This is a genomic window from Chromobacterium sp. CV08 (assembly GCF_051129845.1).
Lineage (GTDB): Bacteria > Pseudomonadota > Gammaproteobacteria > Burkholderiales > Chromobacteriaceae > Chromobacterium.
On record NZ_CP150453.1, the window covers coordinates 2,189,624 to 2,245,197 of the forward strand.

Consider the following 55,574-nt stretch of genomic DNA (forward strand, 5'->3'; position numbering starts at 1 on the left):
CGGCTTCGACGTGACGCTGCTGGACCGCGGCGAGCCGGCGATGGAGACCAGCTACGGCAATGCCGGCGCCTTCGCCGTCAGCGACGTGATCCCGCTGGCCGAGCCGGGTGTGCTGCGCAAGGTGCCCGGTTGGATGCTGGACCCGCTGGGGCCGCTGGCCCTGCGCTGGCGCTATCTGCCGACGTTGGCGCCGTGGCTGCTGCGTTTTTTCGCCGCCAGCCGGCCGCGCCGCGTGGCCGAGCTGACGCAGGCGCTGGCCGCGCTGCTGGGCCGGGTCAACGATGACTACGCCGAGCTGATAGAGCGGGCCGGCCTGGGCCATCTGTGGCGACGGCACGGCAATCTGACGCTGTACCGCAGCCGGGAGGAGTTCGACGCCGCCGCGGCGGACTGGGACGCCAAGCGCCGCCATGGCGTGCGATGGCAGGCGTTGGATCGCGGCGCGCTGTGCGACGAGGAACCGGCGCTGCGCGACGAATGGCGCTACGCGGTCAAGGTGCCGGCGTGGTCCCATGTCGACGATCCCCATGTTTTCAGCCGCGGCCTGTTCGACGCCTTCATCGGCGAGGGCGGCCGCTTTGTGCGGGACGAGGCGCTGGCCACGGCGACCGAGGACGGCCGCGTCGCCGGCGTGGAAACGGCTGGCAACGGCCGCCTGCGCGCCGACGCGGTGGTGATCGCCTGCGGCGTGTGGAGCGACCGCTTCGTCAAACAGCACCGATACCGCGTGCCGCTGGAAAGCGAGCGCGGCTACCACGTCAACCTGCCCAAGGCCGGCGTGGCGCTGCGCCACTTCATCCAGTGCGCCAGCGAGAGCTTCGTCATCCTGCCGATGGCCGACGGCGGCCTGCGTCTGGCCGGCACCGTGGAGCTGGCGCACCGCGACGCCCCGCCGGACTGGCGCCGCGCCCACATCCTGCTGGACAAGGCCAGGCGCATCGTCGGCGATTTCTCCACCGAAGACATGACGGTGTGGATGGGCAACCGCCCGTCGCTGCCGGACACCGTGCCCATCATCGGTCCGGCGCCGCTGCCCGGCTTGTGGTTCGCCACCGGCCACGGCCACCTGGGCCTGACGCTGGCGGCCACCACCGGCGCGCTGCTGCGCGACATGCTGCAGGGCAGGGCGCCGGCGCTGGACATGCGGCCGTATCGGCTATCTCGTTTTTGACTCCGTTCCAGGCCGGCGCAGACCGGCCGCGGCGGAGGGCGGTAGCAGGGCGGGCCGGGTGGCTTGCCCTGGTCAATGCAGCAATAAAGGAGACATCTGATGGCTTGGAACAAACTGTTTGCGCAGTGGAACTGGGTGGCGGCGCTGGGCGGCATGATGGCGCCGTTCGCCATGGCGGCGGCCGATGCCGACACCGTGGTCAAGATAGGCTTCGCCTCGCCGCTGTCCGGCCCGCAGGCCCACTATGGCAAGGACAATGAAAACGCCGCCAAAATGGCCGTCGACGATGTCAACGCCAAGGGCCTGGTGGTCGGCGGGCAGAAGATCAAGTTCGAACTGGTGTCCGAGGACGACCAGGCCGACCCGCGCATCGGCACCCAGGCGGCGCAGCGGCTGGTGGACGCCGGCGTGAAGGCCGTCATCGGCCACTTCAACTCCGGCGTGTCCATCCCGGCCTCGCGCCTATACTCCGACGCCGGCATCCCGCAGCTGTCGGTCGCCACCAACCCGGCCTATACCCAGCAAGGCTACAAAACCACCTTCCGCCTGGTGGGCAGCGACAGCCAGGTCGGCGGCGCGCTGGGGCAGTTCGCCGTCAAGACGCTGAAGGCCAAGAGCATCGTCGCCATCGACGACCGCACCGCCTACGGCCAGGGCATCGCCGACGAGTTCGTCAAGGCGGTGGCCGCCAACGGCGGCAAGGTGTCGCGCCGCGAATTCACCACCGACAAGGCCACCGACTTCACCGCCATCCTGACCTCGCTGAAGGCCGTCAATCCGGACGTGGTGTTCTACGGCGGCGCCGACGCCCAGGCCGCGCCGATGGTCAAGCAGATGAAGCGGCTGGGGCTGAAGGCCAGGCTGATGGGCGGCGACATGCTGAACACGCCCACCTTCATCCAGCTGGCCGGCGCCGACGCGGCCGGCCATTACTCGGCGGTGGCCGGCGGCGTGCTCGCCGCCCGTCCGGCCGGCAAGGCGTTCGAACGTCGCTACAAGGAACGCTTCCATCAGGACGTGGTGCTGCTGGGGCCGCAGTTCTACGACGGCGTGATGCTGGTGGCCGCGGCGATGAAGCAGGCGGGCTCGGTGGAGCCGGCCAAATACCTGCCCAAGCTGGCCGCCATCCGCTACAGCGGCGTGACGGCGGACTTCGCCTTCGCGCCCAACGGCAATCTGTTGAAAGCGCCGGTGACGCTGTCGGTGGTGAAGAACAACGGCTGGGCGGTGGAGACGGTGGTCCGCTGAGCGCGGCCAGGCAAGACGATATTTCCCCCGGCGTACTCCTCCGCCTCTGGGCCGGCTCTCTTCGTGCAGAGGCCGGCTTCTTTTTTATGCTTGCCGGCGTGGCGTTAGGAGTGGCGCGGATGGTGTGGTTGCGTGGATGGCTGTAGTGCTCTGAGGTGTCTGCTTGTGGGTTGCTTGCGCAGGATTTTGTGCATCATGGTCTCTAAACGGGCAGTTTGTCGGCCTTCGCCGACTTTCAGCCTTTGGTCGGAGTCGAGCTGCTATGTAATGGTTAGCTGCCGTACAGCCAGGAATGGCCTTGACATGGACGTTTTCTCATCTTGTTCGGCAGATACGTGTCCCACTCGTGACTCTGTTTAAATATTCAAATGGAATGACTGGGCGTTATACTGAAGGGTATGGACGCAAACAAGATACTTGAAAGAGCTGAGGAACGCACACTGGATCAATGGCAACTTGAGCTGCCTGGGATGCTGAGTAATAACGGTTTTGCCGAGGAGCTGGGCGACAACGGAAAGTGCACGGACGTACCCGACCGCGGGGAACTTCATGTGCATCTGAACGGTGCAATTCCGGCACCAACCATTCGAGAAATCCTGACTGACGAAGCTATAGCACTGCCAACTGGATTCGAGTTCGAGAGAGATTTGCTTCGGACAGCACCCTGTCAGTCGCTGGCGGAATACCTGACGCCTTGGCAAGTGCTGCGACTTTTCCCAAAGAAACGCGAAAATCTTGATCGCCTTGCATTCTCGATCTTTGAGGGCTTGGCTGACAACAATGTACGCTTCGTTGAGCTCCGGAGCAGCGTTCTCTACCTCACGACGCTTCAGAAATGCTCGCCAACAGAGGCACTCGAACGCTTGATCGAATCGACTGGGAAGGCCGCACAGCGTCACGGTATTCGTCGCGGCCTTATTCTTACGGTAACGCGTGGCGACTGCGGTGCGATTAGCCTATCTACACTCTTGCAAGCTTATCAATACCTTGGTAAGCCCAAAGATGTGATTGGTCTCGACCTGGCAGGAGATGAGGAAATTGGGTACCCAGCTGAGTTGCCTCTGCTTTTTCGGGAAGCCAAAGACAGGTTCGGACTCGGAGTGACGATTCATGCGGGTGAAACTGGCCGCACAGAGAACGTCTGGTCTGCTGTTGAGCTGTTCGGTGCTGATCGTATCGGCCATGGGACTGCGGCAGGCAAGGATCCAAAGCTACTAGAGATGCTTTCCTCCAAGGGTATCTGCATCGAGGTGTGCCCAATCAGCAATTGGCTCACTGGGGCAGTTCCTCCGAACGAGGCTCATCCGCTTCAGCAGTTCCGTCAATATGGAGTTCCGTTTGTTGTTTGTTCGGATAATCCAGCAATCCACCAGCGCGGTCTTGCAGACGACCAAGCCACTGCGATGGCAGAAGGCCTATCGATCGCCGATATGCGACAACAGTATGAGGTTGCCAAACGCTATTCATTTATAGAGGAAATAGATTGAGAATCCGATTCATGTCGGGCAATAAGCACAAGATTGCAGAAGTGCAGCGGATACTTGCCCCCGTAGGCGTAGACATCGTGCCAGTGTCGAGGAAGATAGAGGAACTTCAAACCGAGGACGTCGAGAAGTTAGTGCGTGACAAACTAACCAAAGCTTTCGAGGCCATTGGCCGCCCGCTGTTTGTCGAGCACACCGGTTTGTACTTGAGCGGTCTCAATGGACTTCCCGCAGGCTTAACACAGATCTTCTGGGATAGGCTTGAGGCGGACCGTTTCGTCAATCTAGTAGCTGGACTTGGCGACGCCAGGGTCACCGCCAAAACGGTACTTGGGTACTGCGATGGTCACAAAATACATATGTTCGAAGGGGCGATCAACGGAACAGTACCTAGCACAGCTGCCGGCCCCACTGACTTCCAGTGGGACTGTGTCTTCGTTCCGGAAGGTAGTACTCGGACGTTCGCTGAGATGGGGGCAGCCAAAGACGAGATATCCATGCGCCGCAAAGCACTGGACTTGTTTGCTGCCCATCTCGAATCCGCGAAAGGCAAGAAATGAATGACGAATTGCTTGATATGCATCGTACTGGCAAGCTGATGCTCTTTGTGGGCGCCGGTGTTTCTGCCAACCTTGGTCTGCCGAATTGGAGCGCATTGATTGATCACATCGCGGAGGAACTTGGTTATGACTCGAAAATATTCTCTACCTACGGCACCCCTCTGGCCCTTGCTGAGTTCTACAAAAAGAAGAAAGGGGGATTAGGGCCACTACGCAGCTGGATGGACCGTGAGTGGCATAAGCCGACCATCAACATTGCCAAGTCAGAAATTCATGAGCTGATTGCCAAAGGAAATTTCTCTCGGATATATACCACCAATTATGATAGATGGCTGGAGCTTGCCCACGATACGTTCTGTGTGGAGTACGACAAAATCGCCAGTGTCGCTGATCTTGTTTCCGTCACGAATGGTCTTCGACAGATCATCAAACTCCATGGCGACTTCGACTCAGATGACTCGCTAGTCCTTGACGAAACCAGCTATTTTCAGCGACTGGACTTCGATACACCGTTAGATATCAAACTCCGCCATGACGTGTTGGGTAGTTCGGTTCTCTTTATCGGCTACAGCCTGAACGATGTCAATATCCGCCTCCTATTCTATCGTCTCACCGAGATGTGGAGGCGCTCAACCCTTGTATCTGCTAGGCCAAAATCCTACATATTCATGAATCGTCCGAACCCGGTGGCGCAGGAAGTTTTGAGCCATTGGGGAATCGAAATGATTGTTTCAGAGGAGGATGACCCCAAGAAGGCACTAACGGAGTTTTTGCGAGGACTGGTGACCTGACTTGGAAGGATGCAGGGCAAACCAGATGTTGGGTGGTTGGAAGTAGCTTACAGGAGGGTATAAGTGCCATACGAACTTGATAATCGGCTAGTCATTGGTGTCGCATCTAGCGCAGTCTTTGATCTAAGTGAATCTGATGCAGTGTTTCGTAGTGAAGGAGAGGAGCAGTATCGTAAGTATCAAGAGAAGAATCTCGAATTTCCGTTGCCTAAGGGAATCGCTTATCCATTCATTAAGCGCCTATTGGCACTCAACGACCTCAGTCCAAGCTCATCGGATCCGTTGGTTGAAGTTGTGCTGCTCTCCCGGAACGACCCAGATACCGGGTTACGTGTAATGAAAACAATTGAACATTATGGCTTGAGCATGACGAGGGCGATATTTATGCAAGGACGTTCGCCATGCGAGTATATTCCCGCACTGAATATTGCCCTTTTTCTTTCTGGCCATAAGCCAGACGTTGATGCGGCCATCTGTCTAGGTTACCCCGCAGGACAGGTTCTTAATTCTAAATTCGATGACGATGAGAACGACAAGACTCTCCGTATCGCCTTTGACTTTGATGGGGTTCTGGCCGGCGATGAGTCAGAGTCGGTCATGCAGTCATCGGGCTTAATAGCATTTCACGACCACGAAGTAAAGAACGTTATGCTGCCTCACAACCCTGGACCACTCAAAGAGTTTCTAGTTAGAATTTCAAAAATTCAGTCGGCAGAGGAAGCGTACAAGAAACAGAATCCAGGGTACGAAAATCGGATTCGCGTATCGATTGTGACCGCAAGAAACGCACCGTCCCACGAACGTGCTCTAAAAACTTTGAAGAGCTGGGGGGTAATGGCCAATGACGCGTTTTTTCTTGGAGGGATTGAAAAGGGCAAAGTGTTGGGAGTGCTGAAACCTCATATTTTCTTTGATGACCAGCCCGGTCATGTCAAGTCCGCGAGTGCCGTGGCTCCGTCAGTTCACATACCGTTTGGTGTCACTAATCAGCCTACGACGATACCGCATGATTAATTCAATACAAGTCTGATCAGAAGTCCGGCAATAGATACAGGTTTCTATTCGTTGTAACCTTCTGCTAAAGAAACAAAACAAGAGGATGATGGCCAAGCTAACTCAACGGTCCAGCCTTTCGAAGCAACTTGGTACAACGAGAGAAACGCGTGTCCAAAATATTGCGTAAAGTAGTCATTCAGAGTCGACTCGAGGAATGACTACTTTGGCCAAACTGCCCTCAGTCCAGCCAATGTATCGCCAGCGAGTAGGCCAGCGGTGCCTGTCGTCAAGACCACGAGCAAGGGCCAGTTGACACAGAATTTCTGGCAATGCCTTTCGATCGCGCCTCGACTCTCGACTGGCACGGCAGTGAGCCGCCTGCATCGAAATCTATGGCAAGAATGACATCCCCAGGCCGTTCGCTACCTGCATTTTTTCTGCAAGCATCTATGCTGGAAAGGCTAGGACATGTTCGGCTCCCCGGTCGCGGCGGGAGCCGGGACCACATGGGGAGGCGTAGATGAAACTGGACGATTTCAACGTGGTGGCCGACCTGATCGGCATGAAGAAGCGCTCGCGCGAGGCGGTGTGGCTGATGGAGGTGGAGGGCATGACCGGCTATTCGGCCGCCCAGCAGATGGATATCAGCGAATCCACCGTTTCCCGCGCCCACGCGCGCTTCCGGCGCGCCATCAGACAGGTGAACGAGCTGGCGGGGCATTTGCCCCTGCACTGAATTGACGTTCATTGCAGCGATTGGCCCGGAGCGGCTTTGGCCCCTCCGGGCTTTTTGTCGCGCCGGATTGTTTGGCATACTGGCCGCATCCCATCGGCAAGCGAGGCGGACATGGCACTGCGGCACGGCATAGCGCTCGACAAGGCGCGCGATCGGCATCAGCGGGACAGGCGCGATTTCCTGGAACGGCACCCGCGCTCGCTGGCGCTGTCGGAGCGGGCCCGGCAACACCTGCTGTTCGGCGTGCCCCTGCACTGGATGGACGACTGGCCGACGCCGTGCTCGCTGTTCATCGCCGACGCGCGCGACGCGCGGTTGACCGACGTCGACGGCATCGGCTACACCGACTTTTGTCTTGGCGATACCGGCGCGATGTTCGGCCATTCGCCGGCGCCGGTGGCGGCGGCGATCGCGCGCGAGGCGGCGCGCGGCCTGACGGCGATGCTGCCCGGCGACGACGCCTTGTGGGTGGCGGAGGAGCTGTCGCGCCGCTTCGGCATGGCGGCGTGGCAGTTCGCGCTGTCGGCCAGCGACGCCAACCGCTTCGCGATACGCTGGGCGCGCGCGGTGACCGGCCGCGACTGCATCCTGGTGTTCAACGGCTGCTACCACGGCACCGTCGACGATGTCTTCGTCGATCTGGAGGACGGCGAGGCGAAGCCGCGCGCCAGCCTGCTGGGCCAGGTCTACCGGCTGACCGAGCACACGCGGGTGGTGGAATTCAACGATCTGGCCGCGCTGGACGCGGCGCTGGCCGACGGACGCGTCGCCTGCGTGCTGGCCGAGCCGGCGATGACCAATATCGGCATGGTGCTGCCCGATCCGGACTACTGGGAACAGGCGCAGGCCATCATCGCCCGCCACGGCAGCCTGTTGCTGCTGGACGAGACCCACACCATCAGCTGCGGCCCCGGCGGTTACACCGCCGCGCACGGCCTGCGGCCGGATTTGCTGGTGCTGGGCAAGCCGCTGGCCGGCGGTCTGCCGGCCGCCGCCTACGGTTTCAGCGCCGAGTTGGCCCAGAGGGCGCAGCGCGCCAAGCGCGACGCGCCGCCGGGGCATTCCGGCATAGGCACGACGCTGAGCGCCAACCGCTTGGCCTGCGCGGCGATGCGCGCCAATCTGGCCGAGGTGATGACCGAGGACAATTACCGGATCATGTTCGAGCGCGCCGGCCGGCTGGCCCAGGGCCTGCGCGAGCTGTTCGCCCGCTTCGCCTTGCCGTGGTGCGTGACGCAGCTGGGCGCGCGCTGCGAGTTCCAGTTTTCCCCGAGGCCGCCGCGCAACGGCAGCGAGGCCGGCGCCTGGCAGGACGCCGAGCTGGAGCGCTGCATCCATCTCCACCTGCTGAACCGCGGCCTGCTGATCACGCCGTTCCACAATATGCTGCTGCTCAGCCCGTATACCTCGGCGGCCGACGTGGACCGGCTGCTGGCGGCCTTCGCCGACTGGCTGGAGGCGGTGCGCGGCTGATTTTCGGCCGGGGGCCGGCTTCTGTTAATTTGCTTGTCAGCGGCGCGGCGGCTGCGCGGGGCGATGGTATAACCAAGGCAATGCGGGGCCGGCCGGCCCCGGCCTGCCGAGAGTGGATGCCATGCGTTTCGCGATTACCCTGTCCGATCGTTTCAAGCCGGTGCTCGATGTCTTCCTGCAGGCCGGCTGGCAGCCGGTTAAGGTATTCTGCACGCCGGTCGATCACAGGATGCACCACCACAAGGCCTCGGTGAGCTTCGCCGAGCAGCGCAGGCTGCCGTTGCAGCTGTCGCCGATGCGGCAGCGGGACCTGGAGGAACTGGCCGACCTGGGCTGCGAGGCGCTGCTGGTGGGCAGCTACAACTGGCGCATCCCGGACTGGACGCCGTATCTGAAGTACGCGGTCAATTTCCATCCGTCGCCGCTGCCCGTGGGACGCGGGCCGTATCCGCAGGTGCGCGCCTTGCTGGACGGGCACCGCGAGTGGGGCTGCAGCTGCCACAAGGTGGGGCCGGAGTTCGACACCGGCGACATCCTGGCGCAGCAGCGTTTCCCGCTCGGCGAAACCGACAGCCACCAGGTGCTGGACATCAAGCTGCAACTGGCGCTGCACCGCCTCAGCCACCAGGTGGCCGATCAGTTCGAGCCGCTGTGGCGCGAGGCGCGGCCGCAGGGCGACGGCGGCAGCTACTGGCCGTTGTGGACGGACCGGGACCGGATGCTGGACTTCACGCGCGGCACCGCCGACCTGCTGCGCCAGCTGCGCGCCTTCGGCGATTTCGAATGCGCGGCGACGGTCAACGACGTCACTTTCTTCATCCATCGCGCCGAGGGCTGGACCGAGACCCACAATTTCGCGCCCGGCACGCTGATCTATTCGCAGGCCGAGCAACTGCTGGTGGCCACCGCCGACGGCATGCTGCTGATCAGCGAATGGAGCCTGTACGGGCCGGACGTGGTCACCGGGCGGTATCGTTAGCGATCGCCGTATGGCCAAACGGCGCCATCCCGGAGGATGGCGCCGTTTTGTCGGAGGGGAGGGCGGCTACAGCACTTCGCCGGCGTAGTCGGCCAGCCGCGAGCGCTCGCCGCGCTGCAGCGTGATGTGGGCCGAGTGGCCCCAGCCCTTGAATCGGTCCACCACATAGGTCAGGCCGGAACTGCCCTCGGTCAGATAGGGGGTATCGATCTGGCTGACGTTGCCCAGGCAGACCACCTTGGTGCCGGGGCCGGCGCGGGTGATCAGCGTCTTCATCTGCTTGGGCGTCAGGTTCTGCGCCTCGTCTATGATCAGGTATTTGTTCAAGAAGGTGCGGCCGCGCATGAAGTTCAGGCTCTTGACCTTGATCCGGCTGCGTATCAGGTCGCGGGTGGCGGCGCGGCCCCAGTCGCCGCCATCGTCGTCGCTCTTGTTCAGCACGTCGAGGTTGTCCTCCAGCGCGCCCATCCACGGCGCCATCTTTTCCTCCTCGGTGCCGGGCAGGAAGCCGATGTCCTCGCCGACCGGCACGGTGACGCGGGTCATGATGATTTCGGAGTACAGCTTCTGCTCCAGCGTCATCGCCAGCCCGGCCGCCAGCGTCAGCAGCGTCTTGCCGGTGCCGGCCTGGCCCAGCAGCGTGATGAAGTCGACGTTCGGGTCCATCAGCATGTTCAGCGCGAAGTTCTGCTCGCGGTTGCGCGCGGTGATGCCCCAGACATTGTTCTTGTTGTGGCTGTAGTCCTTCAGCGTCTCCAGCACCGCGCTCTTGCCTTCCTGGCGGATTACCCGGGCCTGGAACGGCTTTTCGCCCTCGTGCCACAGCAGTTGGTTGACGTAGAGCGCGCCGCAGTCGGGGCCGGCCAGCTGGTAGTAGCTGCGGCCGTGTTCCTGCCACGACTTCATGTCCTTGCTGTTGCGTTCCCAGAAGGTCTGGTCGATCTCGCGCGTGCCGGTGTACAGCACGTCGGTGTCTTCCAGCACCTTGTCGTTGAAGTAGTCCTCGGCCTCCAGGCCCAGCGCGCGGGCCTTGATGCGCATATTGATGTCTTTGGACACCAGGATGACGGAACGGCCCTGGTGATGGCCCTTCAGCGCCATCACGATGCCGAGTATCTGGTTGTCGGCCTTGCCCATGGGCAGCGAAGACGGCAGCGTGCCGTTGATGGCCTGGGTCTGCAGGATCAGCCTGCCGCTGGCGGCGTCGCGGCTGGCGTGCTTCAGCGGGATGCCGTCGGCGATGTTCAGCTCGTTGCCGCTGATGATGTCGTCGAGGAAACGGCTGGCCTGGCGGGCGTTGCGCGCCACTTCGGACATGCCCTTCTTGTGGGTGTCCAACTCTTCCAGCGTGATGATGGGGATGAACACATCGTGTTCTTCAAAGCGGTACAGACAGGTGGGGTCGTGCAACAGTACATTGGTGTCCAGAACAAACAGCTTGCACGCGGTGGTCTTTTTGCGGCCGGCCATGATGTGGTCCCCTAGTTCGTGTTGTGCGGCCCGGCCGGCTGGCCGGGCGGGTACAGCCTCTATTTCAGCGTTTTGACGTACGCCAGCACCTCCTGCGCGTGACCGGGCACTTTGACGCCGCGCCATTCGCGCGACACGTTTCCTGCGGCATCGATGACGAAGGTGCTGCGCTCGATGCCCCTGACCTGCTTGCCGTACATGTTTTTCATCTTGATGACGCCAAACAGGTTGCAGACGGTTTCTTCCTGGTCGGACAGCAGTTCGAACGGCAGTTCCAGCTTGGCCTTGAAGTTCTGGTGGGATTTCAGGCTGTCGCGGGAGACGCCGACGATTTCGGCGCCCAGCGCGGCGAACTCGGCATGGAGATCGCGGAAGTCCATGCTTTCGTTGGTGCAGCCGGGCGTGTTGTCTTTGGGGTAGAAGTAGATCACCAGCGGTTTGCGGCTGGAGGAGAGCTGGAAGTCGGCGCCGGCGGTGCCGGGCACGGTGAAGTCGGGGCAGGGGGTGCCTGTCATGCATAACTCCTGGTGGGGTGCAGGGGTCCGCCTTGTCTTGAGCTTAGCGGATTCCCGGCGAGGTTGTCACGTTATCATTCGTCGCGGATTTCGCCGGCCGCAGGCCGGCGCAACAGCACCAGCAGCGAACCGCTGCCGCCGCCGGCCTCGGCCTCGCAGAAGGCCAGCACATCGGGGTGGTGCTGCAGCCAGCTGCGCACCAGTTTCTTCAGCACCGGCTCGCCTTGCGGCGAACCGAAGCCCTTGCCGTGTATCACCTTGACGCACTGGCCGCGGTGGCGGGCGCGGTGGATGAACAGCGCCAGCGCGTCCTGAGCCTGGTGGCGTGTGTAGCCGTGCAGGTCCAGCTGGGCGCAGACCGGCCAGTTGCCCTGGCGCAGCCGCTTCAGCGTGGCCGCCGGCATGCCGGCGCGGGCGTACTGTTGCAACTGGGTCATAGGCTCGAACCAGCCTATCTGGTGCTGCAGTATTTCCTGGCAGGCGGCCGCGTGCAGCGCCGGGCCCTGGCTGGGCTTGCGCGGCCTGGGGCTGGGCTTCGGGGGCTGGGGATGGTGGCGGCCGTCCGGCTTCAGCGGCTTGGCGTCGCGGAACAGCTGGCGGAAGTCCGCTTCTTCGGGCATTGCAGGCTGCGGCGCGGCCGCCCGCGGCGGGGCGGCCTGGCGCAGCGTCTGGCGAAGTCCCTTCAGGGAATCCTTGAAGGTCTTCATGATGCTAGGCTTCGCGGCTTACTTCAGGTTGTCGAGGTAGCGCTCGGCGTCCAGGGCGGCCTGGCAGCCGGAGGCGGCGCTGGTGACGGCCTGGCGGTAGATGTGGTCCTGCACGTCGCCGGCGGCGAAAACGCCGTCGATGCTGGTCAGCGTGGCGTTGCCTTCGCGGCCGCCCTTGGTGATCAGGTAGCCGGTGGCGTCCATTTCCAGCTGGCCCTTGAAGATGTCGGTGTTGGGCTTGTGGCCGATGGCGATGAAGACGCCGGTCAGCGCCAGGTTCTCGCTGCCGCCGTCGTTCAGCTTGACGCGCACGCCGGTCACGCCGGTGTTGTCGCCCAGCACTTCGTCCAGCGTGGCGTTCAGCTTCAGGCTGATCTTGCCTTCGGCGACGCGGCTCATCAGCTTGTCGACCAGGATCTTCTCGGCGCGGAAGGTGTCGCGGCGGTGGATCAGCGTGACGTGCTTGGCGATATTGGCCAGGTACAGCGCTTCCTCGACCGCGGTGTTGCCGCCGCCGACCACCGCCACGTCCTGGTTGCGGTAGAAGAAGCCGTCGCAGGTGGCGCAGGCGGACACGCCCTTGCCGGAGAACGCTTCCTCGGACGGCAGGCCCAGGTATTGGGCGGAGGCGCCGGTGGCGATGATCAGCGCGTCGCAGGTGTATTCGCCGGCGTCGCCGACCAGGCGGATCGGCTTCTCGCGCAGATGGGTGGTGTGGATGTGGTCGAACAGGATTTCAGTGCCGAAGCGCTCGGCGTGCTGCTGGAAACGTTGCATCAGTTCCGGACCCTGCACGCCCTCTGCGTCCGCGGGCCAATTGTCCACGTCGGTGGTGGTCATCAGCTGGCCGCCCTGGGCCATGCCGGTGATCACGACCGGTTTCAGGTTGGCGCGGGCGGCGTAGACGGCGGCGGTGTAGCCGGCCGGGCCGGAGCCGAGAATCAGCAGGGGGCTGTGACGGGTTGCGCTCATGTGTGTTTTCCTGTCGTCAAAAGGGGTGGATCGGCTGACATTCTAGCAGTTTTGTTGTGACAGCAGGCCGATGGCCCGCTAAACTGCAATCAACGGCAGCATGTCAGATGAGGAGGTTGGGGTATGGATGTAGTAAGTCAAGTGAGCTCGAACGTCAGCACCAACGCGCAGGCGCTGGTACTGAAGAAGGCGATGCAGTCGCAGTCGCAGGCGGCGATGACGCTGCTGCAGGGGGCCGAGCAGTCCTCGCAGCAGATCCAGGCTCAGAATCCGGCCCATCTGGGGCAGAATCTGGACGTGCGCGCCTGAGCGGCGCCGGCCGGCGACTGCCATCGAAGGCGGCCCTCGGGCCGCCTTTTGTTTTGCGCGTCGCGCGCATATTTTCAAATCAGACAATAATATCCTGCAATTAAAAGCCTAATTATCAATTGAAAAGGGCGGGAACATAATCGATTCCAGGTGGCCGGCATGCGGCCGGCCGCCGTCAACACGAGGAGTCGATATGTACCGTTTTTCCGTTCTGATCGGCGCCGGCTTGCTGGCGCTGTCCACCGGCGCCGCCCTGGCCGCCGACGCGCTGCCGCAGCCGGCGCGGGTGTTTTCCGAGCGCAATGCCGGCGCCGCCGCCGCGGTGAAGCTGGCCGCGCTGCGCTACGCCGCCTTCTGGAACACCGGCGACCCGCGCTATGCGGAGCTGGCCCTGGCCCCCGATTTCATCGACCGCACGCTGCCGGAGGGCCGCCAGCAGGGCACGGCCGGGCCCTTGCAGGCGTCGCGGACTTTCCGCGCCGCGGTGCCGGATCTGAAGGTGGAAGTCACCGACATGGTGCTGGCTGCCGACCGCGTGGCGCTGCGGCTGCACTTCACCGGCCATTTCAGCGGCCGTTTCGGCGACGTGGAGGGCAAGGGCCAGACGGTCGACTTCCAGGCCTTCGACCTGTACCGGGTGAGGGACGGGCGCATCGCCGAGAACTGGCATCTTGAAGACAATCTGACGCTGCTGAAGCAGCTGGGAGCGTTGAAGTGACGAGCGCGAACCGGGATTTTCTGCGACAGAAGACGGTGGCGGTGCTCGGCGGCACGTCGGGCATAGGCCGCGAGGTGGCCCGCGCGGCGGCCGAGGCGGGCGCCCAGGTCTATGTGCTGGGACGCTCGGCCGCGCAGGCCGGTCCGTGGCAGCATCTGCATGCCGACGTCACCGATCCGCAAAGCCTGCGCCAGGCCTTCGCCGAAATCGGCCGCATCGACCATCTGGTGCTGACCGCCGGCGCGCGCGTCGGCTCGCCCCGGCTGGAGGACGCGACCGTCGACGACTTCCGCAAGACTTTCGAGGTCAAGCTGTTCGGCAATCTGCTGGCGGCGCAACAGGCCTTGCCCTACCTGGCGGCCGACGCCTCCATCACCTTCACGTCCGGCCTGCTGGCGCGCAAGTACGGCGCCGGCGGCCTGCTGAAGAGCACGGTCAATGCCGCGCTGGAGGCGGCGACGAAGAATCTGGCCAAGGAGCTGGCGCCGCGGCGGGTCAACGCGGTCAGCCCCGGCGTCGTCGATACCGAACTGTGGGGCGAGGCGGGCGCGGAGGGCCGCACGGCGGCGATGGCGAAGATCGGGGCCGGCTTGCCGCTGGGCCGGGTGGGCCAGCCGCGGGAGCTGGCCGAGGCCTATCTGTTCGCGATGGGCAACGCCTTCGTCACCGGCGCGGTGCTCGATGTGGACGGCGGCGGCCTGTTGTAGCCGAGGATGCGATGAAGAAAACGATTCCGATCAACCGCCGCCAGTTCCTGGCCGGCGCCACGGCCGGCGGAGCGAGCCTGGCCCTGGGGCAGGGACGGACCTGGGCGGCGACAGGAGGGCAGGAAAACATGACACAAGACACGCAGAACGGAAGCGGCTTCTGGCCGGGTGACACCCGGCTGGTGATTTCCATTTCGATGCAGTTCGAGGCCGGCGCCCAGCCGGAGCGCGGCGCCAGCGGGCCGTTTCCGCCGCTGGACCCGAAATACCCGGACCTGCCGATGCAGAGCTGGTACGACTACGGGGTGAAGGAGGGCATCCCGCGGATGCTGGACCTGTGGGACCGCACCGGCGTCAAGGTGACTTCGCACATGGTGGGCCAGGCGGTGGACCGCCATCCGCAACTGGCGCGCGAGATCGTCGAGCGCGGCCACGAGGCGGCCGGCCACGGCCAGACCTGGGAGCCGCAATACTCGATGACGCCGGACGAGGAGCGCGCGGCTTATCGCGCCAGCATCGCCAGCATAGAACGGGCCACCGGCACGCGGCCGACGGGCTTCAACGCCTTCTGGCTGCGCGGCACGCCGAACACGCTGGGCATCCTGCGGCAGCTGGGTTTCGTCTACCACATCGACAACGTCAGCCGCGACGAACCGTTCACCGTGCCGGTAGACGGCAAGCCCTTCGTCGTGGTGCCGTACACGCTGCGCAATAACGACATCGTCCGCTACGACTCGCCGGCGCTGAGCGTGGACGGCTACCTGGCCGACCTGAAGGCCGAGTTCGACCAGCTGTACCGGGAGGCGGTAGGGCGTAGACGGATGATGTCGATCAGCACCCACGACCGCATCTCCGGCACGCCGGCGCGGGTATGGGCGTTGGAGCAGTTCATCCGCTACGCGCAGGGGCACGCCGGCGTGCGCTTCATGCGCAAGGACGAAATCGCCCGCTTCGCGTTGACGGCGCCGGGCGTGCCGACGTTCTAGGCCGGTTTCCGCTTCTTGGCGCGTTGGCCGGCCGCCTTGGCGGCGGTCGGCTTGGCCTTGGCCTTGGCTTTTATTCTGGCCTTGATCGGCTTGGCGCGCGCCAGCGTCGGTTTCAGATGCAGCGGCGGCTTCGGCCGCGTTTCCGGGTGGTAGCCGCTCAGTTCGGCCACCAGCTTGTTCACGCCGTCGCTCATGCTCTGGTAGTGGGTGCCGCCGCTGCGGGTCAGGCCCACCCATACCGCGACGTCGTTCTTCGGCGCGATCGCGACATAGCCGATGAAGCCGCCGCCGCCGGCGGTCTTCTGGATGATTTCCGGCGAGTTCGGCGTCGGCAGCATCCGTATCCAGCCCAGGCCCAGTTCGTCTGCCTTGCCGGCCACGTCCATGCCGCGCAGGCTGCGCAGTTCGTCGCGTTTGAAATACATGTGGAAGGTCTGGTCGCGCAACTGGCGGCGGGCCTCGTTTTGCGGATGGACCAGATCCTGCAGCCAGCGCTGCATGTCGCGCGGGGTGGAGTAGATGCCGCCGCTGCCGCTGGCGGCGCTGGTATCGACGCAGGGACTGGCGCCGTAGCCTTCCATCAGCCGCGCGCATTGGCTGGCGTTGGGGCTGAAGGTGGTGTCCCGCATGCCCAGCGGCGCGGTGACCTTGTCGCGCAGCAGGGCGGCATACGGCCGGCCGGTGGCGGCGGCCAGCGCGTCGGCCAGGAAGTCGAAGGCCAGGTTGGAATACTGGGCGCGCAGGCCGGGCGCGAACTTGGCCTTGCTGGCGGACAGCCACTGCCAGCGCTGTTGCTGGTCCGGCCAGACGAAGACCGGCGTGTCCTGGGGTTTGACGCCGGGCATTTCGCGCGGGAAGCCGCTGGTGTGGCTGGCCAGGTTCAGCAGGGTGATCGCTTGTTCGGTCGGCGGCAGCGCCAGGCCGCGCGGCGCGTACTTCTGCAGCGGATCGTCCAGCTTGACGCGCTTTTCCTGCGCGAGCGAGGCCAGCACTTCGCCGGTCATCGTCTTGCTGATGCTGGCGATGCGCAGCACGGAGTCGGCATCCGGCAACTGACGGCTGCCGGGGCGGGTCTGGCCGTAGAAGCGTTGCAGCGCCTGCTGCTTGTTCACCACCACCATCGTCATGCCGACGGCTCGGGAGTTGCGGAAGATCTGGCTGGCGTAATGGTCGATTTTCTGTTCGGCGGTCTGGGGTTCCGCTTGTGCCGCTTGCGGCACGGCAAGGCTGAAGGCCGGGGCGGCGGCAAGACCCAGCCCCAGCAAAAACGCTTTTTTCACTCTTGTTCTGTCCTGACGGTATTGGGAGCCTGTCCACGATCGTCTCCGGCAGCGGCGGTTTCCGCCGCATCGGCTGGGCACGGGAACGATCATGAACAGGCTCCGGGAAGCAAGTTGCCCGAAGTCACAGGCTGGCATGCATTTTATTCAGCCTGGAGCGGTTTCGCATCCTGTTTATGCGTCAGGAAATGTGAAGATGGCCAAAATCCGGCCCGCCGCAGGGGGAGGCGGCTCGAAAACGGATGGTAAGCAGGTTTGCGCTTGTCCGCTTGGGAGCGGTCTGAAGGCGGTGCCGGCGACAGGCGCTTCGTCGCACATCGCGCCTGGTCGGGAAAAACAGCGGCTACCCGCCCGTTGCCAATCGAGCTGAGCGCCGGCTTGAGGTTCACCGCCGGCAAGAGCCGGCGATTGCCCATGCGGGGCGGCGTGGGAAATCAGGAAATGAATTCGTCATGCTCGTGCGGCCGGGCAAACGACTCCAGCAGGAAATCTATCAGGCGACGTATCCGCGCCGGCTGCAGCCGGTGGCCGGGGTAGAGCAGGTGCAGCGGGGCCGGTTCGGTGAAGTAGTCGTCCAGCACCGTCAGCAGCCGGCCGGCCCGCAGGTCGGCGGCGATGTCCAGTTCCGACTTGTAGGCGAAGCCGTGGCCCTGCAGCGCCCAGCGGCGCAGCACTTCGCCGTCGTTGCTCTGCCGGGCTCGCTCCAGGCGCAAGGTCCTGGCCTCGCCGTTTTCGCGGTAGCGCCAATCGATCGCCGTGCCGTGGCCGGCGAGCAGGGTCAGCGTCGGCAGGCCGGCCAGTTCGCGGGGGTGGGCCGGCGCGCCCAGCCGCTGCAGCAGCGACGGCGCGGCGCAGACGACGCGGCGGCTGGCGGCCAGCCGCCGTGCCACCAGGCTGCTGTCGGCCGGTTGGCCGTAGCGGATTGCCAGATCGATGTCGTCGCCTATCAGGTCGGCCAGCGTGTCGTTCAGCGACAGCGAGAAATGCACGCCGGGGTGTTCGGCGCCGAAGCGGTCCAGGCAGTCCAGCAGCGCGTTGCGACCCAGGTCCGACGGCGCAGACAGGCGGATCAGGCCGCTCAGTTCCTGCTGCTCCCGTTGCAGCCTGTGCTCGCCTTCGTCCAGCAGTTCCAGCGCCTGGCGGCAATAGGCCAGATAGGTTTCGCCGGCCTCGGTCAGCCGCAGCCGGCGGGTGGTGCGCTGGAACAGCCGGGCCTCGAGCGCGGCCTCGATGCGCAGGATGCAGGCGCTGGCGGCGGCCGGAGACAGGTTGTGCTTGCGGCCGGCGGCGGAGAAGCTGCCCAGTTGCGCGGCGTCCAGGAACAGGCGCAGGTCGCCCAGGCGGTCTAAGGGCATCGATGATTCCTCGCGAAATGAAACAGGCCATGCCGCGGGGCATGGCCTGTAGACGGTGTGGCCGCAGTTTACAGCGCTTCGGTGTTGGCCAGCAGCCAATCGCGAGCCGCGCCATCCACCAGCGGCAGCAGCCGCGCGCGCACTTCGGCGTGGTAGCCGTTCAGCCAGACGATTTCCGGCCGGGTCAGCAGCGACGGCTCGATGCAGCGGCGGTCTATCGGGCACAGCGTCAGCGTCTCGAACTTCAGGAAGTCGCCGAACTGGTTCTGTTCCGATGCCACGTTCAGCACCAGGTTTTCGATGCGGACGCCCCACTGGCCCGCGCGGTACACGCCCGGCTCGATCGAGGTGATCATCCCTTCCTGCATCGCCATATGCGGTTCCGGCACCGCGCGAGAGATGCTTTGCGGGCCCTCGTGCACGTTCAGGAAGTAGCCGACGCCGTGGCCGGTGCCGTGGCCGAAGTCGATGTCGTGCTGCCACAGCGGCGCGCGGGCCAGCGCGTCCAGCATCGGCGACAGCGTGCCGCGCGGGAAATGCGCCATCGACAGCGCCATCGTGCCTTTCAGCACCAGGGTGAAGTCGCGCTTCTGCTCGGCGGACGGCGTGCCGACGGCCACTACGCGGGTGATGTCGGTGGTGCCGCCCAGGTATTGGCCGCCGGAATCGATCAGCAGCAGGCCATCGCCCTTGATCTCGCTGTGCGCTTCCTGGGTGGCGTGGTAGTGCGGCAGCGCGCCGTTGGCGTTGAAGCCGGCGATGGTGCCGAAGCTGGGCGAGACGAAGCCGGGGCGGCGCGCGCGCGCGGCGGTGATCTCTTCATCTATCGTCAGCTCGGTGATGCGGGCGCGGTTGACCTTGGCCTCGAACCAGGCGAAGAACTCGGCCAGCGCCGCGCCGTCCTGCTCCATCGCGCGGCGCACGTGCTCGGCCTCGGCCGCGCTTTTCCGCGATTTCATCAGCGTGCTGGGATTGATCGCCTCGATCACCGTGACGCCGTCGGCCACCGCCTGGCGCAGGCCCAGCGTGACGCGGCGCGGATCGATCAGCAGCGAGCCGGACAGCGCCGACAGCGACGGCTTGGCGGCCGCGTAATCGGCGATCTCGACGCCGTCGGCCGCCAGCTGGGCGGCGAGGGCGGCGTCTATCTTGCCCGGCGCGACGAACAGGGTGGCGCGGTCGGCGGCTATCAACGCGTGGGCGATGAACACCGGGTTGTAGTTGACGTCGGCGCCGCGCAGATTGAACAGCCAGGCGATGTCGTCCAGCGTGGACACGAAGTGTCGGTCCGCGCCGGCCGCGCGCATCGCTTCGCGCACGCGGGCCAGCTTGGCGGCCCGGCTTTCCGGAGCGTAGGCGGCGTCATGCTGGTAGACGGCGGCGGCGGGCAGGGCCGGACGGCCGGCGTAGATCGCGTCTATCAGGTCGACATCGGCGCGCAGCGCGATGCCGCGCGGCTCCAGCGCGGCCCGCAGCGCCTTGGCCGCGGCCAGGCCCAGCGAATCGCCGTCCACGGCCAGCGTCTGGCCGGGTTTCAGCGTGTCCGCCAGCCATTGCAGGTGCAGGCTGCTGGCGGCGGTGTCTATCTTCATCAACTGGACGCCGGTGCCGGCCAGTTCCTGCTCGGCCTGGACCCAGTAGCGGCTGTCGGCCCACACGCCGGCGAAGTCGGCGCTGACGATCAGCGTACCCATCGAGCCGGTGAAGCCGGACAACCATCGGCGCGCCTGCCAGCGCTTGGGCAGGTATTCGGAAAGATGCGGGTCCGACGACGGCACCAGACAGGCGTCGACGCCGGCGTTCTTCATCGCGGCGCGCAGCGAGGCGATGCGTTGCGGAATGGTGTCCAGTTGCGGGGTTGCTACAGTGTTCATGCCGGCTCCGATGGGGTGTTTGCATGCATTCTGTAAGCAATGGCCACGCCGCGCAAGTGGATGAGCGGAGCTCATGGTTGCCATGCTCGTCCGCCGGCGCGGCGGCGCCGGGACACGAGACGCTCAGCGGTGCTTTACGCGGCGGTGGCCGGGGCGGCCGGCGACGTTGCAAAGCTGGATGAATGTGGACAGAAAATGCTTCATCATCGATTCCTTTGTCGTTCTGACGTTGTTTGTGACTGATTTGATGGCGCGATCTGGCCGGAATGGGAATGATAATGGCATTGTCTGGTTTGGCAAGACATTTGATGCAGGGCAAGATGTTGCGCGCATTTTTGTTGCGTTTCCGGTATCCCCGGCGATTCTTACTATACTGAGGCCGGTGTCGGTCATGCCGACGCTCGACTAAGTCCAGGAGCGAATCATGAGCAAATCCAGACACAGCAGCAAGGAAGCCAAGAAGCAGCCGTTGATGACGCCGAAGGAGAAACGGGCCGCCAAGCATCAGAAGAAGCATGCGCCGGAAGCCCCCGTCATCGTCCCCCACTAGGCGTTCTCTCCGTCGACGCCATGCCAACGGCCGGCCGTCGGGCCGGCGAAACGGACAAACCTCCTGCCTTCAGCGACAGGAGGTTTTTTCATGCGCGGGCGGTTTCGCCGGGCAGGCGTTTCGCCAGTTCCGCGTAATCGTAGCTGGTGATCTCGTAGCCGTTGCCGTCGGAATCGACGAAATACATCGACCACGATAGATCGTGGTCGACCACGTCCGGCAGCTTGCCCAGCTCCTGACGCAGATGGGCGCGCCACCGCAGGAAACCGTCCGCGTCGACGCCCAGGGCGATCACGGCGCCGGGAGCGACTTCGGGACGTTCGAACAGCGCCAGTTTCAGCGTGCCGGCGGCGTTGGCGACGGTCAGCGGACCGCGGCCGGGGCTCCAGTGCTCCAGCTCCGGCACGCGGGACAGGCCCAGCACGCGGCGGTACCAGTCTTCGGCGGCGGCGCGGTCGCGCACGTAGACGTGGATGTGGTCTATGCGATGGATGTCGGGGGTCATGTCTGTTGCTCCTCTAAGCGCGCGATGGCGCGCATGCGTTGGGCCAGCCGGGCGACGCGCCGTCCCAGATGGCGGGCGGTGGCCAGATCGGACGGGTGCAGTTTGCCATCGGGGCTGTGCGCGGTGGCGCCCAACTGGCAACCCAGACGGTTCAGCCCCTCCGGGCTGTAGCCGGCGGCGATGTCCAGTCCGCACCACAGCATGCCGTGCTGCGCGGCCAGCGTGGAGAAATAGGCCAGCGTGCATTGCTGGTCGCCGTTCAGGTTGCCGCCTATGGTGAAGCCGGCGGCGATTTTGTCGGCCCAGGCCTGGCGGCACCAGCCGGCGCTGCTGGCGTCGGCGAAGGCCTTGAACTGCGCGGCCGGGCCGCCCATGAAGGTGGGGCTGCCGAAGATGATGGCGCTGGCGTCCTGCAATTCGTCGATGAAGGCCTGTATCGGATAGCGGCCATGCCGGAGGTGTTGCGGCAGAATGCGCAGCAAGCGGGCGCGGCCGTATTCGGATGCGCCGTCCCGGATCGCTTCGGCCAAGGAATGGGTGCTCTCGCCGCTGGAGTAATAGACGATCTGGATGTGGCTCATGTCGTTCGCGTGGTGAGTGATGACCATGCTAGTATCAAAGTTAAAGTTAACTTGAAGTCAATTCAAATATGGAAGACAAGGCCATCACGATAGGCCGGCTGTCCAAGCGCACCGGCGTGGCGGCCAGCGCCTTGCGCTTTTACGAGGCGAGAGGGCTGATACACAGCGTCGGCGAGGCCGGCAAGACCCGGCGCTACCGCCGCGACGCGATACGCCGGGTGTCGTTCATACGGGTGGCCCAGGCGATGGGCATGAGCTTGCAGGACATCGGCGCGGCGCTGGCCGACCTGCCTTCGCAGCGCACGCCGACGGCCGACGACTGGGCGCGGATCTCGCGGGCCTGGAAGCCGCTGCTGCAGGAACGGATAGACGCGCTGTGCCGGCTGCGCGACCAGCTGGACAGCTGCATAGGCTGCGGCTGCCTGTCGCTGGAGCGCTGCAAGCTGTACAACCCGGGCGACAAGGCGAGCGAGCAGGGCTGCGGACCGCGTTTTCTGCTGGATGAAAAAGCCTGAGCCGCGCTGCGGCGTCCGCTTGGGTTTACAGCGCCTTGCGCAGGAAAATCCGGCTGGCGCCCGGCGGGTCGCAGGGGATCTCCCCGAAAACCTGCCAGCCGTGCCGCTGGTAGAAGCCCGGGGCTTGGAAGCTGATGGTGTACAGCACGGCATGGCGGCAACCGCGTCGCCGGCCTTCGTCTTCGAACGCTTGCAGAATGCGGCTGCCCAGCCCCTGTCCGCGCAGCGGTTCGGGCAGGTGGAACAGTTCCAGGAACAGCAGGCCCAGCGAGCTGCGGCCATAGGCGCCGCCCAATGTCTCGCCGGTGGTGGGGTCGCGCGCCAGCACCGCCAGCGGCTGGCGGTCCGCATAGCCGGTGTGTTGGTCGTTGTACTGGTTCAGGCCGGCGGCGATGGTTTTCTCCGCTTCCGGAGCGGCGCGATCGCATACGAATAGTTCGGGTGTCTGCATGGGGCTTGGCGACTTGATTATGACAATGACAGTCTGACGGCCTGCAGAAACGACTGCAAGAGGAAACGGGGCATGAGTTTGGCGGCGGCAGGTATCGCGCCGGAGTGGATCCAAAGAGGGCTGGCTGGAACGCTGCGCGAGGGTTTGGGCATGGGAGCCATGGGACAAAAAAACCCGCCGGATTCGGCGGGTTTCGTACTTGCGGAGCGGGCGTTTACGGACGCTCGACCGCCAGCGCCACGCCCATGCCGCCGCCTATGCACAGCGTGGCCAGGCCCTTCTTGGCGCCGCGGCGCTGCATTTCGTGCAGCAGCGTCACCAGCACGCGGCAGCCGGAGGCGCCGATCGGGTGGCCCAGCGCGATGGCGCCGCCGTTGACGTTGACCTTGTCCGATCCCCAGCCCAGCTCCTTGGCCACGCCCAGCGCCTGGGCGGCGAAGGCCTCGTTGGCCTCGACCAGCTCCAGGTCTTCCACCTTCCAGCCGGCCTTGGACAGCGCCTTGCGGGTGGCGGAGACCGGGCCTATGCCCATGATTTCCGGCTCGCAACCGGTCAGCGCGTAGCCCTTGATGACGGCCAGCGGCTTCAGGCCAAGCTGGTCGGCCTTCTGGGTCGACATCAACAGCACGGCTGCCGCGCCGTCGTTGATGCCGGAGGCGTTGCCGGCGGTGACCGTGCCGTCCTTCTTGAAGGCGGCGCGCAGCTTGGCCAGGCCTTCGGCGCTGGCGTCGTGCTTGATGAATTCGTCCTGGTCGAAGGCCAGCGGATCGCCCTTGCGCTGCGGCACCAGCACCGGCACGATCTCGTCCCGGAACTTGCCGGCCTTCTGGGCGGCGGCGGCGCGCTGTTGCGATTGCAGCGAGAAGGCGTCCTGCTCCTCGCGGCCGATGCCGTACTTGGCGGCCACGTTCTCGGCGGTGATGCCCATGTGGTAGGCGTTGTAGGCGTCGGTCAGGCCGTCGTTGACCATGGTGTCGATCAACTGGGCGTTGCCCATGCGGAAACCGTCGCGCGAGCCCGGCAGGATGTGCGGGGACAGCGACATGCTTTCCTGGCCGCCGGCGATGACGATGTCGGCGTCGCCGGCCAGGATGGCCTGGGCGGCCAGGTGCACGGCGCGCAGGCCGGAGCCGCACACGACGTTCAGCGTGGTGGCCGGCGTGGTGACCGGCAGGCCGGCCTTGATCAGCGCCTGGCGCGCCGGGTTCTGGCCGCTGCCGGCGGTCAGCACCTGGCCCAGGATCACTTCGCTGACGTCTTCCGGCTTGACGCCGGTTTTCTCCAGCAGCGCCTTGATCACGACAGCGCCCAGCTCCGGCGCCGATATCTTGGCCAGCGCGCCGCCGAAGCTGCCGATGGCGGTGCGCTGCGCGGCTACGATTGCTACTTCCATGTTTTTCTCCTTTAGCTTGCGGCCCGCGCGGAGGCGGGCCATGCCGCCCTAGAAGGGCGTTTGAATCCGATTATTGCAGGCTGGCGGCGACCGACGGCATCGCCTTGGCCAGCACATAGCTGCCCGGCGCCGCCAGCAGCGGCGGCAACTCCTTGCTGCCCAGCGTCTTCGGCGCGGCCACCTGCTTGCCGGATTGCGGCGCCAGCCAGGCATCCCAGTCCTTCCACCAGCTGCCGGGGCGGCTTTCGGCGCCTTCCAGCCACTCGTCGGCGCTCAGCGGCAGCTTGTCGTTGACCCAGTAGTTGCGCTTGTCCTTGGTGACCGGGTTGATCGAGCCGGCGATGTGGCCGGAGGCGCCCAGCACGAAGCGGCGGCTGGGCGCGCCGCTCAGGTATTTCAGGCCGGAATAGGCCGAGTCCCACAGCACGATGTGGTCGTCGCGGGCGGCGAACATGTACAGCGGGATGTCTATCTTGGCGATGTCGATGGGCACGCCGCACAGCGTGATCGCGCCCGGCTTGACCAGCGAGTTGTTCAGATAGAACTGGCGCAGCATGAAGGTGTGCATCGGCAGCGGCAGGTCGACGGCGTCGTTGTTCCAGAACAGGAGGTCGAACGGCGTCGGGGTCTTGCCGAGCAGGTAGTTGTTGACCACGTAGTTCCACACCAGGTCGTTGGCGCGCAGGCTGGCGAAGGTGCGGCCTATCTCCTTGCCGCTGATGATGCCGCCGGCGGCCATCTTGGCCTCGCGGCTGGCCACCAGCGCCTCGTCGATGAAGAAGGCGATCTCGCCCGGTTCGGAATGGTCGATCAGCGAGGTCATGAAGGTGGCCGAGTCGAAGTATTTCAGGCCCTTGGCCTGGGCCACGCACAAGGCGGTGCTGAGAATGACGCCGCCGACGCAGAAGCCCAGCACGTTCATCGTCGGCTGCTTGCTGATCTTCTTCACCGCTTCGGCGGCGGCGAAGACGCCGTCCTCGATATAGTTTTCCCAGGTGAAATGCTTCATTTCGGCCACCGCCGAACGCCAGCTGATCAGGAAGACGCGATAACCCTGGGCGACGAAGTGGCGCACCATCGAGTTGTCCGGCTGCAGGTCCATCAGGTAGTACTTGTTGATGCAGGGCGGCACCAGCAGCAGCGGCTTCTCGTACACCTTGCCGGTGGTCGGCGTGTACTGGATCAGTTCGATCAGTTCGTTGCGGAACACCACCTGGCCCGGCGTCACCACCAGGTTCACGCCTATCTCGAACTTGCTCTCGTCGGACATCGAGATATGGCCCTTCTGGATGTCCTCCATCATGTTCTTCATGCCTTCGACCAGGCTTTCGCCCTTGGTCTCCAGCGCGCGCTTGACCACGTCCGGATTGGTCAGCATGAAGTTGCTCGGCGACATCGCGTCAAGGTACTGGCGGGTGGCGAAGGCCAGCTTGTCCTTGGCGTTCTCGTCGATCTGGGTCTGGTCCACCAGCTCGGTCATCCACTTGGAGGTCAGCAGATAGCTTTGGCGAAGGAAGTTGTAGAACGGGTGCTCGCTCCACTCGGGCGAGGCGAAGCGGCGGTCGGACGGCGCCGCGCGCTGGGCGGTTTCGGCGGCCGGCGGCTCGCCGGCGGCATGGCCGATGAATTGCGACCACAGATTCAATTGTTGCTGGTACAGGCTGGACTGCAGGCTCAGCAGCTGATTGGTGTGGTTCATCAGCTGCGACCATGCGCCCGACAGCGGATTGGGGTTGCCGTCCGGGCAGGCGCCCAGCGACAGCGAATTGACGAGCTGCTGCATCCATTGCTGATTGGCCGTGGAAAGTCCGGTGAAGAAATCTTCCAGCGAAGCGGTACTATTCTGGGACAAGATGAATCTCCTGATACGTGCCTGAAGCGTTATCGAAGCCTGTCTGAATCTGTCTTGCAATGCATGTGCACCTGCAAACTGTAACATGGCTTGCATGACATTTTCACGCCATCCTGCCATTGAAAACGGTTGATGGCGGTCGAATGCCGGCATTTGTTGCTGCAATGCGCAAAAATGCGCGAGACATGCCGGAGCCGCGGTATGGATTTCGCATCGCTTGTGGGATAATCGACCGATGCGCTTATGAGGAATTGCAATGGCAAGTGTAAAACTGGGATTACATACTGTCCGAGTCGGGAATATATTCTGCATCGGTCGCAATTACGCCGCGCACGCTGCGGAATTGGGCAATCCGGTAGAGGACGAGCCGCTGGTGTTTCTCAAGCCGACTTCGGCCTTGCTGGACGAATCGGCGCCTATCCGGCTGCCGGATTATTCCAGCGATGTCCATCATGAATGCGAACTGGTGGTCTTGATAGGCAAGGGCGGCGGCGATATCGCGCCGGAGCAGGCGCTGAGCCACGTCGCCGGCTACGGCATCGGTCTGGACCTGACGGCCCGCGACGTGCAGGCCGAGGCCAAGCGCAAGGGCCAGCCGTGGACCAAGGCCAAGGGCTTCCGCGGCGCGGCCTGCGTGTCGGCCCTGGTGCCGGCGGCGAGGGTGGCCGATCCGCAGCAGCTTCGCTTCGACCTCAGGGTGAACGGCCAGTTGCGGCAGAACGGAGACGCCGGCCTGATGCTGTTCACCGTGGCGCGGCAGATCAGCCATCTGTCCAGGCTGTACGGCTTGTCCGACGGCGATCTGATCTTCACCGGCACGCCGGAGGGCGTGGCGCGCATCGAGTCCGGCGACGAGCTGGAACTCAGCCTGCACGGCCAGGTGTCGGCGCATTGGAAGGTGGCATGATGGCCAGACAGGAAGAGCGGGACGACGACAAGGTTCGCCTGGACAAATGGCTGTGGGCGGCGCGTTTCTTCAAGACGCGCCAGCTGGCCCACGAGGCGCTGGAGCTGGGCCGGGTGCTGGTCGGCGGCGAGCGGGTCAAGGCTTCGCGCGTGGTGAAGGAGGGCGACAGGCTGTTCCTGCGCCTCAACCAGCTGGAGTACAACATCGAGGTGCTGCAACTTTCCACCCAGCGCCGGCCGGCCAAGGAGGCCGTGCTGATGTACCGCGAGGACGAGGCCTCCGTCGCCGCCCGCGAGGAGAAGTCGTTGCTGCTGAAGGCCGAGCGGACGAGCTTCCCGCACGGCGACGGCCGTCCCACCAAGAAGGCGCGCCGGGAGATCGTCCGCTTCAAGTCGTCGTTTTAGCCGTATTCGCGGCGCCGGCTATCGAGCCCGCAGAAAGATAACAATGCAGTCGCTGTTGCCGTTCGCCTCGTTCTATTTCACCTACTTCACCTTCCAGGGCATGTTCAGCCCGTTCTGGGGCCTGTATCTGCAGTCGCTGTCGTTCAGCGCCTGGCAGATCTCGGTGCTGATGGCGCTGTCGACGCTGGCCCGCATCATCGCGCCGGGCTTCTGGGGCTGGCTGGCCGACAGGAGCGGCCGCCGGCGCAACATCATCGTCAGCACCTCCATCCTGTCCGCCGCCAGTTTCTGCCTGGTGGGGCTGCACGACGGCTTCTGGTGGATCTTCGTCAGCCTGGCGGTCTCGCATTTCTTCTGGGCGGCGGCGCTGCCGCTGGTCGAGGCCAGCACCGCCTATCTGACGCGCGACAATCCGGGGCGTTACAGCCGGGTGAGGGTATGGGGCTCGATAGGCTTCGTCTGCCTGGCGATGAGCGGCGGCTACATGCTGGACTGGCTGGGCATCGCGGCGACGCCGTGGATAGTCTCGGCGCTGCTGATCGGCGTGGCGCTGTCGGCGTTCAAGGTGCCGGAAGTGGTGCCGGCCGGCAAGGCCAGGCCGGCCGGGCCGATCTGGGAGACGCTGCGCCAGCCGGCGGTGATCGCGCTGTTCGCCTGCTGCTTCCTGCAGGCTTTCGCCCACGGCCCGTACTACACCTTCTATTCGCTGGGGCTGAAGGCTTTCGGCTACGACAAGGCGGCCGTCGGCGTGCTGTGGGCGCTGGGCGTGGTCTTCGAGGTCGGCGTCTTCATGCTGATGCCCCGCATCATGCGCCGCTTCGGGCTGGAAGCGCTGATGCTGGCGTCCTTGCTGGCGGCGGTGCTGCGTTTCGGCCTGATCGCCACCTGCCTGGCCTCGCCGCTGGTCGCCGGTTTCGCCCAGGCGCTGCATGCGCTGACTTACGCCTTGCACCATGCGTCGGCGATAGGCCTGATCAACCGCATGTTCGCCGAGCAGCACCACGGCCGCGCCCAGGGCCTGTACATCGTCGCGTCCTTCGGCGTTGGCGGCAGCGGCGGCGGCCTGATAGGCGGGCTGGTGTGGCCGCACGGCGGCGTGCTGCCGACCTTCGCGATGTCGGCAGCCGCGGCGCTGGTCGGCGCGCTGGTGTGCCTGCGCTGGCTGCGGCCCGCCGGCAAGCTCAGAGCAGCACCACCAGCTTGAATTCCGGCGCGTTGGCCGGTCTGAGCGTGATCTGCTGCTTTTGAAGCGGGCCGAGGCGGGGGTGGTGGAAGCCGCGCTCGCCGCCCTCGCGTTCCAGCACGTCCTGTTGCCGCCACAGGCGGTCGAACTCCGGGCTCTGCCGCCGAAGGCGATCCAGCATCTGCGCGGTGGCGGCGTCGTCCAGCTGCTGGCCCAGATCGGCGCGCAATTCCGCGACGATACGGCGCGCGCGTTCGGGCCAGTTGTCTATGAAGGTCCGCGCCTCCGGCATCAGGAACACGAAGTCCAGCTGATTGCGGCTGGCGTCAGGCCGGCCCAGCCAGTCGCAGAAAAGCTCGGCCGCCGCCTGGTTCCAGGCGGCCGCCTCCCAGTGGCGGTCCAGCACATAGGCCGGCATGTCTATGCGCGGCAGCATCCTCTCCAGGATCTCGCGCGCCTGCGGATTCGCGTCGGCGCGTTTCTCCTGCGGATTTTTCAGGCCGGCGAGATCGAACAGATAGTCGGTCTCCGCGCCGGACAGCTGCAGGGCCGCGGCCAGCCGGGTCAGCGTGTGCGCCGACACCGACTCGCTGCGTCCCTGCTCCAGCCAGGTCAGCCAGGTGGGGCTGATGCCGGCCAACTGCGCCACCTCCTCGCGGCGCAGGCCTTTGGCCCGGCGGCGCAGACCGGCAGGCAGGCCGGCCTGCTGCGGCGTCAGCCGTTCGCGGTGGGCGCGCAGGAAGGCGCCCAGCGGGGTCGATGTGCTGTCCATGGTCTGATCCTATTGGTTTTTATACCAGTATAACGGCTTATCTTGTAACAGGATCAAAGCTGGTCAAAGATGTGTTCAACGATGACCGGAGGAACCGCAACATGACCGCGCAAACCTTGTACGACAAATTGTGGGACAGCCACGTGGTGCGCCAGGAGGCCGACGGCACCGCGCTGCTGTACATAGACCGCCACCTGGTGCACGAGGTGACCAGCCCGCAGGCCTTCGAAGGCCTGAAGCTGGCGGGCCGCCCGCTGTGGCGCGTCGACTCGGTGGTGTCCACCGCCGACCACAACACGCCGACCGACCACTGGGAGCAGGGCATACAGGACCCGATCTCGCGGCAGCAGGTGGAGACGCTGGACGCGAACATCCGGGAGTTCGGCGCGCTGGCCTATTTCCCGTTCAAGGACAAGGGTCAGGGCATCGTCCACGTGATGGGGCCGGAGCAGGGCGCGACGCTGCCCGGCATGACCGTGGTCTGCGGCGACAGCCATACCTCGACGCACGGCGCCTTCGGCGCGTTGGCGCACGGCATCGGCACCTCCGAGGTCGAGCATGTGATGGCCACCCAGTGCCTGGTGGCCAAAAAGTCCAAGAACATGCTGGTGCGGGTGGACGGGCGGCTGGGCGCCGGCGTCACCGCCAAGGACGTGGCCCTGGCCGTCATCGGCAAGATAGGCACGGCCGGCGGCACCGGCTACGCGATCGAGTTCGGCGGCGAGGCGATACGGGGCCTGTCGATGGAGGGCCGGATGACGCTGTGCAATATGGCGATAGAGGGCGGCGCCCGCTCCGGCCTGGTGGCGGTGGACGACAAGACCATCGAGTACGTGAAAGGACGCCCGTTCGCGCCCCGTGGCGAGCAATGGGAACAGGCCGTCGCCTACTGGCGCACGCTGCATTCCGACGACGGCGCGCATTTCGACGCGGTGGTGGCGCTGGACGCCGCCGACATCCAGCCGCAGGTCACCTGGGGCACGTCGCCGGAGATGGTGACGGCCGTCGGCGGCAGGGTGCCGAATCCGGCCGCCGAGAGCGATCCGGTCAAGAAGGCCGGCATCGAGCGCGCGCTGGCCTATATGGGCCTGGACGCGGATACGCCGATCGCCGAGATTCCGGTGGACGTGGTCTTCATCGGCTCCTGTACCAACAGCCGCATCGAGGATCTGCGCGAGGCCGCCGCGGTGGCCAGGGGCCGGCGCAAGGCCGACAGCGTCAAGCAGGTGCTGGTCGTGCCGGGCTCCGGCCTGGTCAAGGCGCAGGCCGAGGCCGAGGGGCTGGACAGGATTTTCGTCGCCGCCGGCTTCGAATGGCGCGAGCCGGGCTGTTCGATGTGCCTGGCGATGAACGCCGACCGGCTGTTGCCCGGCGAGCGCTGCGCGTCCACCTCCAACCGCAACTTCGAGGGGCGCCAGGGCCAGGGCGGCCGCACCCATCTGGTGAGCCCGGCGATGGCGGCGGCGGCGGCGGTGGCCGGCCATTTCGTCGACGTGCGCCGGCTGGCCGACGCCTAGATTGCGACGGCGGGGAGCAAAATCGGGCGCGATATGTCAGACAGCAATGGGAAGGCATCCGGCAGTTCGCTAGAATGCCTGTTCATCATTGTCCGACAGCCCGGCTGTCACCCAACTGGAGCGAAATCATGAATAAAGCGATTGTTTGTTTTGGCCTGGCCCTGTTGCTGGCCGGCTGCAATACGGTGCAAGGCGTCAAGGCCGACGCCAAGGAAGGCGGCCAGGCGGTGGGACACGGTTTGCAGAGGGCGGGACAGGCGGTCGGCAACGCGGTGGAACGAGGTGGCGAGGCGATAGAGCACGCCTCCCATTAAACGCCGCGCCATCCTTGACGGGAGCGCAATATGAAAGCATTCACCACTTTGGAAGGCCTGGTCTGTCCGTTGGACCGCGCCAATGTCGATACCGACGCCATCATTCCGAAGCAGTTCCTGAAGTCGATCAAACGATCCGGCTTCGGGCCAAATCTGTTCGACGCGTGGCGCTATCTCGATCACGGCGAGCCCGGCATGGACAACGCCAAGCGTCCGCTGAACCCGGATTTCGTGCTGAACCAGCCGCGTTATCAGGGCGCGCAGGTCCTGCTGGCGCGTGAGAACTTCGGCTGCGGCTCCAGCCGCGAACACGCGCCGTGGGCGCTGGACGACCAGGGCTTCCGCGTGGTGATCGCGCCGAGCTTCGCCGACATCTTCTTCAACAACTGCTACAAGAACGGCTTGCTGCCCATCGTGCTGGCGGCCGACGTCGTCGACCAGCTGTTCCGCGAGTGCGAGGCGACGCCGGCTTACCGGCTGACGGTGGACCTGGCCGCGCAGACGGTGACCACGCCGTCCGGCCGGGCCTTCGCCTTCGACATCACCGAGCACCGCAAGCACTGCCTGCTGGGCGGGCTGGACGAAATCGGGCTGACTCTGCGGCACGCCGACGAAATCAAGGCTTTCGAAGCCAGGCGCCGAGCCGAGCAGCCCTGGCTGTTCGCCTGAGCGGGAGCGCGACATGAGCCCGATTCCGCATGCTGAAACGGTGGAGCGGCAGTTCGGCGCGCAGGCGGCCGCCTATCTGAGCAGCAGCGTCCACGCCCAGGGCGAGGAGTTCGCCGAATTGTCGGCCGCGGTGGCCGATAAGCCCGGCGCGCGGGTGCTGGACCTCGGCTGCGGCGCCGGCCATGTCGCCTTCCGCGCGGCCGAGGCCGGCGGCGCGGTGACCGCCTACGACCTGTCGGTCAGGATGCTGGAGGTGGTGTCGACCGAGGCCGCGCGGCGAGGACTGGACATCGCCGTCCGGCAGGGCGCGGCCGAGCGGCTGTCGTTCGCCGACGGCGAGTTCGACCTGGTGTTCAGCCGCTATTCCGCCCACCACTGGAGCGACGTGCCGCGGGCGCTGCGCGAGGCCAGGCGGGTGCTGAAGCCGGACGGCCGGCTGGCGCTGATCGACATCGCCTCGCCGGGCGCGCCGTTGCTGGATACGCATCTGCAGGCGGTGGAGGTGCTGCGCGACACCAGCCACGTCAGGAACTATTCCGCCGCCGAATGGCTGGCGATGCTGGCATCGGCCGGCTTCGGGCTGGAGCGGGCCGAGCGGCGCAAGCTCAGGCTGGAGTTCGATTCCTGGGTCGAGCGGATGCGCACGCCGCCGACGATGCGCGAGGCGATACGCGAGCTGCAGCGCCAGATGGGCAGCGAGGTGCGCGATTATTTCGACATCGGCGCCGACGGCAGCTTCAGCTCCGACGTGCTGGTGTTGTGGGCGCGGCCGTGAGCGGCCGCGGCGGGATGGCGTGGCTGCATCGCCATCCGGTGCCGGCCTTCCTGCTGCTGGGCCTGAGTTTTCTGCTGTTCGGCGTCGGCACGGTCAATCTGGTCCTGTTGCTGCAGCTGAACCTCAGGCTGTGGCTGGACACGGGCTGGCAGGCGGCGATGGACGGCGCGCTGCGCCAGCTGGGCGAGCTGCTGTTGTCCGGCTATGCCGCGATGGCGGCCTACATCGTGTTCAAGTGTTGCGAAAAGGCGCTGGTGGAGCGATTGACCCGGCGCGACGAAGATAAACGGAAATAAGGAAGAAACCATGAAGATCGCCATCTTGCCGGGGGACGGCATCGGTCCGGAAATCATCGCCCAGGCCGAGCGGGTGCTGGAAGTGCTGCGTCGCGACGGCCTGCCGATCGAGACCGAGCACGCGCCGCTGGGCGGCGCGGCCTACGACGCCTTCGGCCAGCCGTATCCGGAATTCACCCGCAAGCTGTGCGGCGACGCCGACGCGGTGCTGCTGGGCGCCGTCGGCGGCCCGCAATACGACAAGCTGGACCGGCCGCTGCGGCCCGAACGCGGCCTGCTGGCGATACGCAAGGACCTGGGCCTGTTCGCCAACCTGCGTCCGGCCATCCTGTACCCGGAACTGGCCAACGCGTCGACGCTGAAGCCCGAGGTGGTGGCCGGCCTGGACATCATGATCGTCCGCGAGCTGACCGGCGACATCTATTTCGGCCAGCCGCGCGGCATCGCCGTCAACGAGCTGGGCGAGCGCGAGGCCTACAACACCATGCGCTACAGCGAGAGCGAGGTGCGCCGCATCGCCCATGTCGCCTTCGGCATCGCGATGAAGCGGAACCGCAAGCTGTGCTCGGTGGACAAGGCCAATGTGCTGGAAACCACCGAATTCTGGAAGGAAATCATGATCGACGTCGCGCGCGAGTACCCGCAGGTGGAGCTCAGCCACATGTACGTCGACAACGCCGCGATGCAGCTGGTGCGCAATCCTAAGCAGTTCGACGTGATGGTCACCGGCAACATCTTCGGCGACATCCTGTCCGACGAGGCCTCGATGCTGACCGGCTCGATAGGCATGCTGCCGTCGGCCTCGCTGGACCAGAACAACAAGGGCCTGTACGAGCCCAGCCACGGCTCGGCGCCCGACATCGCCGGCCAGAACCTGGCCAATCCGCTGGCCACCATCCTGTCCGCCGCGATGATGCTGCGCTACAGCTTCGGCCAGGAGGACGCGGCGCGCCGCGTCGAGGACGCGGTCAAGAAAGTGCTGGCCCAGGGCTACCGCACCGGCGACATCCACGAGGCCGGCTGCGAGAAGGTCAGCTGCTCCGGCATGGGCGACGCGGTGGTGGCGGCCTTGTGACGCGGCCCGGCGGATGCCGGGCTATCCGGGTGCAAACGGCGCCATCCCGCAGGATGGCGCCGTTTTTCATCGCGTCGCGAAGCTTGCCCGCCATCGCGGGCGGCATGTCCAGGCGGGCTAAATCCATTGTTCCGCTTACCTTCACAATAAAAACGATTTGCCCCATTGCCTGCCGCGGTGGCGCGCTGCACAATGGGACAAGAAAAATTCAAGCGCCGCGCCGGCCTGGGCCGGGGCGGCGCTCGCGATATCGGACTTAGGACAGACTCGGGAGATTGACAGTGAGAGTAGGCTTTGTAGGCTGGCGCGGCATGGTGGGTTCGGTGCTGATGCAGCGGATGCGCGAGGAAAACGATTTCGCGGTGATCGCGGAACCGGTGTTCTTCACCACCTCCAACGTCGGCGGCAAGGCGCCGGACATCGGCCGCGAGGTGCCGCCGCTGAAGGACGCCGGCGACATCGGCGAGCTGAAGGCGATGGACGTGATCGTCACCTGCCAGGGCGGAGATTACACCACCGAGGTGTACGGCAAGCTGCGCGCCGCCGGCTGGAACGGCTACTGGATAGACGCCGCCTCGACGCTGCGGATGCAGGACGACGCCATCATCGTGCTGGACCCGGTCAACCGCGGCCTGATAGACCAGGGCCTGGCCAACGGCGTCAAGGACTACATCGGCGGCAACTGCACCAACTCCATCATGCTGATGGGCATCAACGGCCTGTTCCGCGAAGGCCTGGTCGACTGGGTGTCGTCGATGACCTACCAGGCGGCTTCCGGCGGCGGCGCCAACCACATGCGCGAATTGCTGAAGGGCATGGGCGCGATCCATTCGACGGTGGCGAACGAGCTGGCCACGCCGTCGTCGGCCATCCTGGACATAGACCGCAAGGTGGCCCAGGCCATACGCGAGGACGTGCCGACCGAATTCTTCGGCGCGCCGCTGGCCGGCGGCCTGATCCCGTGGATAGACAAGCAGCTGGACAACGGCCAGTCGAAGGAAGAGTGGAAGGGCCAGGCCGAGGTCAACAAGATTCTCGGCACGCCGGCCGCGATTCCGGTCGACGGCCTGTGCGTGCGCATCGGCGCGATGCGCTGCCACAGCCTGGCGCTGACCGTGAAGCTGAAGAAGGACCTGCCGCTGTCCGAGATCGAAGCCATCATCAAGTCCGGCAACGACTGGGTGAAGTGGGTGCCGAACGAACGCGAGATCTCGGTCAGGGAGCTGACCCCGGCCGCGATCACCGGCGGCCTGGAAGTGGGCGTCGGCCGCGTGCGCAAGCTGAACATGGGCGGCGAGTATCTGTCCGCCTTCGTGATCGGCGACCAGCTGTTATGGGGCGCCGCCGAGCCGCTGCGCCGCATGCTGCGTATCCTGATCGAGCGCTGACGGGTAGAATAGGCGCCAGCCTGGGTCGGCCTTGCCGACCTTCACCGCATTCAAGGGCACTTCGGTGCCCTTTTCGCATTGCAATGCCGGCGAGCGGGACGCTGCCGGCGGTAACGATAGGAACAAGATTATGTCGACTTCTCTGCAGATCGCCGTCGTGGGCGCCACCAGCCTGGTGGGCCAGGCCGTGCTGGAACTCCTGGCCGAGCGCAATTTCCCGGCCGCCCGCGTGTTCGCGGTGGACAGCGCCGAGCAGGACGGCAACACCGTGTCGCTGGGCAATCTGGAACTGGACGTGCATCCGGTCGACGAGTTCAATTTCGAGAACGTCGGCCTGGCCATCTTCGCCGCCGGCGGCGACATTTCCCGCCAGTACGTGCCGCAGGCGCGGGACGCCGGCGCGGCCGTGGTCGATTTCAGTTCCGCCTTCCGCGGCGACGCCGGCGTGCCGCTGGTGGTGCCGGCGCTGAACGCCGCCGAGCTGGAGGAGCTGGGCCGCGCGCCGCTGGTGTCCGTGCCCAACTGCACGGTGACGCCGCTGGCGCTGGCGCTGGCGCCGCTGGCGCCGCTGGGCATCCGGCGCGTCACCGTCGCCACCTATCAGGCGGTGTCCGGCAGCGGCCAGAAGGCGATGGAGGAGATGGCCGATCAGACCACCGCGCTGTTCTCCCACCGCGAGGCGGAAACCCAAGTCTACGCCAAGCGCATCGCCTTCAACGTGCTGCCGCAGATCGGCGACATCGACGACAGCGGCGATTCGGAAGAGGAGCGCTCGGTGCGCGACGAGACCGCCCGGCTGTTGAAGCTGAAGCCGGAACAGCTGGAAGTCACCTGCGCGCGGGTGCCGGTGTTTTTCGGCCACAGCTGGGCGATTCAAGTCGAATTGCATGAAGCCTTTGACCTCGAGCAAGTCCAGACGCGCCTGAAGGCCGCAGGATTGCAGCTGGTGGGACGCGACAAGCACGGCGGCTACGTCACGCCGATGGAGGCCACCGGCAACGAGGGCGTCTGGGTCAGCCGCCTGCGCCAGCATGGCAAGGTGTTGAGCCTGTGGCTGTCGGCCGACAACGTCCGGGCTGGCGCCGCCGTCCATTGCGTGCGCATCGCCGAGCTGCTGGCGGGGCAAGGCTCGCTGATGTAAGAGCCTGTTCATAGTCTTTTTGTGAGCAGCGCAGCCCAGCCAGCGGTCCAGATGCCAGGCCTAGTCCGACAACGCGGCAGATGGCCCGCCGGCTGGCCAGTCCTGCGGGGCGGTTTTCTGCCGGCGCATGACTTTGTCAAACGTCCCCGGCAGTGGACGACACCGCGGCGGGCCGCTTGGAGCGCCCTGCATTCGGCAGGAAACCGCCGATGCCGCAAAAAATCGTAAACAGGCGCCAAGTACCCGGCTGGACTTCATGGCCGCCCATCGTCATGAAGTCTGGCTAAACGCCTTGCCAGGGCCTAAGATTGCAGCAGTTACCCAAGGGCTTGAAGCCGGGTACCCGTCGATAAGATTTCAGATAAAGACAGTACCGGAAGGTAGACAGTGAGAAATCAGGGAAAACTCAAACTTGGCGTGCTGTTGGTGGGCCTGGCGTGCTCTGCCGCCGCCTGGGCCGGACTGGGGAAGATCTACGTCCGTTCCAATCTGGGGGAGACGCTGCGCGCGGACATCGAGATGACCGGGGTGCCGCCCGGCGAGATGGACGCGGTGCGGGTGGGGCTGGCCAGCATCGAAACCTTCCAGGCGCTGAACGTCGATTATTCCACCTCGCTGTCGTCGCTGCGCTTCGCGCTGAACGCCAGTGCCCGCGGCGCGATCATACGCGTCAGTTCCACCCAGCCTATCAACGATCCCTATCTTCGCTTCGTCGTCGAGGCCAAGGCGCCTTCGGGCCGCTCGGTGCGCGAATACACGGTGCTGCTCGATCCGGCCAACTACGCGGCCGGCCAGAACATCGTGCAGGACGTGCCCAGCTATGCCGACAGCGACCAGGCAAGCCGCTACCAGGCGGCGCCGTCGGCCAGGCCGGCGCGGGCGGCGGCGGCGCCGGCCGAACTCCGCGTGCGCCAGGGCGCCACGCTGCGTTCGCTGGCGCAGCGGGTCCGGCCCAAGGGCGCCTCGCTGCGCCAGACGATGGCCGCGCTGGCTCAGGCCAATCCGGACGCCTTTTCCGGCGACGTCAACCATCCGCAGCCGGGCTCGGTGCTGAAAGTCCCGCCGGCGCGCAAGATCAAGTCGCTGTCGGCCGAACAGGTGGCCGGCATACTCGGCGACGCCGCCCCGGCGGCGCAGCCGGGCGCTTCCGCCGACAGCCAGGCCGGCGCCGCGCCGGCCGGCAAGGACGTGTTGAAGCTGGCGCCGGGCGATGCGCCCGACAACGCCAGGCTGAACGATCTGCAACAGCAGATCAACGCGCGCGAGAAGGCGCTGCAGGACGCGACCACCCGCATCGCGGCGCTGGAGCAGCAGCTGCGGGCCTTGCAGGCCGGCAAGCCGATGCCGATGCCGGCGTCGTCTGCCATGGCGGCCGCCGCGCCGGCTTCCGCCGCGATGGCCGCGCCCGCCAGCGTGCCGGCTCAGGCGGCCAGCGCGCCGAAGCCGCAGGCCAAGCCAAAGCCCCATGCCAAGCCGGCGCACGTGGCCGTGCCGCCGCCGCCGGCCAAGCCCTCGCTGCTTGACCGGGTGCTGGCCTATCTGCCGCTGGTCGGCGGCGGCATCGTCGCCGTAGGCTTGCTGGCCTTGCTGGGCGTGATGATAGCCCGCCGGCGCGCCGCGGCGTCCTCGCTGGTCGCCGGCAGCGGCAGCGCCACGCTGGGCCGCTCTCCCGCCGCGCCGGGGCCGAACACCGGCGGCGGCGGCAACTCCTTCATGAGCAATTTCACCCAGGCCGCCGGCGCCATCGACGCCGGCGAGGTCGATCCGGTGGCCGAGGCCGAGGTCTATATCGCCTATGGACGCGACCAGCAGGCCGAGGACATCCTCAAGGACGCATTGTTGAAGGACCCGTCGCGGCACGAGGTCAGGATGAAGCTGATGGAGGTGTACGCGGCCCGGCCGGACCCGGTCAGCTTCGAACGCCTGGCCAAGGAGATGCACGTCGCCTTCGACGGCAAGGGCGTGATGTGGGGCCGCACGGTGACGCTGGGCCGCGCGATCGATCCGGACAATCCGCTGTACCAGGCCGAGCCGGAGTCCGAGCCGGAACTGGCGGCGGCGACGCCGGGCGTGATGATAGACCTCGACCAGGAGCTGTTCGGCGGCGACCAGCCGGCGGCCGTGCAAGCGGCGACCGAGCCGGCGGCGGCAGCCGCCGCGCCGGAAGAGGCGGATCCGCTGGCCGCGCTGTTCGACACGCCGGCCGACGGCGTCGAAGCTGCCGCGCCCGAAGCCAGCGCGCTGGATTTCGATCTGGAGGCGATGCTGCCGGAGGAGGGCGCCGCGGCGGCCGGGGAGGCGGCGGCGGAGCCGGCGCCGGCCGAGGCCAATCTGCTCGATTTCGATTTCAATCTCGAAGGGGCGCCGGCGGAGGAGGCCAAGCCGGCGGCGGAGCAGGCCGAGGGACTGGAGTCGCTGTACGCCGACATGCTGGCCGAGCCGGCGGAAGCGCCGGCCGAAGCCGCCGCGGAGCCGGAGGCCAAGGCCGAGGGTCTGTCGGTGCTCGACGATCCGCTCGCGACCAAGCTGGATCTGGCCAAGGTCTACCTTGACATGGGCGACCGCGAAGGCGCGCGCGAAGTCTTGCAGGATCTGTTGAGCGAGGCGCAGGGGCCGCTGCGGGACGAGGCCCAGGCCTTGCTGGACAAGATCAGCAGTTGATCGCTGCGGCCGCGAAAAACCGGGTGTCGGATTCGGCGACGCCCGGTTTTTTTATGTCCCGGCCCGGAGATTCCGGTTTGAAAAACGGATGGGACGCCGCGCCGGTATAATCGCAGCCGACGCGCCGGCGGGAATATCGGCGCCGGCAATCGCAATTGACATGGGATTGCCAATCGAAAGTGCTATAAGGTTTAATTATACGAATCTGCAGAATGCCCGCTTTTATTCGGTGGTCGGGTTTTTTGGGCGAGTGACGGTTTGTTCCGTCGAATCCGGATGGAATCGTGTACGCGGTAAGATTGGGAACCTCTAATGATGTCTGCAAATTTTCGCAAGGCGAGCCTGGCTCTGCTGTTGGCTGGTTTGGGCGGCATTTCCGCAGCGCATGCGGGGCTGGGCCCGATTCACGTGCTGTCTGCCGACGGCGAAGCGTTTTCCGCCGAAATACCGGTGGTGAACGAGGACGTAGAGGATTTCGCCCAGGCCAATCTGGCCGACCGCAACCATTATCCGCTGCTGTCGCCATACAGCGCTTCGGCTTCGGTATTGCAATTCAATCTGGTGCGCGGCGGCGACGGACATATCCAGAAAGTCCTGGTCAGAGGCCCCGCCAGTTTCAATGAGCCGCTGTTGCGTTTCGCGGTCGAGGTGCATTGGCCGGCCGGCAGCCTGGTGCGCGAATTCGAGGTCGATTACAAGCGAGACGGACCGCGCCGCAAGGCGCCGGCGCCGGCCGGCGGCGACGACGGCAAACACCACGCGGCGACGCCGGACCAGGGCTCGCGCCTGGACGGCGCCGGCCTGGGGGACCTGCGCGTCAGCTCCCGGCTGGGCGAGCCGCTGCTGGCGGAGTTGCCGTTGCTGGGCGGCGTGTTCGACAGGGCCGAGCAGGTGCAGGTGGCGATATCGTCCGATATCGTGCAGAGCGCGTCGGCCAGGGAGCAGCTGCAGCAGGTCGCGTCTATCGCCTACCGGCTGGAACGCGCGGCCGACGGCCGCCGCGTGCTGCAGCTGTCGTCGGCCCTGCCGATCACCTCGCCGCGGCTGTCGTTCCGGCTGGAGGTCGCCGCCGGCAACGTCAAGGCGCAGAAAGTCTACGCGCTGGCGCTGGACAAGGCGGCGCCGGTCCATCCGGAGGCCGCGCCGGCCGCCGCCGAAGCGGCCAATCATTACAGCGTGCGCAAGGGCGACACCTTGTCCGGCATCGCCGCGCGCATGCGCGGCCACGCCCGCGGCGAAGACGTCGCGACCCGCTTGCTGAAGGACAATCCCGACGCCTTCATCCGCGGTGACGCCAACAAGCTGCTGGCCGGAGCCGAGCTGCGCTATCCGGCCAAGTGGCGGCTGCTGGACGGAGAGTCCCGCGAAGCCGCGAAACCGGCGCCGACCGAAGCCAAGCCCGGCACGATGGCCAAATTGCTGGCCGACGGGCGGCAGGCGGACCATGCGCAGCCGGCGGCCAAGCCGCCCGTCAAGGCCGAGGCCAAGCCTGTAGCCGCGCCGCAGCCCAAGCCTGAAGCCAAGCCGGCCGTCAAGGCGCTGCCGCCCGCCAAGCCGGCCGCGTCGGCGACGGAGCTGGCGGCCGAGCACAGGATGCGCAGCACGTTGCTGGCCCAGGACCAGGCGCTGAAAGCCACCGAGCAGCGGACCCGGGAGCTGGAGCAGCAGCTTCGCGCGATCCAGCAGGGCAAGGCCAAGGCCGCGGCGGCCCATCCCGCCGCGCCCGCGGCGGAGGCGCCGGCGGACAGGAAGCCGGCCGAAACGGCCAAGCCGTCTCCAGGCGCGATGACCGTGCCGCCGTCCGGGCCTTCGCGGCGGGGCGAGCATGCCGGGCCGCCGGCCGTGATCCGCGTCGAGACCGTTCCGGTCGCGCGGGCGGTGGCGCCGGGAGAGAAATCGCAGCCGAAGCCGGCGCCGAGGCCGGTCGGCATGGTGGACCAGACGCTGGCGGCCTTGAACGACCGCGACGTGCAGATCAAGCTAGGCGGCGCAGCGGCCGCGCTGGCGCTGGTGGCCTTGCTGCTGATACGCCGCAAACGTAGCGGCCCGGCCGACGAGGCGGAGCCGGCCGGCGGCGATCCGGAGAAGGGGGCGTCCGCGCTGCTGACGCTTGGGCCGCTGACGTCGTTGATGGGCTCGCTGAAGAAGGGCGACGGCATCGACCTGGGTTCGGTGGACGTGATGGCCGAGGCCGAGGTCTATCTGGCCTACGGCCGCGACGACCAGGTGATCGCCATCCTGCGCGAGGCGCTGGAGAAGGAGCCGATGCGGCAGGATCTGCGCTACAAGCTGCTGGAGGTGCTGGCGGCCCAGCAGGACAAGGAGCCCTTTGTCCGCGAGGCGACCGTCACCAAGGGCCTGTTCGATCCGAACGGCACGCTGTGGATGAGGGTGTGCGAGCTGGGAAGGGACAAGGTGCCGGGCCACCCGTTGTTCCAGTCCGAAGCGGCGCCGGAGACGGCGGCGATGCCGGGCGTCGGCGCGCTGGAGCCGGAACCGGTGCCGGCGTCGCGTCCGGCGATGTCCGAAGCCGCGGCTGGGCCGGCCGCGGAAACGCCGCCGGCGCCGACTCCCGCGCCGGTTTCGGCTCCGCCGCCCGCTCCGGCTCCGGCCGCCCGGCCGGCTCCCGTCGTCGAGCCCGACAAGGAGAAGATGGAGCTGGCCAAGCTCTACCTGGAAATGGGCGACAAGGAGACCGCCGACACCCTGATCCGCGAGGCGCAGCAAGGGCGTTGACGCGGTGGTCCGCGGGGCCGTTCCGGCCCCGCCCCCCTCTGTATACGCTGGCCGGCGTTGCTGCCATAATAGGGCGAATCCCCGCCGCCCCCGAGGGCGGCCCATCGAATCGCAATCCGAAATCGCAAAGCCTTCACATTGAGCAGTAACACTATTCGAATCGCGCTGGGACTGGAGTACGACGGCCGCGCCTTCGCCGGCTGGCAGAGCCAGCCTCACGGCAACACGGTGCAGGACCGGCTGAATCGGGCATTGGGGCAGATCGCCGGCAACCGCGATGTGCAGACCCACGCCGCCGGCCGCACCGACGCCGGCGTGCACGCGGCGATGCAGGTGGTCCATTTCGATACCGACGCGTCCCGGCCGCTGAACGCCTGGGTCCGCGGCGTCAACGCGCTATTGCCCCCGGAAGTGGCCGTGGTGTGGGCGCGCGAGGTCGGCGACGATTTCCACGCCCGTTTTTCCGCCTTTTCCCGCAGCTACAGCTATTTCCTGCTGACCCATCCGGTGCGCTCCTGCCTGCTGGCGGGCAAGGTCGGCTGGTATCATCAGGCGCTGGACGTGGACGCGATGCGCGACGCGGCGGCGCGCCTGCTGGGCCGGCACGATTTTTCCAGCTTCCGCGCATCGGAATGCCAGGCGAAGTCGCCGGTCAAGGATCTGCAGCAGCTGGACATCGTCGAGGCCGACGGCCTGCTGCGTTTCGATCTGAACGCCGACGCCTTCCTGCACCACATGGTGCGGAACATCGTCGGCGCACTGCTTTACGTCGGCAAGGGCGCGCTGAGTCCGGACGACATGCAGGGGCTGCTGGCCGCGCGCGACCGCACCAGCGCGCCGCCGACCTTCATGCCGGACGGGCTGTACCTGACCGGCGTCGGCTATCCCGACGAATTCGCGCTGCCGTCGCGCTGCGAGGCGGCGCGCCTAAGATTGCGCTGATGTTTTAATCGTTATCAAGCGGATGCGAGGAATCGTGGTCAGAATCAAGATTTGCGGCATCACCCGGCCCGAGGACGGTGCCGAGGCGGCCCGGCTGGGCGCCGACGCCATCGGCCTGGTCTTCTACGGCAAGAGCCCGCGCAATGTGTCGCTGGAGCAGGCGCGGGCGGTGATCGCCGCGCTGCCGCCCTTCGTCACCGTCGTGGCCTTGTTCGTCAATCCCGAACGCGAATGGGTGGACGAGGTGCTGGCCGGCTGCGCGATAGACGTGCTGCAATTCCACGGCGAGGAGACGGCCGAGTTCTGCCGCTCCTTCAAGCGGCCCTATCTGAAGGCGGTCAGGGTGAAGCCGGGCGTCGATCTGATCGAGTGGGCGCGCCGCTACCCGGACGCGCGCGGCCTGCTGACCGACGCCTTCGTCGACGGCGCGCACGGCGGCACCGGGACCACTTTCGACTGGGCGCTGCTGCCGGACGATCTGCCGCTGCCGCTGATCCTGTCCGGAGGCCTGGACGAAAACAACATCATCGAAGCCGTGCGCCGGACGAAGCCGGCGGCGGTCGACGTCTCCAGCGGAGTGGAGGCGGGCAAGGGTATCAAAAATGCCGCCAGGATGGCGGCCTTCATATCAGGAGCAAGACATGGATCGGTATGATTTTCCGGATGCGCAGGGGCATTTCGGCCCCTATGGCGGCGTCTACGTCGCCGAAACCTTGATGGTGGCGCTGGACCAGTTGAAGCAGGAATACGCTCGCGTGAAGGCCGATCCGACGTTCTGGCAGGAGTTCCATCACGAACTCAAGCACTATGTCGGCCGTCCCAGCCCCGTCTACCACGCCAAGCGCTGGTCCGAACAGCTGGGCGGCGCGCAGATCTGGTTCAAGCGCGAAGACCTGAACCATACCGGCGCCCACAAGATCAACAACGCGATTGGCCAGGCGCTGCTGGCCCGCCGCATGGGCAAGAAGCGCGTGATCGCCGAGACCGGCGCCGGCCAGCACGGCGTGGCCACCGCCACCGTCGCCGCGCGCTACGGCATGGAGTGCGTCGTCTACATGGGCGCCGAGGACGTCAAGCGCCAGTCGCCGAACGTGTTCCGGATGAAGCTCTTGGGCGCCACCGTGGTGCCGGTGGAGTCCGGCTCCAAGACGCTGAAGGACGCGTTGAACGAGGCGATGCGCGACTGGGTGACCAATGTCGACTCCACCTTCTACATCCTGGGCACCGCCGCCGGTCCGCATCCGTATCCGATGCTGGTGCGCGATTTCGTGTCGGTGATAGGCAGCGAGGCCAAGGTGCAGATGCCGGAAGTGATAGGCCGTCAGCCCGATGTGGTCGTCGCCTGTGTCGGCGGCGGTTCCAACGCCATCGGCCTGTTCCATCCGTACATCGACGTGCCCGGCGTGCGCATGGTCGGCGTCGAGGCCGGCGGCCACGGCCTCGCCAGCGGCCGCCACGCCGCGCCGATCACCGCCGGGGCCAAGGTCGGCGTGCTGCACGGTTCCAAGAGCTATCTGATGCAGGACGAGGACGGCCAGATCGTCGAGACCCATTCGGTTTCCGCCGGCCTCGACTATCCCGGCGTCGGCCCGGAGCACAGTTTCCTGAAGGACATCGGCCGCGCCGAGTACGCGGCGATAGACGACGACGAGGCCTTGCGCGCCTTCCACGACTGCTGCCATCTGGAGGGCATCATCCCGGCGCTGGAGTCCAGCCACGCGCTGGCCTGGGCCGCCAAGACCGCGCCCACCATGGGCAAGGACCAGGTGATACTGGTCAATTTGTCAGGTCGCGGCGACAAGGACATCAATACCGTGGCCGGCCTGTCCGGCATCACGCTGTAAGGGGGCGAAAATGTCACGTATTGCGAACTGTTTCGCCGAACTGGCCGGCAAAAAGGCGCTGATTCCGTTCATCACCGCCGGCGATCCGAATCCCGGCCTGACCGTGTCGCTGATGCACGGCCTGGTCGACGGCGGCGCCGACATCATCGAGCTGGGCGTGCCGTTCTCCGATCCGATGGCCGACGGTCCGGTGATCCAGCGCGCGTCCGAGCGCGCGCTGACGCACAAGGTCGGTCTGCGCCACGTGCTGGAGATGGTGGCCGAGTTCCGCCGCGACAACGCGAAGACGCCGGTGGTGCTGATGGGCTATCTGAATCCGCTGTGCGCGATGGGCTATGCCGAATTCGCCCGGCGGGCCAGGGCCGCCGGCGTCGACGGCGCGCTGACCGTCGATTGCCCGCCGGAAGAGGCCGCCGAGCTGCAGGCCGCGCTGGACGCCGAAGGCCTGGACACCGTCTTCCTGGTGGCGCCGACGACGCCGCCTGAGCGGGTCGCAGAAATCGCCCGTCTGGCGCGCGGATACGTTTATTATGTGTCGCTGAAGGGCGTCACCGGCGCCGGACATCTGGACATTGATGACGTAGCGCGTAAAATTACTGCCCTCAGGGAACAATTGCCGTTGCCGATAGGCGTCGGTTTTGGCATTCGCGACGCCGCGACCGCCAAGGCCATCGCCGCCACCGCGGACGCGGTGGTGGTCGGCAGCCGGCTGGTACAGGAAATCGAGGCGGCGACACCCGAAACTGCCAGAGAGCAGTTAACCCATCTGGTGGCCGAATTGAAGGCCGCCATCCGCTAGAACACCGACGGGGGCGCAGCGCCCCCGTTGCAATGTGTCGGGAACGATTCCCGGACACCCAGATTCAAGGAGTCAGCATGAGCTGGTTGAACAAGCTCCTCCCGCCGAAGATCAAGCGCGAGAACCGCGCCGACAAACCTTCCGCGGTACCCGAGGGGCTTTGGAGCAAATGCCCGGAATGCGAAGCGGTGCTGTATTACACCGACTTGGAGAGCAATCTGCAGGTATGTCCCAAGTGCAGCCACCACCATCCGTTGTCGGCGCGCGAGCGCCTGAACCTGCTGCTGGACGAAGAGGGCCGGCGCGAGGTGGGCGAGGAGGTCAAGCCGGTTGACATACTCAAGTTCAAGGACAGCAAGAAGTATCCGGACCGCCTGTCCGCCGCGAAGAGCGACACCGGCGAGGACGACGCGCTGGTGGTGATGCAGGGCAGCATCCATTCGCTGCCGGCGGTCGTCGCGGCGTTCGAGTTCAAGTTCATCGGCGGCTCGATGGGCTCGGTCGTCGGCGAGCGCTTCGTGCGCGGCGTGCGGGCGGCGGTCGAGGCCAAGGCGCCGTTCATCTGCGTGGCGGCCTCGGGCGGCGCGCGGATGCAGGAAGGCCTGAACTCGTTGATGCAGATGGCCAAGACCAGCGCCGCGCTGCAGTTGCTGAGCGAGCACAAGCTGCCGTTCATCTCGGTGCTGACCGATCCGACGATGGGCGGCGTCTCGGCGTCGTTCGCCTTCCTCGGCGATGTGGTGATGGCCGAGCCCAAGGCGCGCATCGGCTTCGCTGGCGCTCGGGTGATCGAGCAGACCGTGCGTGAGACGCTGCCGGAAGGTTTCCAGCGCGCCGAGTTCCTGCTGGACAAGGGCGCGGTGGACATGGTGGTCGACCGGCGCGAGCTGAAGCGCAAGATCGCCGATCTGGTCACGCTGCTGATGCGGGAGCCGGCCGTCGTCTGAACGGCGCCTTCCCCGCATCGATGAAACGCCGCCAGTGGGCGGCGTTTTCATTTGGACCGGCAGCCCTGCAGCGCGCCATTGAATTGCGGCAGGAATTGCGGCCCTTCGCGGGCGAGGAAGGCCTTGCCGAAATAGACGCCCATCGGCAACGCCTCGGCCCGCTCGCTGCGCAGCTCCGCCTGCAGCCCCAGCCGCGCGATCAGCGCGTCCATCGCGTAGTTGTTGCCGAGTACGGCGTCCACCCGCCGCGATTGCAGCATGCGCAGCAGCAGCTCGCTATTGGGCGGCGTGGCGGTCAGGCGGTAGCCGTGCTCACGCAGCCAGCCGTCCATATTGGAGCCGTTGAAGGCGCCGATGCGGGCCTGGCGCTTGAATTCCGGGTCGGATGGGGACAGCGGGCTGTTCTTCAGCAGATACCAGCGGCGCTCGTACGGAATCAGCGCGTCGGAGAGTACGGCGTAGTCGTCCCGTTCCGCCGATGGCGTGGCGGCGAAGAAGCCGTCGGCCTGCTGCAGCTGGACCAGCAACTGCGCGCGCGCCCAGGGCAGGACGTCTATGGTGTAGGCGCGCTGCATCTTGTTCAGCGCGCAGGCGACGATCTGGACGGTCAGGCCGTCGGCCTGGCCGTTGTCGCGGGTGAAGGAAAGCGGAGGCTGCTGGTGGGTGGCGAGACGGATGGGGTCCGCCGGAAAGGCGCAGGACGCGGCCAGCAGCAGGAGGCTGGCCTGCAGGAGCTTGTGCGTGGTCGCATGCGGCATGATGGGTTCCGGTTGGCGGGCGGACCCGTCTTCTTCTTAGCGTAAGAAGATGGCGGCGGAGATTGCAAGCCATTTCTCTCGCCGCCATCACCCATCGCATGCGGCGCTCAGTCGGCTTGAGCCAGCGCTTCCAGCTGCTCCTGCACTTCCATCCATTCCTCTTCGACGATTTCCAGCCGGCTGGCCACCTCGCCCTGGCGTTTCACGCTGTCGGCCAGCTTCTGGCGGTTGGCGTCGTCGTAGGCCTCGCTGGAGGACATGAAGGCTTCCAGCCGGGTTTTCTCGTCGCTCAGCTTGTTCATTTCCTGTTCCAGCTTGGACAGGCGGGTTTGCAAGGGTTTGCGTTGCTTGGCCAGCTGCTGGCGAGCCTCGGCTTCCTGCCGTTTCTGCTCCTTGCGGTTGACGCCCTGGGCGTCGCCGTCGGATGGCTTGCCGGCCTCGGCCAGCTGGGCGAGGCGCCACTGGCGGTAGTCCTCGAGGTCGCCGTCGAACGGCTGCACCTTGCCGCCGCTGACCAGCCAGAACACGTCGGTCGTCGATTCCAGCAGGCTGCGATCGTGCGACACGACGATCAGCGCGCCGCTGAAGTCCTGCAGCGCCAGCGTCAGCGCGTGGCGCATCTCCAGGTCCAGGTGGTTGGTCGGTTCGTCCAGCAGCAAGAGGTTGGGCTTCTGCCAGACTATCATCGCCAGCGCCAGCCGCGCCTTCTCGCCGCCGGACATCGGGCCGACCGGGTCGGTGGCGGCGTCGCCGCGGAAATTGAAGCCGCCGAGGAAGCTTCTGAGCTCCAGTTCGCGCGTCGTCGGCGCCAGCCGCTGCATGTGCTGCAGCGGCGATTCGTCCGGCCGCAGCGTCTCCAGCGTGTGCTGGGCGAAATAGCCTATCTTCAGCATCTGCGCGTTGACGCGCTCGCCGGCGCGCGGCGCGAGATCGCCGGACAGCAGTTTGACCAGCGTCGACTTGCCGGCGCCGTTGACGCCCAACAGGCCGATGCGGGCGCCGGCCTCCACCGACAGGCTGATGCCGGACAATATGGTCCTGTCGCCGTAGCCGGCGTCGGCCTTGTCCAGCTTCAACAGCGGATTCGGCAGGTGTTCCGGGCTGTCGAAATGGAAGTCGAACGGCGAGGACGAGTGGGCCGGCGCGATCCGCTCCAGCTTCTCCAGCGCCTTGACCCGGCTTTGCGCCTGGCGCGCCTTGCTGGCCTTGGCCTTGAAGCGGGTGATGAACGATTCCAGATGGGCGATCTGGCGCTGCTGCTTCTCGTACTCGCCCTGCTGGCGCGCCAGTTTCTCGGCGCGCATCACTTCGAACTGGCTGTAGTTGCCGGTGTACAGCGTCAGCGTCTGATTGGCGACTTCGACGGTATGGCTGCAGATGGCGTCGAGGAAGTCGCGGTCGTGCGAGATCACCAGCAGCGTGCCCGGATAGGCCTTCAGCCAGTCCTCCAGCCACAGCACCGTTTCCAGGTCCAGGTGGTTGGTCGGCTCGTCCAAGAGCAAGAGGTCGGAGCGGCACATCAGCGCCTGGGCCAGGTTCAGCCGCATGCGCCAGCCGCCGGAGAAGCTGGCCACCGGGCGCTGCTGGGCGGCCTCGTCGAAGCCGAGGCCGGTCAGCAGCTTGCCGGCGCGGGCCGGGGCCGAGTAGGCGTCGATATTGGCCAGCTCGCCGTGCAGATGGCCGATGGCATTGCCGTCGTGCCTGTCTTCGGCGTCGGCCAGCTGCGACTCCAGCGCGCGCAATTCCTTGTCGCCGTCCAGCACGTAGTCGAGCGCGCTGCGCTCCAGCGCCGGCGTTTCCTGCGCCACGTGGGCGACGGTCCAGTTCGGCGGCAGCAGCATGTCGCCGCCGTCGGCGTGCAACTCTCCGAGCAGCATCGCGAACAGGCTGGACTTGCCGACGCCGTTGGCGCCGGTCAGGCCGGCCTTGTAGCCGGGGTTCAGCGTCAGGTTGGCGCCGATCAGCAATTCCTTCAGGCCGCGGCGCAGGTTCAGGTTCTTCAGTTGGATCATGTCTGCTTTTCGGCCGCGCGGCCCGTGGCCGGCGGCGTGGATTCGTTTATACCGCCGGCAGGCTGGACAGGTCCCAGCGCGGCTTGATGGTGAAGCCGCCGGCCGGCTCGGCGTATTTGACGCGCATCGCGCCGGCGAAGGCGATCATCGCGCCGTTGTCGGTGCACAGCGCCAATGGCGGATAGAACACCTCGAAACGCTTGCGGGCGGCGGCCTCGTCGAGCGCGGCGCGCAGCTGCTTGTTGGCGCCGACGCCGCCGGCCACCACCAGGCGCTTCATGCCGGCCTGCTTCATCGCCGCCAGCGATTTTCTGACCAGCACTTCGACGATGGCTTCCTGGAAGGCGCGGCAGATGTCCATCCGCGTCTGCTCGTCCAGCTCGCCCTGCGCGGACTCCTGCTGGCGCACCAGCGTCAGCACCGCGGTCTTCAGGCCGGAGAAACTCATGTCCAGATTGCCGGAATGCAGCATCGGCCGCGGCAAGGCGAAGCGGTCCGGGTCGCCGGATTCGGCCAGGCGGGACAGCAGCGGGCCGCCGGGATAGGGCAGGCCCAGCAGTTTGGCGGTCTTGTCGAAGGCCTCGCCGGCGGCGTCGTCCACCGTCTCGCCGAGGATTTCGTAGTCGCCGACGCCGCGCACCGCCATCAGTTGCGTGTGGCCGCCGGAAACCAGCAGCGCCAGGAAGGGGAAGGCCGGCTTCGGATCGGCCAGCAGCGGCGACAGCAGATGGCCTTCCAGGTGGTGGACCGGGATCACCGGGATGCCGAGGCCGAAGGCCAGCGCGTTGGCCATGCTGGCGCCGACCATCAGCGCGCCGCCGAGGCCGGGGCCCTGGGTGTAGGCGACGGCGTCCAGATCGGCCAGCGTCTTGCCGGCTTCACGCAGGCAGGCCTCGGTCAGCGGGATGGCGCGGCGGATGTGGTCGCGGCTGGCCAGCTCGGGGACCACGCCGCCGTACTCGGCGTGCATCGCCATTTGAGTATGCAGCTGATGGGCCAGCAGGCCGCCGTCGGTGTCGTACAGCGCGACGCCGGTTTCGTCGCAGGAGGATTCAATGCCAAGTACCAGCATGGGTGCAGCTCGGATATAACGGGACAATCTTTCTATTCTACCGGTGAATCTTTGTCGGCCCAAATCGGCGGTGTTAGTCTGATGGCCATTTTCGATCAAAAAGGGGGGCGGGACGATGCAGGCGAGGCTGAAATGGGTGGACGGCGTGTGTTTCATCGGCGAAAGCGGCAGCGGCCACGCGGTGGTGATGGACGGCGCGCCCGAGGGCGGCGGCCGCAACCTGGGGCCGCGGCCGATGGAGCTGGTGCTGTTGGGCACCGCCGGCTGCACCAGTTACGACGTGATCAACATCCTGAAGAAATCGCGCCAGGACGTCCGCGACTGCCGGGTGGAAATCGAGGCCGACCGCGCCGACGCCGATCCCAAGGTGTTCACCCGCATCCATTTCCATTTCGTCGTCAGCGGCCGGGCGCTGAAGCCGGACGCGGTGGAGCGGGCGATCAAGCTGTCGGCCGAGAAATACTGTTCGGCGTCCATCATGCTGGGCAAGACCGCCGACATCACGCACGATTTCGAGCTGCGCGAGGACTGATTCAGTCGGGCCGCCCGCTTGTCGAGCGGTCCAGCAGCCCGCGACGGCTGGCGGTGCCGTCGCGGCGTACCTTGGCCTGCAGCTGCATCAGGCCGTACAGCAGCGCCTCCGCGGTGGGCGGGCAGCCGGGCACGTAGACGTCCACTGGCACGATGCGGTCGCAGCCGCGCACCACCGAGTAGCTGTAATGGTAGTAGCCGCCGCCGTTGGCGCAGGAGCCCATCGACAGCACGTAGCGCGGCTCGGACATCTGGTCGTAGATCTTGCGCATCGCCGGCGCCATCTTGTTGCTCAGCGTGCCGGCCACGATCATCAGGTCGGCCTGGCGCGGCGTGGCGCGCGGTATCCAGCCGAAGCGGTCCATGTCGTAGCGCGCCGCCGCCGCGTGCATCATTTCCACCGCGCAGCAGGCGAGGCCGAACGACAGATACCACAGGCTGCTTGCCTGCGCGCGGCCGAACAGGCCGTCCAGGGTGGTCAGCAGGAATCCGTTTTTTTCCAGCGAGGGGTGGTCCATCGGCGTTCTCCGTCAGGCAACGGTCCGATGCTGCGCTTCCGATCAAACGGCGTCTTGTACCGAGACGTCATCAGCCAAGGCCGGGCAGCAGGGCTTCGAGGTCGGCGCTTACGCTGCCCATCACCAGCCGCCTTTCGTCCGAGCCGTAACGCATCAGATCCAGTTCGGATCCGCCCGAGGCGCGGATGCCCTGCGCGAATTCGCGCGGCGTGTAGCCGGACAGCAGCTTGAAGTCGCGGCTCAGGTGGGCCTGGTCGAAATAGCCGCAATCGAGCGCCAGGCCGGCCAGGGAGTTTCCGCCGTTCAGGATCATCCCGCCCATCGCATTCATGAAGCGGGCCATGCGGCGCATGTCGCGCAGGGTCTGGCCATAGCGGGCGAGGAAGCGCCGCTCGAATTGGCGCATGCTCAGGCCCGACCGTTCCGCCAGGGTCCGGCCATCCAGAAACAGCGCCGCCGCCGGCAGCCGCCAGTCATCCAGGCCGCCGGCGGCCTCCCGCCGGGCCAGCCGGGTCCGCATCCATTCGGACAAGGCTTCCGTCCATCGCAGCGGACCGTCGCGCAGGCGCAGGCTGTCGAACAGGCTTTCCTCTTCCTCTCGACCGATCAGCGCCTCGAGCGGCCAGATCCTATCGGTCAGCTGATGGCTGGCGACGCCGAACAGCGTCTGCAGGCGGCCGATGCGCAATGGCGCGCTGATGAACACCGTTTCCGGTTCGATATGCAGGCGCACCGGCCGGGACAGCGCGCCGACGGCGAAACTGCGCGGCGAAGCCATGCGCTCCCCGTCGCGCTCCGAGAGGGTATGGCCGCGCAACAGCGCGCCGACATAGGGAAAGGGCATGGCGGGCATCAGCAGCTCGCCGCCGTCTGCGCGCTCGATGTGGAAGTAGCGGACGATGTCGGCGAGCAGCGGGGATGGAGGCAGGATCAGGCGGCTCATGACAGGCGATGATAGGAGAAGCCGGCGTTCGATGCCACCGACATGGCAATTGTCGGCGGCTTTTGCAAAGGGGCAGCTAAGCAAATCGCCAGTCCTTCTTTATGCCTTGTGGATATCGGGTGTAGCATGGGGACACGAACACAAAGACAGAAGAGGCAGAGACATGAAGCGAACCTTGTTGGTGATGGCGCTGGCGCTGGCCGGCCTGATGCCGATCGCGCATGCGGACGTCAGCGACGGCCACGCCTTGCCGCCGGGCATCAGCTGGCAGCAGGGCGACGTGCCGGCGGCGTTCGCCCGCGCGAAGGCGGAGAACAAACCGGTCTTCCTGTACTGGGGCGCGGTATGGTGCCCGCCGTGCAACCAGGTGAAGTCCACCATCTTCAACCGTCCGGACTTCATCGCGGCCACCCGCCAGTTCGTCCCGGTGTATCTGGACGGCGACAGCGACAATGCGCAGCAGCTGGGCGAGAAGTTCAAGGTGCGCGGCTATCCGACAATGATATTGTTCCGTCCGGACGGCGCCGAGATCACCCGCCTGCCGGGCGAGGTCGATCCGCAGCGCTATCTGCGCACGCTGCAGCTGGGCCTGACGGCGGTGAAGCCGGTGAAGGCCTTGTTGTCCGACGCGCTGGCCGGCAAGAGGCTGGCGACGGCCGACTGGCAGTTGCTGGCCGATTACGCCTGGGACGTGGACCAGGGGCAGATCATTCCCGAGGCCGAGGTGACGGCGACGCTGGTCCGCCTGGCGCAGCGGGTGCCCGCCGAGCCGGCGGCCGTCGCGACCCGGCTGCAGCTGAAGGCGCTGGCCGCGCTGGCCGGGGAGAAGCAGGCGCCGGCCTTCGACCGGGGCCAGGCTCGCGGCCGGCTGCTGCAAGTCTTGGCCGACGACGGGCTGAGCCGCGCCAACGCCGACATCGTCATCTATTCCGCCGGCGACGCGCTGAAGCTGTTCGGCGACGACGCGGCGCTGCGGCAGGCTTTCGACGTCCAGCTGAACAAGCTGGAGGCCGATCCCAGCCTGTCCTGGAGCGACAGGCTGGGCGCGACGTCGGCGCTGCTGTCGCTGTACAGGCAGCAGCATCCGAAGCAGCCGCTGCCGGCCGCGCTGGTGGCCGACGTGAAGGCCAGGACGGCTGAGGCCGACAAGGCCAGCGCCAATCCCTACCAGCGCCAGGCGGTGATCACCGCCGCCGGCGAGCTGCTGGCCGACGCCGGCCTGCTGGACGAGTCGGACAAGTTGCTGCAGGGCGAGCTGAAGACCTCGCACGCGCCGTACTACCACATGCTGATCCTGGCCTCCAACGCCAAGGAGCGCGGCGACAAGGCGGCCGCGCTCGACTGGTACCAGAAGGCCTACCAGGCGGCCGAAGGGCAGGCGACGCGGCTGCAGTGGGGCGCCAGCTATGTCGGCGGCGCGGTGGAACTGGCGCCGCAGGACGCGGCCCGCATCGAGGCGGCGGCCAGCGCGGTGTTCGCCGACGCGGCCAAGTCGGACAGCGCCTTCTACGAACGCAGCCGCCGCTCGCTGGAGAAGGTGGCCGCCCGGCTGAAGGCCTGGAACCAGGACGGCAAGCACGCCGACGCCGTCGGCAGGCTGGCCGGCCAGCTGGACGGCGTCTGCGGCAAGCTGCCGGCCGGCGACGCGCAGAAGCCGGTGTGCGACAAGCTGGTCAGCACCATCCGCTCCTGAGCGGCCGTCGTCGGCCTCTGCCACGGCCCGCCGGCTCAAGCCGGCGGGCTTTTTCACGGGCTCAGAGTTGAGCGACCGGACGGGGCGCGGACGGAGCGGCCAGCAGCTCGGCCAGTTCGGCGTTGACGCGGGCGAGCACCGCTTCGCGGGCGCTGGCGATGAAGAAATGGCCGCCGTCGAACCAGTGGACGCGGGACGGACCCGTCGTTTCCCGCTGCCAGCCCTCGGTCTGCTCCGGCAGACGCTGGCGATCGTCGCGTCCGGCCAGCACGGTGGTCGGCATCGCCAGCGGCGCGCCGGCCTCGTAGCGGTAGGTTTCGACCAGCTGGAAGTCGTCGCGCAGCGACGGCAGCAGCAATTCCATCATTTCCCGGTTGGCCAGGATTTCCGCCGGCGTGCCATTGTAATCGCGCAGCGCCGCGATGAAGCCGGCGTCGTCCATCCGGTGCAGGCCGCGCGGGGGCTGGCGGTGCTGCGGCGCGTCGCAGCCGGACACGATGAGCCGCCGCGGCTGCGGCCGGCCCAGCGCCTGCAGCCGCCGCGCCAGCTCGAAGGCGATCAGCCCGCCCATGCTGTGGCCGAAGAAGGCGAACGGAACGGCGCCGTCCAGCGGCAGCTCGCGGACCAGGGCCTCGATCAGCGGCGGCAGCGCCTTGAAGCCGGGGTCGCGGAAGCGGGCGCCGCGGCCGGGCAGCTGTACCGCGCAGATTTCGACGTCCGGATGCAGCTTGCCCTGCCAGGGGGTGTAGATTCCGGCGTGGCCGCCGGCGTACGGAAAGCAGTACAGCCGCAGTCGGGGGCGCGGGCCGCCGCCGTGGCGCAGTATCCAGGGGGTGGGGTGGTGCATGGCTTCAATCTCCGGTTTGCAGGGAATGGACGGGGCGGTCGCCGCCGGTCTTCTCGGGCGCGCCTATGCCGCGCAGCCGCGCGCTGGACAGCGCGAGCACGGCGACGGCCATCAGCGCCAGGCCGGCGCCGGCGTACAGGCCGCGCACCGGCGACGACGCCAGGATCAGCCCGGCCAGGGTGGTCGACAGCGGCGTCACCGCCGCCATCATGAACATCAGGAAACTCATCACGCGGCCGCGCATGTCCGGCGGGATGCGCGACTGTATCCAGGCCATCAGCCTGACCTGGACCAGGCCGCCGAGCAGGCCGATCAGGCACATCATCGCCGAGCTGGCGACGAAGTCGCCCGACAGCCCCAGGCCTATGATCAGCGCGCCCATCAGGCCGTCGACGCAGAACACCATCAGGCCCAGCCTGCCCAGCGCCCTGGCCGGCAGAGCGGCGAGCAGGGCCATGCCCAGCAGGCTGCCGGCGGCCTGCGACGACAACAGCGTGCCGAAGTAGGCGGCGTCCAGCCGCAACGCGTCCCTGACCAGCAGCGGCAGCCCGATCTGGATCGGGCCGGCGGTCAGGAAGGCGATCGCCGCCCAGTAGAAGAACAGTGCGCGCAGCGTGGCGTCGCCCCAGGTCCAGACGGCGCCGCGGCCTAT

General features: G+C 66.2%; 56 protein-coding genes (2 of these 56 running past the window's edge). 36 read left to right on the forward strand and 20 right to left on the reverse strand.

The annotated features are described in order from the left end of the window. The 9 genes from WNM05_RS10485 to WNM05_RS10525 form a co-directional block, all read left to right on the forward strand. Nucleotides 1-1,171: the 3' portion of an NAD(P)/FAD-dependent oxidoreductase gene (locus WNM05_RS10485; protein ID WP_434634808.1), read on the forward strand. Its footprint begins 89 nt before the window's first position; 1,171 of the gene's 1,260 nt are visible here — the last part of the coding sequence; its start codon lies off the left edge, out of view; the stop codon is at nt 1,169-1,171. Between the two features lie 99 nt (nt 1,172-1,270). After that, nucleotides 1,271-2,419, forward strand: a complete 1,149-nt coding sequence (locus WNM05_RS10490; protein WP_434634810.1) for a branched-chain amino acid ABC transporter substrate-binding protein — start codon at nt 1,271-1,273, stop codon at nt 2,417-2,419. A 398-nt stretch (nt 2,420-2,817) separates the two neighbouring features. Further along, on the forward strand, nt 2,818-3,906 hold the full coding sequence (locus WNM05_RS10495) for an adenosine deaminase family protein (RefSeq protein WP_434634812.1): 1,089 nt from the start codon (nt 2,818-2,820) through the stop codon (nt 3,904-3,906). Between the two features lie 11 nt (nt 3,907-3,917). Then, nucleotides 3,918-4,463, forward strand: coding sequence for a non-canonical purine NTP pyrophosphatase (locus WNM05_RS10500; RefSeq protein ID WP_434634814.1), 546 nt, complete (start codon nt 3,918-3,920; stop codon nt 4,461-4,463). Continuing rightward, entirely contained in the window at nt 4,460-5,254 is a 795-nt protein-coding gene (locus tag WNM05_RS10505) for an SIR2 family protein (RefSeq protein WP_434634816.1), read from the forward strand. The genes WNM05_RS10500 and WNM05_RS10505 overlap by 4 nt, the downstream gene beginning before the upstream one ends. 63 nt (nt 5,255-5,317) lie before the next feature. Next, nucleotides 5,318-6,268, forward strand: coding sequence for a 5'-nucleotidase (locus tag WNM05_RS10510; protein WP_434634818.1), 951 nt, complete (start codon nt 5,318-5,320; stop codon nt 6,266-6,268). A 502-nt stretch (nt 6,269-6,770) separates the two neighbouring features. After that, entirely contained in the window at nt 6,771-6,986 is a 216-nt protein-coding gene (locus tag WNM05_RS10515) for a sigma factor-like helix-turn-helix DNA-binding protein (RefSeq protein ID WP_101707848.1), read from the forward strand. 111 nt (nt 6,987-7,097) lie between these two features. Beyond that, nucleotides 7,098-8,459, forward strand: a complete 1,362-nt coding sequence (locus WNM05_RS10520) for an aspartate aminotransferase family protein (protein WP_434634820.1) — start codon at nt 7,098-7,100, stop codon at nt 8,457-8,459. Between the two features lie 121 nt (nt 8,460-8,580). After that, nucleotides 8,581-9,438, forward strand: coding sequence for a methionyl-tRNA formyltransferase (locus WNM05_RS10525; protein WP_434634822.1), 858 nt, complete (start codon nt 8,581-8,583; stop codon nt 9,436-9,438). Nucleotides 9,439-9,504: 66 nt separating this feature from the next. Here WNM05_RS10525 and WNM05_RS10530 read toward each other — a convergent pair whose 3' ends face one another. From WNM05_RS10530 to trxB, 4 genes are all read right to left on the reverse strand, one after another. Then, nucleotides 9,505-10,908 (reverse strand): PhoH family protein, encoded by a 1,404-nt coding sequence (locus tag WNM05_RS10530; RefSeq protein WP_434634823.1) that lies wholly within the window; start codon nt 10,906-10,908, stop codon nt 9,505-9,507. Nucleotides 10,909-10,967: 59 nt separating this feature from the next. Further along, nucleotides 10,968-11,423 (reverse strand): peroxiredoxin, encoded by a 456-nt coding sequence (locus WNM05_RS10535; RefSeq protein ID WP_434634826.1) that lies wholly within the window; start codon nt 11,421-11,423, stop codon nt 10,968-10,970. Nucleotides 11,424-11,497: 74 nt separating this feature from the next. Further along, complete coding sequence (locus WNM05_RS10540) at nt 11,498-12,130, reverse strand: Smr/MutS family protein (protein ID WP_434634829.1); 633 nt, start codon at nt 12,128-12,130, stop codon at nt 11,498-11,500. A gap of 18 nt (nt 12,131-12,148) precedes the next feature. Further along, on the reverse strand, nt 12,149-13,102 hold the full coding sequence (trxB, locus tag WNM05_RS10545; protein WP_434634830.1) for a thioredoxin-disulfide reductase: 954 nt from the start codon (nt 13,100-13,102) through the stop codon (nt 12,149-12,151). A 123-nt stretch (nt 13,103-13,225) separates the two neighbouring features. Here trxB and WNM05_RS10550 point away from each other — a divergent pair, with 123 nt between their 5' ends. The 4 genes from WNM05_RS10550 (at nt 13,226) to WNM05_RS10565 (ending at nt 15,822) form a co-directional block, all read left to right on the forward strand. Continuing rightward, nucleotides 13,226-13,411 (forward strand): putative motility protein, encoded by a 186-nt coding sequence (locus tag WNM05_RS10550; RefSeq protein WP_434634832.1) that lies wholly within the window; start codon nt 13,226-13,228, stop codon nt 13,409-13,411. Nucleotides 13,412-13,604: 193 nt separating this feature from the next. Further along, nucleotides 13,605-14,129: an ester cyclase gene (locus WNM05_RS10555; RefSeq protein ID WP_434634833.1), complete on the forward strand. Its 525-nt coding sequence runs from the start codon at nt 13,605-13,607 to the stop codon at nt 14,127-14,129. Next, nucleotides 14,126-14,836, forward strand: a complete 711-nt coding sequence (locus WNM05_RS10560) for an SDR family oxidoreductase (RefSeq protein ID WP_434634834.1) — start codon at nt 14,126-14,128, stop codon at nt 14,834-14,836. The genes WNM05_RS10555 and WNM05_RS10560 overlap by 4 nt, the downstream gene beginning before the upstream one ends. Nucleotides 14,837-14,847: 11 nt before the next feature. Further along, a complete protein-coding gene (locus WNM05_RS10565; RefSeq protein WP_434634836.1) occupies nt 14,848-15,822 on the forward strand; it encodes a polysaccharide deacetylase family protein in 975 nt (324 codons plus the stop codon). Here WNM05_RS10565 and ampH read toward each other — a convergent pair. From ampH to WNM05_RS10580, 3 genes are all read right to left on the reverse strand, one after another. Next, on the reverse strand, nt 15,819-17,102 hold the full coding sequence (gene ampH, locus WNM05_RS10570) for a D-alanyl-D-alanine-carboxypeptidase/endopeptidase AmpH (RefSeq protein WP_434634839.1): 1,284 nt from the start codon (nt 17,100-17,102) through the stop codon (nt 15,819-15,821). The two genes, WNM05_RS10565 and ampH, sit on opposite strands and share 4 nt — an antisense overlap. A 434-nt stretch (nt 17,103-17,536) precedes the next feature. After that, a complete protein-coding gene (locus WNM05_RS10575) occupies nt 17,537-18,457 on the reverse strand; it encodes a LysR substrate-binding domain-containing protein (RefSeq protein WP_434634841.1) in 921 nt (306 codons plus the stop codon). Between the two features lie 68 nt (nt 18,458-18,525). Further along, a complete protein-coding gene (locus WNM05_RS10580; RefSeq protein ID WP_434635142.1) occupies nt 18,526-20,307 on the reverse strand; it encodes an aminopeptidase P family protein in 1,782 nt (593 codons plus the stop codon). 97 nt (nt 20,308-20,404) lie between these two features. Between WNM05_RS10580 and WNM05_RS10585 the strand changes: the two genes are divergently transcribed. Together WNM05_RS10585 and WNM05_RS10590 are read left to right on the forward strand one after the other, a co-directional pair. Continuing rightward, nucleotides 20,405-20,740 (forward strand): hypothetical protein, encoded by a 336-nt coding sequence (locus tag WNM05_RS10585; RefSeq protein ID WP_434634843.1) that lies wholly within the window; start codon nt 20,405-20,407, stop codon nt 20,738-20,740. Nucleotides 20,741-20,755: 15 nt separating this feature from the next. After that, nucleotides 20,756-20,881 carry a hypothetical protein gene (locus WNM05_RS10590; protein WP_255409598.1) on the forward strand — a complete coding sequence of 42 codons (126 nt, stop codon included), beginning with the start codon at nt 20,756-20,758 and terminating at the stop codon, nt 20,879-20,881. A gap of 88 nt (nt 20,882-20,969) precedes the next feature. Here WNM05_RS10590 and WNM05_RS10595 read toward each other — a convergent pair whose 3' ends face one another. Both WNM05_RS10595 and WNM05_RS10600 read right to left on the reverse strand, forming a co-directional pair. Continuing rightward, nucleotides 20,970-21,386 (reverse strand): VOC family protein, encoded by a 417-nt coding sequence (locus tag WNM05_RS10595; protein ID WP_434634845.1) that lies wholly within the window; start codon nt 21,384-21,386, stop codon nt 20,970-20,972. Beyond that, on the reverse strand, nt 21,383-21,994 hold the full coding sequence (locus WNM05_RS10600; RefSeq protein WP_434634846.1) for a flavodoxin family protein: 612 nt from the start codon (nt 21,992-21,994) through the stop codon (nt 21,383-21,385). The genes WNM05_RS10595 and WNM05_RS10600 overlap by 4 nt, the downstream gene beginning before the upstream one ends. A gap of 41 nt (nt 21,995-22,035) precedes the next feature. On the opposite strand from WNM05_RS10600, the gene soxR reads away from it, so the two are divergent. Beyond that, a complete protein-coding gene (gene soxR / locus WNM05_RS10605) occupies nt 22,036-22,482 on the forward strand; it encodes a redox-sensitive transcriptional activator SoxR (RefSeq protein WP_434634854.1) in 447 nt (148 codons plus the stop codon). A 25-nt stretch (nt 22,483-22,507) separates the two neighbouring features. On the opposite strand, the gene WNM05_RS10610 is transcribed toward soxR, so the two are convergent. The 3 genes from WNM05_RS10610 to WNM05_RS10620 form a co-directional block, all read right to left on the reverse strand. Then, nucleotides 22,508-22,933 (reverse strand): GNAT family N-acetyltransferase, encoded by a 426-nt coding sequence (locus WNM05_RS10610; protein ID WP_434634856.1) that lies wholly within the window; start codon nt 22,931-22,933, stop codon nt 22,508-22,510. 214 nt (nt 22,934-23,147) lie between these two features. Next, nucleotides 23,148-24,326, reverse strand: coding sequence for an acetyl-CoA C-acetyltransferase (locus WNM05_RS10615; protein ID WP_434634858.1), 1,179 nt, complete (start codon nt 24,324-24,326; stop codon nt 23,148-23,150). 70 nt (nt 24,327-24,396) lie between these two features. Then, nucleotides 24,397-26,109 (reverse strand): PHA/PHB synthase family protein, encoded by a 1,713-nt coding sequence (locus WNM05_RS10620; protein WP_434635143.1) that lies wholly within the window; start codon nt 26,107-26,109, stop codon nt 24,397-24,399. Between the two features lie 325 nt (nt 26,110-26,434). Between WNM05_RS10620 and WNM05_RS10625 the strand changes: the two genes are divergently transcribed. From WNM05_RS10625 to WNM05_RS10635, 3 genes are read left to right on the forward strand one after another with little or no spacing between them, the layout of a single operon-like run. Continuing rightward, nucleotides 26,435-27,085, forward strand: a complete 651-nt coding sequence (locus WNM05_RS10625) for a fumarylacetoacetate hydrolase family protein (protein ID WP_434634860.1) — start codon at nt 26,435-26,437, stop codon at nt 27,083-27,085. After that, the gene (locus WNM05_RS10630) at nt 27,085-27,489 is read left to right on the forward strand and encodes an RNA-binding S4 domain-containing protein (RefSeq protein ID WP_434635144.1); all 405 of its coding nucleotides are present in this window, start codon (nt 27,085-27,087) and stop codon (nt 27,487-27,489) included. The genes WNM05_RS10625 and WNM05_RS10630 overlap by 1 nt, the downstream gene beginning before the upstream one ends. 43 nt (nt 27,490-27,532) lie before the next feature. Beyond that, nucleotides 27,533-28,693 (forward strand): MFS transporter, encoded by a 1,161-nt coding sequence (locus WNM05_RS10635; RefSeq protein WP_434634862.1) that lies wholly within the window; start codon nt 27,533-27,535, stop codon nt 28,691-28,693. Here the strand turns inward: WNM05_RS10635 and WNM05_RS10640 are convergent. Then, nucleotides 28,671-29,444 (reverse strand): helix-turn-helix transcriptional regulator, encoded by a 774-nt coding sequence (locus WNM05_RS10640; RefSeq protein ID WP_434634864.1) that lies wholly within the window; start codon nt 29,442-29,444, stop codon nt 28,671-28,673. The genes WNM05_RS10635 and WNM05_RS10640 overlap by 23 nt on opposite strands. Nucleotides 29,445-29,545: 101 nt before the next feature. Here WNM05_RS10640 and leuC point away from each other — a divergent pair, with 101 nt between their 5' ends. From leuC to accD, 15 genes are all read left to right on the forward strand, one after another. Further along, nucleotides 29,546-30,961 (forward strand): 3-isopropylmalate dehydratase large subunit, encoded by a 1,416-nt coding sequence (gene leuC / locus WNM05_RS10645; RefSeq protein WP_434634866.1) that lies wholly within the window; start codon nt 29,546-29,548, stop codon nt 30,959-30,961. A gap of 128 nt (nt 30,962-31,089) precedes the next feature. Beyond that, on the forward strand, nt 31,090-31,275 hold the full coding sequence (locus WNM05_RS10650) for an entericidin EcnAB (protein WP_434634867.1): 186 nt from the start codon (nt 31,090-31,092) through the stop codon (nt 31,273-31,275). 30 nt (nt 31,276-31,305) lie between these two features. Beyond that, entirely contained in the window at nt 31,306-31,944 is a 639-nt protein-coding gene (leuD, locus tag WNM05_RS10655; RefSeq protein WP_434634870.1) for a 3-isopropylmalate dehydratase small subunit, read from the forward strand. 13 nt (nt 31,945-31,957) lie between these two features. Next, entirely contained in the window at nt 31,958-32,719 is a 762-nt protein-coding gene (locus tag WNM05_RS10660; RefSeq protein ID WP_434634871.1) for a class I SAM-dependent methyltransferase, read from the forward strand. A gap of 14 nt (nt 32,720-32,733) precedes the next feature. After that, nucleotides 32,734-33,015, forward strand: coding sequence for a hypothetical protein (locus tag WNM05_RS10665; RefSeq protein ID WP_434634873.1), 282 nt, complete (start codon nt 32,734-32,736; stop codon nt 33,013-33,015). A gap of 10 nt (nt 33,016-33,025) precedes the next feature. After that, complete coding sequence (gene leuB, locus WNM05_RS10670; RefSeq protein WP_434634874.1) at nt 33,026-34,090, forward strand: 3-isopropylmalate dehydrogenase; 1,065 nt, start codon at nt 33,026-33,028, stop codon at nt 34,088-34,090. Between the two features lie 281 nt (nt 34,091-34,371). Beyond that, nucleotides 34,372-35,478 carry an aspartate-semialdehyde dehydrogenase gene (asd, locus tag WNM05_RS10675; RefSeq protein WP_434634876.1) on the forward strand — a complete coding sequence of 369 codons (1,107 nt, stop codon included), beginning with the start codon at nt 34,372-34,374 and terminating at the stop codon, nt 35,476-35,478. Nucleotides 35,479-35,608: 130 nt separating this feature from the next. Further along, nucleotides 35,609-36,619 carry an aspartate-semialdehyde dehydrogenase gene (locus WNM05_RS10680; RefSeq protein ID WP_434634878.1) on the forward strand — a complete coding sequence of 337 codons (1,011 nt, stop codon included), beginning with the start codon at nt 35,609-35,611 and terminating at the stop codon, nt 36,617-36,619. Between the two features lie 387 nt (nt 36,620-37,006). Next, nucleotides 37,007-39,280, forward strand: a complete 2,274-nt coding sequence (locus tag WNM05_RS10685) for a FimV/HubP family polar landmark protein (protein WP_434634880.1) — start codon at nt 37,007-37,009, stop codon at nt 39,278-39,280. 312 nt (nt 39,281-39,592) lie between these two features. Then, the gene (locus WNM05_RS10690; RefSeq protein WP_434634882.1) at nt 39,593-42,016 is read left to right on the forward strand and encodes a type IV pilus assembly protein FimV; all 2,424 of its coding nucleotides are present in this window, start codon (nt 39,593-39,595) and stop codon (nt 42,014-42,016) included. 153 nt (nt 42,017-42,169) lie between these two features. Beyond that, nucleotides 42,170-42,958 carry a tRNA pseudouridine(38-40) synthase TruA gene (truA, locus tag WNM05_RS10695; protein ID WP_434635145.1) on the forward strand — a complete coding sequence of 263 codons (789 nt, stop codon included), beginning with the start codon at nt 42,170-42,172 and terminating at the stop codon, nt 42,956-42,958. 31 nt (nt 42,959-42,989) lie between these two features. After that, the gene (locus tag WNM05_RS10700; protein WP_434635146.1) at nt 42,990-43,613 is read left to right on the forward strand and encodes a phosphoribosylanthranilate isomerase; all 624 of its coding nucleotides are present in this window, start codon (nt 42,990-42,992) and stop codon (nt 43,611-43,613) included. After that, nucleotides 43,600-44,802, forward strand: a complete 1,203-nt coding sequence (gene trpB / locus WNM05_RS10705; protein WP_434634885.1) for a tryptophan synthase subunit beta — start codon at nt 43,600-43,602, stop codon at nt 44,800-44,802. Before WNM05_RS10700 ends, trpB begins: the two co-directional genes overlap by 14 nt. Nucleotides 44,803-44,812: 10 nt before the next feature. Continuing rightward, nucleotides 44,813-45,601 carry a tryptophan synthase subunit alpha gene (trpA, locus tag WNM05_RS10710; RefSeq protein WP_434634888.1) on the forward strand — a complete coding sequence of 263 codons (789 nt, stop codon included), beginning with the start codon at nt 44,813-44,815 and terminating at the stop codon, nt 45,599-45,601. 77 nt (nt 45,602-45,678) lie between these two features. Next, nucleotides 45,679-46,548, forward strand: coding sequence for an acetyl-CoA carboxylase, carboxyltransferase subunit beta (gene accD / locus WNM05_RS10715; RefSeq protein ID WP_434634889.1), 870 nt, complete (start codon nt 45,679-45,681; stop codon nt 46,546-46,548). 47 nt (nt 46,549-46,595) lie between these two features. Here accD and WNM05_RS10720 read toward each other — a convergent pair whose 3' ends face one another. The 3 genes from WNM05_RS10720 to tsaD all read right to left on the reverse strand — a co-directional run bounded on the left by WNM05_RS10720 (nt 46,596) and on the right by tsaD (nt 50,390). Beyond that, on the reverse strand, nt 46,596-47,306 hold the full coding sequence (locus WNM05_RS10720) for a substrate-binding periplasmic protein (RefSeq protein ID WP_434634891.1): 711 nt from the start codon (nt 47,304-47,306) through the stop codon (nt 46,596-46,598). A 107-nt stretch (nt 47,307-47,413) separates the two neighbouring features. Continuing rightward, nucleotides 47,414-49,318: an ATP-binding cassette domain-containing protein gene (locus WNM05_RS10725; protein ID WP_434634893.1), complete on the reverse strand. Its 1,905-nt coding sequence runs from the start codon at nt 49,316-49,318 to the stop codon at nt 47,414-47,416. A gap of 46 nt (nt 49,319-49,364) precedes the next feature. After that, a complete protein-coding gene (tsaD, locus tag WNM05_RS10730; protein ID WP_434634895.1) occupies nt 49,365-50,390 on the reverse strand; it encodes a tRNA (adenosine(37)-N6)-threonylcarbamoyltransferase complex transferase subunit TsaD in 1,026 nt (341 codons plus the stop codon). 115 nt (nt 50,391-50,505) lie between these two features. On the opposite strand from tsaD, the gene WNM05_RS10735 reads away from it, so the two are divergent. Further along, nucleotides 50,506-50,922 carry an OsmC family protein gene (locus WNM05_RS10735; RefSeq protein ID WP_434634896.1) on the forward strand — a complete coding sequence of 139 codons (417 nt, stop codon included), beginning with the start codon at nt 50,506-50,508 and terminating at the stop codon, nt 50,920-50,922. Nucleotide 50,923: 1 nt separating this feature from the next. Here the strand turns inward: WNM05_RS10735 and WNM05_RS10740 are convergent, their stop codons facing one another. Both WNM05_RS10740 and WNM05_RS10745 read right to left on the reverse strand, forming a co-directional pair. After that, a complete protein-coding gene (locus tag WNM05_RS10740; protein WP_434634898.1) occupies nt 50,924-51,439 on the reverse strand; it encodes a NuoB/complex I 20 kDa subunit family protein in 516 nt (171 codons plus the stop codon). Nucleotides 51,440-51,509: 70 nt separating this feature from the next. After that, nucleotides 51,510-52,382, reverse strand: coding sequence for a helix-turn-helix domain-containing protein (locus tag WNM05_RS10745; RefSeq protein ID WP_434634900.1), 873 nt, complete (start codon nt 52,380-52,382; stop codon nt 51,510-51,512). 163 nt (nt 52,383-52,545) lie between these two features. Between WNM05_RS10745 and WNM05_RS10750 the strand changes: the two genes are divergently transcribed. Continuing rightward, complete coding sequence (locus tag WNM05_RS10750) at nt 52,546-54,075, forward strand: thioredoxin family protein (protein WP_434634903.1); 1,530 nt, start codon at nt 52,546-52,548, stop codon at nt 54,073-54,075. 61 nt (nt 54,076-54,136) lie between these two features. Here the strand turns inward: WNM05_RS10750 and WNM05_RS10755 are convergent, their stop codons facing one another. Next, entirely contained in the window at nt 54,137-54,922 is a 786-nt protein-coding gene (locus WNM05_RS10755) for a thioesterase II family protein (protein WP_434634906.1), read from the reverse strand. A 4-nt stretch (nt 54,923-54,926) separates the two neighbouring features. Further along, nucleotides 54,927-55,574, reverse strand: partial view of an MFS transporter gene (locus WNM05_RS10760; protein ID WP_434634909.1) — the final stretch only. 672 nt of this gene lie beyond the right edge of the window; the window shows 648 of its 1,320 coding nt (coding positions 673-1,320); its start codon lies off the right edge, out of view; its stop codon occupies nt 54,927-54,929.

Bases quoted from the DNA above. Each gene is read 5' to 3' on its own strand.
- WNM05_RS10490 (WP_434634810.1), top strand. From the start codon at position 1,271: ATGGCTTGGAACAAACTGTTTGCGCAGTGGAACTGGGTGGCGGCGCTG.
- WNM05_RS10495 (WP_434634812.1), top strand. From the start codon at position 2,818: ATGGACGCAAACAAGATACTTGAAAGAGCTGAGGAACGCACACTGGAT.
- WNM05_RS10500 (WP_434634814.1), top strand. From the start codon at position 3,918: ATGTCGGGCAATAAGCACAAGATTGCAGAAGTGCAGCGGATACTTGCC.
- WNM05_RS10505 (WP_434634816.1), top strand. From the start codon at position 4,460: ATGAATGACGAATTGCTTGATATGCATCGTACTGGCAAGCTGATGCTC.
- WNM05_RS10515 (WP_101707848.1), top strand. From the start codon at position 6,771: ATGAAACTGGACGATTTCAACGTGGTGGCCGACCTGATCGGCATGAAG.
- WNM05_RS10520 (WP_434634820.1), top strand. From the start codon at position 7,098: ATGGCACTGCGGCACGGCATAGCGCTCGACAAGGCGCGCGATCGGCAT.
- WNM05_RS10525 (WP_434634822.1), top strand. From the start codon at position 8,581: ATGCGTTTCGCGATTACCCTGTCCGATCGTTTCAAGCCGGTGCTCGAT.
- WNM05_RS10530 (WP_434634823.1), bottom strand. From the start codon at position 10,908: ATGGCCGGCCGCAAAAAGACCACCGCGTGCAAGCTGTTTGTTCTGGAC.
- WNM05_RS10535 (WP_434634826.1), bottom strand. From the start codon at position 11,423: ATGACAGGCACCCCCTGCCCCGACTTCACCGTGCCCGGCACCGCCGGC.
- WNM05_RS10540 (WP_434634829.1), bottom strand. From the start codon at position 12,130: ATGAAGACCTTCAAGGATTCCCTGAAGGGACTTCGCCAGACGCTGCGC.
- trxB (WP_434634830.1), bottom strand. From the start codon at position 13,102: ATGAGCGCAACCCGTCACAGCCCCCTGCTGATTCTCGGCTCCGGCCCG.
- WNM05_RS10550 (WP_434634832.1), top strand. From the start codon at position 13,226: ATGGATGTAGTAAGTCAAGTGAGCTCGAACGTCAGCACCAACGCGCAG.
- WNM05_RS10555 (WP_434634833.1), top strand. From the start codon at position 13,605: ATGTACCGTTTTTCCGTTCTGATCGGCGCCGGCTTGCTGGCGCTGTCC.
- WNM05_RS10565 (WP_434634836.1), top strand. From the start codon at position 14,848: ATGAAGAAAACGATTCCGATCAACCGCCGCCAGTTCCTGGCCGGCGCC.
- WNM05_RS10575 (WP_434634841.1), bottom strand. From the start codon at position 18,457: ATGCCCTTAGACCGCCTGGGCGACCTGCGCCTGTTCCTGGACGCCGCG.
- WNM05_RS10585 (WP_434634843.1), top strand. From the start codon at position 20,405: ATGGTTGCCATGCTCGTCCGCCGGCGCGGCGGCGCCGGGACACGAGAC.
- WNM05_RS10590 (WP_255409598.1), top strand. From the start codon at position 20,756: ATGAGCAAATCCAGACACAGCAGCAAGGAAGCCAAGAAGCAGCCGTTG.
- WNM05_RS10595 (WP_434634845.1), bottom strand. From the start codon at position 21,386: ATGACCCCCGACATCCATCGCATAGACCACATCCACGTCTACGTGCGC.
- WNM05_RS10600 (WP_434634846.1), bottom strand. From the start codon at position 21,994: ATGGTCATCACTCACCACGCGAACGACATGAGCCACATCCAGATCGTC.
- soxR (WP_434634854.1), top strand. From the start codon at position 22,036: ATGGAAGACAAGGCCATCACGATAGGCCGGCTGTCCAAGCGCACCGGC.
- WNM05_RS10610 (WP_434634856.1), bottom strand. From the start codon at position 22,933: ATGCAGACACCCGAACTATTCGTATGCGATCGCGCCGCTCCGGAAGCG.
- WNM05_RS10615 (WP_434634858.1), bottom strand. From the start codon at position 24,326: ATGGAAGTAGCAATCGTAGCCGCGCAGCGCACCGCCATCGGCAGCTTC.
- WNM05_RS10620 (WP_434635143.1), bottom strand. From the start codon at position 26,109: ATGCAGCAGCTCGTCAATTCGCTGTCGCTGGGCGCCTGCCCGGACGGC.
- WNM05_RS10625 (WP_434634860.1), top strand. From the start codon at position 26,435: ATGGCAAGTGTAAAACTGGGATTACATACTGTCCGAGTCGGGAATATA.
- WNM05_RS10630 (WP_434635144.1), top strand. From the start codon at position 27,085: ATGGCCAGACAGGAAGAGCGGGACGACGACAAGGTTCGCCTGGACAAA.
- WNM05_RS10635 (WP_434634862.1), top strand. From the start codon at position 27,533: ATGCAGTCGCTGTTGCCGTTCGCCTCGTTCTATTTCACCTACTTCACC.
- WNM05_RS10640 (WP_434634864.1), bottom strand. From the start codon at position 29,444: ATGGACAGCACATCGACCCCGCTGGGCGCCTTCCTGCGCGCCCACCGC.
- leuC (WP_434634866.1), top strand. From the start codon at position 29,546: ATGACCGCGCAAACCTTGTACGACAAATTGTGGGACAGCCACGTGGTG.
- WNM05_RS10650 (WP_434634867.1), top strand. From the start codon at position 31,090: ATGAATAAAGCGATTGTTTGTTTTGGCCTGGCCCTGTTGCTGGCCGGC.
- leuD (WP_434634870.1), top strand. From the start codon at position 31,306: ATGAAAGCATTCACCACTTTGGAAGGCCTGGTCTGTCCGTTGGACCGC.
- WNM05_RS10660 (WP_434634871.1), top strand. From the start codon at position 31,958: ATGAGCCCGATTCCGCATGCTGAAACGGTGGAGCGGCAGTTCGGCGCG.
- WNM05_RS10665 (WP_434634873.1), top strand. From the start codon at position 32,734: ATGGCGTGGCTGCATCGCCATCCGGTGCCGGCCTTCCTGCTGCTGGGC.
- leuB (WP_434634874.1), top strand. From the start codon at position 33,026: ATGAAGATCGCCATCTTGCCGGGGGACGGCATCGGTCCGGAAATCATC.
- WNM05_RS10680 (WP_434634878.1), top strand. From the start codon at position 35,609: ATGTCGACTTCTCTGCAGATCGCCGTCGTGGGCGCCACCAGCCTGGTG.
- WNM05_RS10690 (WP_434634882.1), top strand. From the start codon at position 39,593: ATGATGTCTGCAAATTTTCGCAAGGCGAGCCTGGCTCTGCTGTTGGCT.
- trpB (WP_434634885.1), top strand. From the start codon at position 43,600: ATGGATCGGTATGATTTTCCGGATGCGCAGGGGCATTTCGGCCCCTAT.
- trpA (WP_434634888.1), top strand. From the start codon at position 44,813: ATGTCACGTATTGCGAACTGTTTCGCCGAACTGGCCGGCAAAAAGGCG.
- accD (WP_434634889.1), top strand. From the start codon at position 45,679: ATGAGCTGGTTGAACAAGCTCCTCCCGCCGAAGATCAAGCGCGAGAAC.
- WNM05_RS10720 (WP_434634891.1), bottom strand. From the start codon at position 47,306: ATGCCGCATGCGACCACGCACAAGCTCCTGCAGGCCAGCCTCCTGCTG.
- WNM05_RS10725 (WP_434634893.1), bottom strand. From the start codon at position 49,318: ATGATCCAACTGAAGAACCTGAACCTGCGCCGCGGCCTGAAGGAATTG.
- tsaD (WP_434634895.1), bottom strand. From the start codon at position 50,390: ATGCTGGTACTTGGCATTGAATCCTCCTGCGACGAAACCGGCGTCGCG.
- WNM05_RS10735 (WP_434634896.1), top strand. From the start codon at position 50,506: ATGCAGGCGAGGCTGAAATGGGTGGACGGCGTGTGTTTCATCGGCGAA.
- WNM05_RS10740 (WP_434634898.1), bottom strand. From the start codon at position 51,439: ATGGACCACCCCTCGCTGGAAAAAAACGGATTCCTGCTGACCACCCTG.
- WNM05_RS10745 (WP_434634900.1), bottom strand. From the start codon at position 52,382: ATGAGCCGCCTGATCCTGCCTCCATCCCCGCTGCTCGCCGACATCGTC.
- WNM05_RS10750 (WP_434634903.1), top strand. From the start codon at position 52,546: ATGAAGCGAACCTTGTTGGTGATGGCGCTGGCGCTGGCCGGCCTGATG.
- WNM05_RS10755 (WP_434634906.1), bottom strand. From the start codon at position 54,922: ATGCACCACCCCACCCCCTGGATACTGCGCCACGGCGGCGGCCCGCGC.